At 73.3% G+C, this 56030-nt stretch carries 54 protein-coding genes, 2 tRNA genes and 1 other RNA gene (1 of these 57 running past the window's edge); 35 read left to right on the top strand and 22 right to left on the bottom strand.

What is annotated here, in order from left to right; genetic code table 11:
- Window positions 1–2257 carry the 5' portion of a malto-oligosyltrehalose synthase gene (gene treY, locus Q7T52_RS17510; protein ID WP_304804736.1) on the bottom strand. The gene continues 8 nt to the left of window position 1, outside the view, so 2257 of the gene's 2265 nt are visible here — the first part of the coding sequence; it begins with the start codon at window positions 2255–2257; its stop codon lies off the left edge, out of view.
- Window positions 2258–2259: 2 nt separating this feature from the next.
- A complete protein-coding gene (gene glgX, locus Q7T52_RS17505; protein ID WP_304804735.1) occupies window positions 2260–4485 on the bottom strand; it encodes a glycogen debranching protein GlgX in 2226 nt (741 codons plus the stop codon).
- A 114-nt stretch (window positions 4486–4599) separates the two neighbouring features.
- On the opposite strand from glgX, the gene Q7T52_RS17500 reads away from it, so the two are divergent.
- The 9 genes from Q7T52_RS17500 to Q7T52_RS17460 all read left to right on the top strand — a co-directional run bounded on the left by Q7T52_RS17500 (window position 4600) and on the right by Q7T52_RS17460 (window position 13399).
- The gene (locus Q7T52_RS17500) at window positions 4600–6501 is read left to right on the top strand and encodes a serine/threonine-protein kinase (protein WP_304804734.1); all 1902 of its coding nucleotides are present in this window, start codon (window positions 4600–4602) and stop codon (window positions 6499–6501) included.
- 43 nt (window positions 6502–6544) lie between these two features.
- Window positions 6545–7690 carry an acyl-CoA dehydrogenase family protein gene (locus Q7T52_RS17495; RefSeq protein ID WP_304804733.1) on the top strand — a complete coding sequence of 382 codons (1146 nt, stop codon included), beginning with the start codon at window positions 6545–6547 and terminating at the stop codon, window positions 7688–7690.
- Window positions 7691–7814: 124 nt separating this feature from the next.
- A complete protein-coding gene (locus Q7T52_RS17490) occupies window positions 7815–8513 on the top strand; it encodes a hypothetical protein (RefSeq protein ID WP_304804731.1) in 699 nt (232 codons plus the stop codon).
- A 9-nt stretch (window positions 8514–8522) separates the two neighbouring features.
- On the top strand, window positions 8523–9245 hold the full coding sequence (locus Q7T52_RS17485) for a VIT family protein (RefSeq protein ID WP_304804729.1): 723 nt from the start codon (window positions 8523–8525) through the stop codon (window positions 9243–9245).
- A gap of 75 nt (window positions 9246–9320) precedes the next feature.
- Window positions 9321–9908: an RNA 2',3'-cyclic phosphodiesterase gene (gene thpR / locus Q7T52_RS17480; protein WP_304804727.1), complete on the top strand. Its 588-nt coding sequence runs from the start codon at window positions 9321–9323 to the stop codon at window positions 9906–9908.
- A 30-nt stretch (window positions 9909–9938) separates the two neighbouring features.
- The gene (locus tag Q7T52_RS17475) at window positions 9939–11066 is read left to right on the top strand and encodes an NAD(P) transhydrogenase subunit alpha (RefSeq protein WP_304804725.1); all 1128 of its coding nucleotides are present in this window, start codon (window positions 9939–9941) and stop codon (window positions 11064–11066) included.
- The gene (locus tag Q7T52_RS17470; protein ID WP_304804723.1) at window positions 11063–11359 is read left to right on the top strand and encodes an NAD(P) transhydrogenase subunit alpha; all 297 of its coding nucleotides are present in this window, start codon (window positions 11063–11065) and stop codon (window positions 11357–11359) included. Before Q7T52_RS17475 ends, Q7T52_RS17470 begins: the two co-directional genes overlap by 4 nt.
- Window positions 11359–12756 (top strand): NAD(P)(+) transhydrogenase (Re/Si-specific) subunit beta, encoded by a 1398-nt coding sequence (locus tag Q7T52_RS17465; RefSeq protein ID WP_304804721.1) that lies wholly within the window; start codon window positions 11359–11361, stop codon window positions 12754–12756. The genes Q7T52_RS17470 and Q7T52_RS17465 overlap by 1 nt, the downstream gene beginning before the upstream one ends.
- A 13-nt stretch (window positions 12757–12769) precedes the next feature.
- Window positions 12770–13399 (top strand): LysE family translocator, encoded by a 630-nt coding sequence (locus tag Q7T52_RS17460; protein WP_304804719.1) that lies wholly within the window; start codon window positions 12770–12772, stop codon window positions 13397–13399.
- On the opposite strand, the gene Q7T52_RS17455 is transcribed toward Q7T52_RS17460, so the two are convergent.
- Window positions 13396–14337: an NADP-dependent oxidoreductase gene (locus Q7T52_RS17455; RefSeq protein WP_304804717.1), complete on the bottom strand. Its 942-nt coding sequence runs from the start codon at window positions 14335–14337 to the stop codon at window positions 13396–13398. The genes Q7T52_RS17460 and Q7T52_RS17455 overlap by 4 nt on opposite strands.
- A 94-nt stretch (window positions 14338–14431) precedes the next feature.
- Here Q7T52_RS17455 and Q7T52_RS17450 point away from each other — a divergent pair, with 94 nt between their 5' ends.
- Window positions 14432–14827: a helix-turn-helix domain-containing protein gene (locus Q7T52_RS17450; protein WP_304804716.1), complete on the top strand. Its 396-nt coding sequence runs from the start codon at window positions 14432–14434 to the stop codon at window positions 14825–14827.
- Window positions 14828–14881: 54 nt separating this feature from the next.
- Complete coding sequence (locus tag Q7T52_RS17445; protein ID WP_304804715.1) at window positions 14882–15313, top strand: organic hydroperoxide resistance protein; 432 nt, start codon at window positions 14882–14884, stop codon at window positions 15311–15313.
- A gap of 66 nt (window positions 15314–15379) precedes the next feature.
- Here the strand turns inward: Q7T52_RS17445 and Q7T52_RS17440 are convergent, their stop codons facing one another.
- The 5 genes from Q7T52_RS17440 to upp all read right to left on the bottom strand — a co-directional run bounded on the left by Q7T52_RS17440 (window position 15380) and on the right by upp (window position 20300).
- A complete protein-coding gene (locus Q7T52_RS17440) occupies window positions 15380–16633 on the bottom strand; it encodes an ABC transporter permease (protein ID WP_304804713.1) in 1254 nt (417 codons plus the stop codon).
- Window positions 16630–17508, bottom strand: coding sequence for an ABC transporter ATP-binding protein (locus tag Q7T52_RS17435; protein ID WP_304804712.1), 879 nt, complete (start codon window positions 17506–17508; stop codon window positions 16630–16632). The genes Q7T52_RS17440 and Q7T52_RS17435 overlap by 4 nt, the downstream gene beginning before the upstream one ends.
- A gap of 216 nt (window positions 17509–17724) precedes the next feature.
- A complete protein-coding gene (locus Q7T52_RS17430) occupies window positions 17725–18405 on the bottom strand; it encodes a response regulator transcription factor (protein WP_304804710.1) in 681 nt (226 codons plus the stop codon).
- Window positions 18402–19646, bottom strand: a complete 1245-nt coding sequence (locus tag Q7T52_RS17425; protein WP_304804708.1) for a sensor histidine kinase — start codon at window positions 19644–19646, stop codon at window positions 18402–18404. Before Q7T52_RS17425 ends, Q7T52_RS17430 begins: the two co-directional genes overlap by 4 nt.
- A 12-nt stretch (window positions 19647–19658) precedes the next feature.
- Window positions 19659–20300: a uracil phosphoribosyltransferase gene (gene upp / locus Q7T52_RS17420; RefSeq protein WP_304804707.1), complete on the bottom strand. Its 642-nt coding sequence runs from the start codon at window positions 20298–20300 to the stop codon at window positions 19659–19661.
- Window positions 20301–20369: 69 nt separating this feature from the next.
- On the opposite strand from upp, the gene Q7T52_RS17415 reads away from it, so the two are divergent.
- The 6 genes from Q7T52_RS17415 (at window position 20370) to Q7T52_RS17390 (ending at window position 24199) form a co-directional block, all read left to right on the top strand.
- On the top strand, window positions 20370–20855 hold the full coding sequence (locus tag Q7T52_RS17415; protein ID WP_304804706.1) for a tRNA adenosine deaminase-associated protein: 486 nt from the start codon (window positions 20370–20372) through the stop codon (window positions 20853–20855).
- Between the two features lie 37 nt (window positions 20856–20892).
- Window positions 20893–21324, top strand: coding sequence for a nucleoside deaminase (locus tag Q7T52_RS17410; RefSeq protein ID WP_304804704.1), 432 nt, complete (start codon window positions 20893–20895; stop codon window positions 21322–21324).
- A 31-nt stretch (window positions 21325–21355) separates the two neighbouring features.
- Window positions 21356–21955 (top strand): TIGR03086 family metal-binding protein, encoded by a 600-nt coding sequence (locus Q7T52_RS17405; RefSeq protein ID WP_304804702.1) that lies wholly within the window; start codon window positions 21356–21358, stop codon window positions 21953–21955.
- Between the two features lie 63 nt (window positions 21956–22018).
- Window positions 22019–22106, top strand: a tRNA-Ser gene (locus Q7T52_RS17400).
- 76 nt (window positions 22107–22182) lie between these two features.
- The gene (locus Q7T52_RS17395) at window positions 22183–22761 is read left to right on the top strand and encodes a hypothetical protein (RefSeq protein ID WP_304804700.1); all 579 of its coding nucleotides are present in this window, start codon (window positions 22183–22185) and stop codon (window positions 22759–22761) included.
- Between the two features lie 58 nt (window positions 22762–22819).
- Entirely contained in the window at window positions 22820–24199 is a 1380-nt protein-coding gene (locus Q7T52_RS17390) for a YncE family protein (protein ID WP_304804699.1), read from the top strand.
- A gap of 141 nt (window positions 24200–24340) precedes the next feature.
- On the opposite strand, the gene Q7T52_RS17385 is transcribed toward Q7T52_RS17390, so the two are convergent.
- Window positions 24341–24691: a hypothetical protein gene (locus Q7T52_RS17385; protein WP_304804697.1), complete on the bottom strand. Its 351-nt coding sequence runs from the start codon at window positions 24689–24691 to the stop codon at window positions 24341–24343.
- 131 nt (window positions 24692–24822) lie between these two features.
- Between Q7T52_RS17385 and Q7T52_RS17380 the strand changes: the two genes are divergently transcribed.
- Together Q7T52_RS17380 and Q7T52_RS17375 are read left to right on the top strand one after the other, a co-directional pair.
- Window positions 24823–25698 (top strand): MoxR family ATPase, encoded by an 876-nt coding sequence (locus tag Q7T52_RS17380; RefSeq protein ID WP_304804695.1) that lies wholly within the window; start codon window positions 24823–24825, stop codon window positions 25696–25698.
- Complete coding sequence (locus tag Q7T52_RS17375) at window positions 25695–27131, top strand: VWA domain-containing protein (protein ID WP_304804693.1); 1437 nt, start codon at window positions 25695–25697, stop codon at window positions 27129–27131. The genes Q7T52_RS17380 and Q7T52_RS17375 overlap by 4 nt, the downstream gene beginning before the upstream one ends.
- Window positions 27132–27254: 123 nt before the next feature.
- Here Q7T52_RS17375 and Q7T52_RS17370 read toward each other — a convergent pair whose 3' ends face one another.
- The 5 genes from Q7T52_RS17370 to Q7T52_RS17350 all read right to left on the bottom strand — a co-directional run bounded on the left by Q7T52_RS17370 (window position 27255) and on the right by Q7T52_RS17350 (window position 32803).
- Window positions 27255–28640: a hypothetical protein gene (locus Q7T52_RS17370; protein WP_304804692.1), complete on the bottom strand. Its 1386-nt coding sequence runs from the start codon at window positions 28638–28640 to the stop codon at window positions 27255–27257.
- On the bottom strand, window positions 28637–29566 hold the full coding sequence (locus tag Q7T52_RS17365) for a hypothetical protein (protein ID WP_304804691.1): 930 nt from the start codon (window positions 29564–29566) through the stop codon (window positions 28637–28639). Before Q7T52_RS17365 ends, Q7T52_RS17370 begins: the two co-directional genes overlap by 4 nt.
- A gap of 10 nt (window positions 29567–29576) precedes the next feature.
- Window positions 29577–30026, bottom strand: coding sequence for a putative T7SS-secreted protein (locus Q7T52_RS17360; RefSeq protein WP_304804690.1), 450 nt, complete (start codon window positions 30024–30026; stop codon window positions 29577–29579).
- 72 nt (window positions 30027–30098) lie between these two features.
- Complete coding sequence (locus tag Q7T52_RS17355) at window positions 30099–31271, bottom strand: aminotransferase class I/II-fold pyridoxal phosphate-dependent enzyme (RefSeq protein WP_304804688.1); 1173 nt, start codon at window positions 31269–31271, stop codon at window positions 30099–30101.
- A gap of 47 nt (window positions 31272–31318) precedes the next feature.
- On the bottom strand, window positions 31319–32803 hold the full coding sequence (locus Q7T52_RS17350) for an FAD-binding protein (RefSeq protein WP_304804687.1): 1485 nt from the start codon (window positions 32801–32803) through the stop codon (window positions 31319–31321).
- Between the two features lie 50 nt (window positions 32804–32853).
- Here Q7T52_RS17350 and Q7T52_RS17345 point away from each other — a divergent pair, with 50 nt between their 5' ends.
- Window positions 32854–33321 carry an NUDIX hydrolase gene (locus tag Q7T52_RS17345; protein ID WP_304804685.1) on the top strand — a complete coding sequence of 156 codons (468 nt, stop codon included), beginning with the start codon at window positions 32854–32856 and terminating at the stop codon, window positions 33319–33321.
- Window positions 33322–33327: 6 nt separating this feature from the next.
- On the opposite strand, the gene Q7T52_RS17340 is transcribed toward Q7T52_RS17345, so the two are convergent.
- Window positions 33328–33831 (bottom strand): hypothetical protein, encoded by a 504-nt coding sequence (locus tag Q7T52_RS17340; protein WP_304804684.1) that lies wholly within the window; start codon window positions 33829–33831, stop codon window positions 33328–33330.
- A 139-nt stretch (window positions 33832–33970) separates the two neighbouring features.
- Between Q7T52_RS17340 and Q7T52_RS17335 the strand changes: the two genes are divergently transcribed.
- A complete protein-coding gene (locus tag Q7T52_RS17335) occupies window positions 33971–35464 on the top strand; it encodes a potassium/proton antiporter (RefSeq protein WP_304804682.1) in 1494 nt (497 codons plus the stop codon).
- Between the two features lie 96 nt (window positions 35465–35560).
- Here the strand turns inward: Q7T52_RS17335 and Q7T52_RS17330 are convergent, their stop codons facing one another.
- Both Q7T52_RS17330 and Q7T52_RS17325 read right to left on the bottom strand, forming a co-directional pair.
- Entirely contained in the window at window positions 35561–36079 is a 519-nt protein-coding gene (locus tag Q7T52_RS17330; protein ID WP_304804681.1) for a LytR C-terminal domain-containing protein, read from the bottom strand.
- On the bottom strand, window positions 36076–36384 hold the full coding sequence (locus tag Q7T52_RS17325; protein WP_304804680.1) for a type II toxin-antitoxin system VapB family antitoxin: 309 nt from the start codon (window positions 36382–36384) through the stop codon (window positions 36076–36078). Before Q7T52_RS17325 ends, Q7T52_RS17330 begins: the two co-directional genes overlap by 4 nt.
- A gap of 44 nt (window positions 36385–36428) precedes the next feature.
- Here Q7T52_RS17325 and Q7T52_RS17320 point away from each other — a divergent pair, with 44 nt between their 5' ends.
- Window positions 36429–38135 carry a helicase HerA-like domain-containing protein gene (locus Q7T52_RS17320; protein WP_304804678.1) on the top strand — a complete coding sequence of 569 codons (1707 nt, stop codon included), beginning with the start codon at window positions 36429–36431 and terminating at the stop codon, window positions 38133–38135.
- Between the two features lie 108 nt (window positions 38136–38243).
- On the opposite strand, the gene Q7T52_RS17315 is transcribed toward Q7T52_RS17320, so the two are convergent.
- Window positions 38244–38420, bottom strand: a complete 177-nt coding sequence (locus Q7T52_RS17315) for a hypothetical protein (protein ID WP_304804677.1) — start codon at window positions 38418–38420, stop codon at window positions 38244–38246.
- A gap of 91 nt (window positions 38421–38511) precedes the next feature.
- Between Q7T52_RS17315 and Q7T52_RS17310 the strand changes: the two genes are divergently transcribed.
- On the top strand, window positions 38512–38976 hold the full coding sequence (locus Q7T52_RS17310; protein ID WP_304804676.1) for a nuclear transport factor 2 family protein: 465 nt from the start codon (window positions 38512–38514) through the stop codon (window positions 38974–38976).
- Window positions 38977–39097: 121 nt separating this feature from the next.
- Here Q7T52_RS17310 and eccCa read toward each other — a convergent pair whose 3' ends face one another.
- Window positions 39098–43159 (bottom strand): type VII secretion protein EccCa, encoded by a 4062-nt coding sequence (gene eccCa, locus Q7T52_RS17305; RefSeq protein ID WP_304804674.1) that lies wholly within the window; start codon window positions 43157–43159, stop codon window positions 39098–39100.
- Window positions 43160–43343: 184 nt separating this feature from the next.
- On the opposite strand from eccCa, the gene Q7T52_RS17300 reads away from it, so the two are divergent.
- The 10 genes from Q7T52_RS17300 to Q7T52_RS17255 all read left to right on the top strand — a co-directional run bounded on the left by Q7T52_RS17300 (window position 43344) and on the right by Q7T52_RS17255 (window position 53161).
- Window positions 43344–44699, top strand: coding sequence for a hypothetical protein (locus Q7T52_RS17300; protein ID WP_304804673.1), 1356 nt, complete (start codon window positions 43344–43346; stop codon window positions 44697–44699).
- A 129-nt stretch (window positions 44700–44828) separates the two neighbouring features.
- Window positions 44829–45149 carry a WXG100 family type VII secretion target gene (locus Q7T52_RS17295; protein ID WP_304804672.1) on the top strand — a complete coding sequence of 107 codons (321 nt, stop codon included), beginning with the start codon at window positions 44829–44831 and terminating at the stop codon, window positions 45147–45149.
- 29 nt (window positions 45150–45178) lie between these two features.
- Window positions 45179–45475: a WXG100 family type VII secretion target gene (locus Q7T52_RS17290; RefSeq protein WP_304804670.1), complete on the top strand. Its 297-nt coding sequence runs from the start codon at window positions 45179–45181 to the stop codon at window positions 45473–45475.
- Between the two features lie 123 nt (window positions 45476–45598).
- A complete protein-coding gene (gene eccD / locus Q7T52_RS17285) occupies window positions 45599–46957 on the top strand; it encodes a type VII secretion integral membrane protein EccD (RefSeq protein ID WP_304804669.1) in 1359 nt (452 codons plus the stop codon).
- Window positions 46958–46962: 5 nt separating this feature from the next.
- Entirely contained in the window at window positions 46963–48411 is a 1449-nt protein-coding gene (locus Q7T52_RS17280) for a type VII secretion protein EccB (RefSeq protein ID WP_304804667.1), read from the top strand.
- Window positions 48402–49766, top strand: a complete 1365-nt coding sequence (locus tag Q7T52_RS17275; RefSeq protein ID WP_304804666.1) for a S8 family serine peptidase — start codon at window positions 48402–48404, stop codon at window positions 49764–49766. The genes Q7T52_RS17280 and Q7T52_RS17275 overlap by 10 nt, the downstream gene beginning before the upstream one ends.
- A gap of 106 nt (window positions 49767–49872) precedes the next feature.
- Window positions 49873–50844, top strand: coding sequence for a phosphodiester glycosidase family protein (locus tag Q7T52_RS17270; protein ID WP_304804665.1), 972 nt, complete (start codon window positions 49873–49875; stop codon window positions 50842–50844).
- Window position 50845: 1 nt separating this feature from the next.
- Window positions 50846–51952, top strand: a complete 1107-nt coding sequence (locus Q7T52_RS17265) for a glycosyltransferase (protein ID WP_304804663.1) — start codon at window positions 50846–50848, stop codon at window positions 51950–51952.
- Between the two features lie 9 nt (window positions 51953–51961).
- On the top strand, window positions 51962–52486 hold the full coding sequence (locus tag Q7T52_RS17260; RefSeq protein WP_304804662.1) for a GNAT family N-acetyltransferase: 525 nt from the start codon (window positions 51962–51964) through the stop codon (window positions 52484–52486).
- A gap of 87 nt (window positions 52487–52573) precedes the next feature.
- Window positions 52574–53161 (top strand): hypothetical protein, encoded by a 588-nt coding sequence (locus Q7T52_RS17255; protein ID WP_304804661.1) that lies wholly within the window; start codon window positions 52574–52576, stop codon window positions 53159–53161.
- Window positions 53162–53194: 33 nt separating this feature from the next.
- Here Q7T52_RS17255 and Q7T52_RS17250 read toward each other — a convergent pair whose 3' ends face one another.
- The 3 genes from Q7T52_RS17250 to Q7T52_RS17240 all read right to left on the bottom strand — a co-directional run bounded on the left by Q7T52_RS17250 (window position 53195) and on the right by Q7T52_RS17240 (window position 54544).
- Complete coding sequence (locus Q7T52_RS17250; RefSeq protein ID WP_304804660.1) at window positions 53195–53806, bottom strand: hypothetical protein; 612 nt, start codon at window positions 53804–53806, stop codon at window positions 53195–53197.
- A gap of 10 nt (window positions 53807–53816) precedes the next feature.
- Window positions 53817–54350 carry an N-acetyltransferase gene (locus Q7T52_RS17245; protein ID WP_304804659.1) on the bottom strand — a complete coding sequence of 178 codons (534 nt, stop codon included), beginning with the start codon at window positions 54348–54350 and terminating at the stop codon, window positions 53817–53819.
- A gap of 104 nt (window positions 54351–54454) precedes the next feature.
- Window positions 54455–54544 (bottom strand) — tRNA-Ser (locus tag Q7T52_RS17240).
- 56 nt (window positions 54545–54600) lie between these two features.
- Between Q7T52_RS17240 and ffs the strand changes: the two genes are divergently transcribed.
- Window positions 54601–54691: signal recognition particle sRNA small type (gene ffs / locus Q7T52_RS17235), an RNA gene on the top strand.
- A gap of 63 nt (window positions 54692–54754) precedes the next feature.
- The coding region (locus tag Q7T52_RS17230; RefSeq protein ID WP_304804658.1) for a DNA polymerase III subunit gamma and tau at window positions 54755–56030 on the top strand (1276 nt) is incomplete at its 3' end.

The following is a 56030-nucleotide window of genomic DNA, read 5'->3' as shown; positions in this document are numbered from 1 at the left end:
CCTTGACGAGCAGGGCCACGGGATAGGTCGTGAGCAGGCCGGCCAGCGCGCCGTCGGTCGGCCAGTCGGTCAGCACGTCGCGCCACGCGCCGGGCGGCAGCCGGAGCGTGGTGTCGCCCCACCCGCCGCGGGCGGCGAGGCCGAGCGGGAGCCGGGTGGCCACGGCGATGGCGCCGCCGCGGTCGAAGGCCACCACGTGGGCGGCCGAGTCGCCGTCGGCGCCGACCCCGGCGTAGGTCGTGAACAGCTCGGGCCGGTCGCGGCGCAGGCGCAGGCCGGTCGCCGTCACGAGCAGCTTGGCCCGGGCGGGGTGGTCGAGCGAGGCGTCGGCGAGCAACGCGGCACGCAGGTCGAAGTCGACGGTGCGCCGGTTGTCGGGGTCGACGAGTGACTGCTCCCACAGCTCGGAGCCCTGGTAGACGTCGGGCACGCCCGGCATCGTCAGCGCGAGCAGCTTGGCCGCGAGCGCGTTGGACCAGCCAGGCGCGACCACGGTGTCGAGCAGCCCGTCGAGCACGGCGCGGGCGCCGGCGTCGTCGAACGCCGCGTCGACGGCCGCGTGCACCGCTGACTCGAAGCCCTCGTCGGGTGCGGTCCACGTGGTGTGGTCGCCGGCCTCGCGCATCGCCTTCTCGGCGTAGGCGTGCAGCCGTGGCCGCAGGTCGGCGTCGCCGGGCTCCCAGGCGCCGAGCACGGCCTGCCACAGCAGGGACGCGAAGGCCTCGGAGGGCACCGGGGCGACCGCCTGCAGGCGCGTGAGCGCCTCGGTCCACTGCTGCGGGACCTCGGAGAGCACGGTGATGCGCGCCCTGACGTCCTCGCCACGCTTGGTGTCGTGGGTGGAGAGCGTGGTCATCGACGTCGGCCAGTCGGACTGTCGGCGGGCCATGGCACCGTGGAACTCGTCCACGTCCACGGAGAAGTGACCCGGGTCCCCGCCGACCTCGTTGAGCGAGGTCAGCCGGTTGTAGCGGTAGAAGGCGCAGTCCTCGACGCCCTTGGCCATCACGGCGCCGCTGGTCTGCTCGAACCGCGCCGCGGCCGGCTGGCCCGGGTCGCGCAGCGCCGGTACGACGGCGTCGAACGCCGCCGCCAGGTCGGGCCGTCGGCGCTGGGCGTCGGCCAGCGCGGTGTCGAGGAAGGCGAGCCCGTCGGGGGCATAGCTCCGATAGACCGGGAAGCAGGCCACGAGCTCGGCGACGGCGTCGACGAGCACGTCGTCGGTCACCTCGAGCGTCGGGAGCTCGCGCACCACCCGGCGGACCTCGGAGGAGAGGATGCCGTCGGCCGCGGCGCGCTTGGTGTCGTGCACCATCTCGACGTAGTCGACGTCGGAGCCCGGCAGCGCGTGCTCGGCGGCCGGGTCCGTCAGCAGCCGGTCGACCAGGCCGAGGACGTCGTAGCCGGTGGTGCCGGCCGTCGCCCACGACGTGGGAAGGTCCTCGCCGGGCTCGAGGATCTTCTCGACGAGCACGTAGGCGCCGCCGGTCAGGCCGGCGAGGTCGCGGAGGTAGGCCTCGGGTGCCCGCAGGCCGTCGGGGTGGTCGACCCGGAGCCCGTCGACGAGACCCTCGGCGAACCAGCGGGCGATCTCGACGTGGCTCTCGTCGAAGACCCACGGCTCCTCGACGCGGATGCCGGCGAGCGTGTTGACCGCGAAGAACCGGCGCCAGTTGAGCCGGTCGTCGGCCGCGCGCCACGAGACGAGCTCGTAGCCGTCGCCGGCCGGGAAGCGGTGGTCGTGGTAGCGGACCTCGTCGCCGGAGCGCTCGATCGACCCCTCGTCGCCGTCGCCCACGACGGGCACCCGCACCCTGCCCTCGCCGAACGCCCAGTCGACGTCGAACGCCTCGGCGTAGCGCGACTCCTGACCGCGGTCGAGGAGGTCCCACCACCAGGCGTTGGTCGACGGCGTCGCGATCCCGACGTGGTTGGGGACGATGTCGACCAGGACCCCGAGACCGAGTCGGCGCGCCTCGGTGACGAAGACGTCGAAGCCCTCGCGGCCCCCGCGGGCGGGGTCGATGCGGTCGTGGCGGACCACGTCGTAGCCGTGGTCGGAGCCGGGCTCGGCCTCGAGCAGCGGCGACAGGTAGACCCAGTCGACGCCGAGGTCGCGCAGGTAGGTCAGGCGTCCGGCGGCCTCGTGGAGGTCGAAGGACTCCCGCACCTGCAGGCGGTAGGTGTTGCGCGGGCTCTTCGGGCTCTGCGGGCTCGGCGGGTCCTGCGGGCTCATGGGACCGGTGGGGTCGGGCACGGTCAGCCGTTCCTGGTCTGGGCGGCGACTGACGCTGCGACGGAGTGGTCGGGCTCGGCCTCGGGCTCGTGGTACTCACGCAGCACGAGCAGGCTGGTGCTCTCCATGTGGAAGCTCGACCCGGGCGCGCAGGTCTCCGAGGCGTCGGCGGACCCACCGGTGTTGATGACGACGTCCCACGCGGCGGCGTACTCCTCGGAGGGCAGGGTGATCTCGGCCGGGCCGTCGGCGTTGAAGTAGAGGAGGAAGTGGTCGTCGGTGATGGTGCCGCCGCGGGCGTCCTTGCCGGCGATCCCGTTGCCGTTGAGGTACATGCCGATGGCCTGCGACCCGCCTTCCCAGTCGGCGTCCTCCATCGGGTGGCCGTCGAGGTGGAGCCAGACGATGTCGTTGAGTCGCTCCTCGCCGGGCTCACCGATGCGCACCTCGCCGCCGGTGAAGAAGCGCTTGCGGCGGAAGGTCGGGTGCGATCGGCGCAGCCGGACCAGGGCCGAGGTGAAGTCCATGAGCGGCTTGTCGACGTCGACCCAGTCCATCCAGGCGATCTCGGAGTCCTGGGCGTAGGTGTTGTTGTTGCCGTCCTGGGTGCGTCCCCACTCGTCGCCGTGCAGGATCATCGGCACGCCCTGGCTGAGCAGGAGCGTGGCCAGCAGGTTGCGCTGGGCTCGCGAGCGCAGCGCGAGGATCTCGGGGTCGTCGGTGGGGCCCTCGGCGCCGTGGTTGTTGGACCGGTTGTGGTCCTCGCCGTCGCGGCTGTCCTCGCCGTTGGCCTCGTTGTGCTTCTCGTTGTAGGACACGAGGTCGCGCATGGTGAAGCCGTCGTGGGCGGTGATGAAGTTGATGCTCGCGACCGGGCGGCGCCCGGAGTGCTCGTAGAGGTCGGAGGAGCCGGCGACGCGTGAGGCGAACTCGCCGAGGGCGGGCTCGCCGCGCCAGAAGTCGCGCACGACGTCGCGGTAGGCGCCGTTCCACTCGGTCCACTGGGGCGGGAAGCCGCCCACCTGGTAGCCGCCGGGGCCGATGTCCCAGGGCTCGGCGATCAGCTTGACCTGCGAGACCACCGGGTCCTGCTGCACGAGCTCGAAGAACGCCGCGAGGCGGTCGACCTCGTAGAACTCGCGCGCCAGGGTGGAGGCGAGGTCGAAACGGAACCCGTCGACGTGCATCTCGGTGACCCAGTAGCGCAGCGAGTCCATGATCAGCTGCAGCGCGTGGGGGTTGCCGACGTTGAGGGAGTTCCCGGTGCCGGTGTAGTCCATGTAGAACTTCTGGTCGTCCTCGACCGTCCGGTAGTAGGCGTGGTTGTCGATGCCGCGCATGCTGATCGTCGGGCCCATGTGGTTGCCCTCGGCGGTGTGGTTGTAGACCACGTCGAGGATGACCTCGATGCCGGCGGCGTGCATGGCCTTGACCATGCCCTTGAACTCCTGCACCTGCTGGCCGAGCTGGCCCGGGTGGCCGGGCTGGCCGGTCGAGGCGTAGTCGGCGTGCGGGGCGAAGAAGCCCAGGGTGTTGTAGCCCCAGTAGTTGCGCAGGCCCTTGTCGAGCAGCGTGGAGTCCTGGATGAACTGGTGGACCGGCATCAGCTCGATCGCGGTGATGCCGAGCTGGGTCAGGTGGTCGGTCACGGCCGGGTGGGCGAGGCCGGCGTACGTGCCGCGCATCTCCTCGGGCACCTCGGGGTGCTGCTGGGTCATCCCCTTGACGTGGGCCTCGTAGATGATCGACTCGTTGTAGGGGTAGTTGAGGCGGCGGTCGCCCTCCCAGTCGAAGAACGGGTTGATCACGACACCGTGGGTCATGTGGGCGGCGGAGTCCTCGTCGTTGCGCGAGTCCTCGTCGCCGAAGGTGTAGCCGAACAGGCTCTGGTCCCAGTCGATCTCGCCGGCGGTGGCCTTGGCGTAGGGGTCGAGCAGCAGCTTGTTGGGGTTGCAGCGCAGCCCCTGGGCCGGGTCGTAGGGCCCGTGGACCCGGTAGCCGTAGCGCTGTCCCGGCTGGGCCTGGGGGAGGTAGCAGTGCCAGATGTAGGCGTCGACCTCGGTGACCTCGACGCGGGTCTCGGTGAACCCGTCGGCGTCGTCGGGGGTGAACAGGCAGAGCTCGACGCGCTCGGCGACCTCGCTGAAGAGCGCGAAGTTGGTGCCGGTGCCGTCGAACGTCGCCCCCAGCGGATAGGCCTGTCCCGGCCACACGGCGGGAGCGTCAGGGGTGGGGGAGGTCTCGGTCACGGTGCCTCCAGGGGCTCGGCGTACGTCCAGCGGGTCATATTGGATCGATCCAAGCACACCAATCGTTACGCCCGGATCCTTCTTGGGGGGGAGCACGTCAGGTAGAACATGCCTGTGACCGCACCGTTCCCCTCGCCCGGCGACATGATCGGACGCTTCCGGGTGCTCGCTCAGCTGGGCGCCGGCGGCATGGGGGTCGTCTACGACGCGCTCGAGGTCAACCTCGACCGCCGGGTCGCGCTCAAGGTCATCTCGCCGATGTTCGCCGACGACCCGGACTTCCGCTCGCGCTTCATCAGCGAGGCCCGCGCGCTGGCGTCGCTCGACTCGCCCAACGTCGTCCAGGTCTATGCCCACGGCGAGGAGGACGGCTACCTCTACATCGCCACCCAGCTGGTGCCCGACGGCGACCTCGGCCAGACGATCACCCGGTGGGGCCCGGCCCCGCACGGCAAGGCCGCCGAGCTCATCGAGCAGGTCGCCAGCGGGCTCGCCGACGCCCACGCCGCCGGTCTGGTGCACCGCGACATCAAGCCCGCCAACGTCCTGGTCCGCCGGCGTGGCAGCGCCACCGTCCAGGCCTACCTCGGCGACTTCGGCATCGCCCGCCGCGTCGACGCCGAGGCCACGCGCGTCGGGTCCGCGGTGATCGGCACGCCCTCCTACATGGCGCCCGAGCTCCACGGCGGCGCGACCGCCGGCGTGACCACCGACATCTACTCCCTCGGCTGCCTGCTCTGGGTGACGCTCACCGGGCAGCCGCCCTACGCTGGCGCGACGGAGTTCGAGATCGTCGGCGGCCACGTCTCCAAGCCGGTGCCGCAGCTCGCCGGCGACACCCCGCTGGTCGACTCGCTCAACCGGATCATCCGCATCTCGATGGCCAAGGAGCCCGGCCACCGCTACCGCTCGGCCGTCGAGCTGCGCGACGACCTGCGCGAGGTCGGGCGGATGACCGGCGACCCGGCCTTCTCCACCATCGGCACCACCTCGCTCGGAGCGCCCACCCGCGCCCCGGGGTCCCGTACGCCGACCCCCACCCCGACCCCGACTCCCGGTCCCACGCCCGGCCCGCCCCCGCACCGCACGCCGACCCCGACGCCGGCCCCCACCCCGTCCGGGACGGCCGGCCAGCCCTACCGGGCGCCCTACCAGCCGGCCTACCAACAGCCCGCGGCCTTCACCGGCCCCACCGGCAGCACGCCGCCGAGGTCGAAGCGCGGCCTCTGGATCGGTCTGGCCACGGCCGCGGTGCTGCTCGCGGTCAGCGGCGGCGTCGTCGCCGCGGTCGTCGCCGGCAACGACGGCGGTGGGGGCGACAACGGGGGCAACGGGGCCAACGGCGGCAACGGGGGCACGGGCGGCAACAGCGACCTGACAGCCACCGAGCAGGAGTTCGTCGCCGGCGACGCCGCCGCGATCGTCGACGACGCCGAGAAGGAGATGGCCACGCTCAACTCGGTCCGCATCTCCGGGACGGGCAACAGCGACGACGGCACCCCCGGCACCGTCGACCTCACCATCACCTCGCGGGGCGACTGCGCCGGCGAGATCGGGCTCGAGGACGGCCGTGCCCAGCTGCGACGCGTCGACGGTCGGAGCTACGTCAAGCCCGACGCGGCGTTCCTCGTGGCCAGCGAGGCCGGCACGGCCGAGGAGGTGCAGGCGATCCTGTCCCAGCTCGGCGACAGCTGGTTCGCGACGCCGGCGAGCTCCGACTCCGACGACTTCGCCGAGCTCTGCGACATCGACGAGCTGCTCGAGGGCGACACCAGCCAGGACTACACGTTCGAGAAGGGCGACGTGGTCGACCTCGAGGGCGCCAGCGTCCTGGCGATCGACCAGTCCAGCGCCGACGGCGACCTCACGGCCTACATCGACGTCAAGGAGCCGCACTACCTCCGCAAGCTCGACGTGCCCGGCGACGAGGCGTCCTACTCGTTCTCCCGCTTCGACGAGGAGTTCACCGTCGAGGCGCCGCCCGCCGACAAGGTCATCGAGATCCCGGACAGCTGACCTTCGACCGTCCGGGCGGCTACCCGTCGGTAGCATGGCTGCCATGAAGCGCGACATCTACGACGAGGACCACGAGGCGTTCCGCGGGTCCGTCCGCGAGTTCCTGGTGCGGTCGGTCATCCCTCACGTCGAGGAGCACGCGGCGGCCAAGGCCCTGCCGCGCGAGTTCTGGCTCGAGGCCGGCAAGCAGGGGTTCCTCGGGCTCGAGATCCCCGAGGAGTACGGCGGCTCGGCGGCCGGCGACTACCGGTTCAACGCCGTGGCGGCCGAGGAGCTCAACAAGGTCAACGCCGCCCTCGGCTCCTGCTGGGGCATCCACGCCGACATCACCGCGCCCTACCTCGTCCAGCTCGGCACCGAGGAGCAGAAGCAGCGCTGGCTCCCCGGGGTCGCGGCCGGCGAGATCCTGCTCGCCATCGGCATGACCGAGCCCTCCGGCGGCTCCGACCTCGCCGCCCTCAAGACCACCGCCGTGCGCGACGGCGACGACTGGGTCATCAACGGCTCCAAGACCTTCATCACCAACGGCTACTCCGCCGACCTCGTGCTGACCGCGGTCCGCACCAGCCCGGAGAAGAAGGCCCGCGGCATCACGCTGTTCGCGATCCCGACCGACACCCCCGGCTTCAGCCGCGGCCGCAAGCTCGACAAGGTCGGCCAGGACGAGTCCGACACCGCCGAGCTGTTCTTCGAGAACGTCCGCCTCGGCGACGACCACGTCGTGGGCGAGCTCGACGGCGGCTTCATCCACATGATGCAGAAGCTCCCGCAGGAGCGGCTCGGCTGCGGGATCTCCAACATCGCGCACGCCAAGCAGATCCTCGACGAGACGCTGCAGTACACCAAGGACCGCCAGGCCTTCGGCACGTCCATCGGCTCGCTGCAGCACAACAAGTTCCTGCTCGCCGAGCTCTACACCCAGATCGAGGTCAGCCAGGCCTACCTCGACCAGTGCGTGGTGGCCCACGACCAGGGCGAGCTCACACCGATCGACGCCGCCAAGGCCAAGTGGTGGACCTCCCAGATCCAGAACGACGTCCTCGACCACTGCGTCCAGCTCCACGGCGGCTACGGCTTCATGAACGAGTACCGCGTCGCGCGCGCCTGGCGCGACGCCCGCGTCTCCAAGATCTGGGCCGGCTCCAACGAGATCATGAAGGAGCTCATCGGTAGGGATCTCGGTCTCTGAGCCCGGCCGTGGCGGTCGACCCAGCACGGTGCTGCGGGGGTCTCGACACGCGGTGACCCCGTCCCCACGGCTCGACCACCGTGGTGGTCGGGCCGGCGCCGGGCACACCTGCGACGATCGGTCGATGACCTCCGACGTGCGCCCGTTGACCGCGAGCGACCTCGACTGGGTGGTCGCGACGTCGGCAGCGCGGCGCGAGGTGCTGGCGCCGCACGCGCCGCGGTTCTGGCGGCCGGCCGCCGACGCCACCGCGCGACACCGGGCCTTCCTGACGCGGCTCGTCGACGACCCGGCGGCCCTGACGCTGCGCACCGACCACGGCTACCTGATGGCCCTGGGTGACGCGACCCGCCGCGTCGTCGACGACATGGCCGTGACCGACGAGGCCTGGGCCGACGAGGGTGTGGCCCTGCTGCGCGCGGTGGTCGACGCCACGACGACGGTCCGGTTCGTGGTGCCGGTGGCCGAGCCCCGGCGCCGCGAGGCGGCCGAGGCGCTCGGCCTGCGCGTCGCGGAGTCCTGGTGGCACCGCGACCTGCCGCTGGTGCAGGTGCGCGGCGAGAGCGACCGCGTCGAGCTGAGCACGGCCGGCGCACGAGGTCGCCTGGTGCCGGCCCCGCCGGTCTATGCCCCGGGTGGACCGGTGCTGCTGGTGACCGACGTCGAGACCGGGACCGCCCTCGCGGCCCTCGAGGACGAGGCCGCCGAGCGCGGCGCGACGGTGTCGGTGGTCAGCCAGCGGGCCGACGACCTGATGCGCGAGCTGCTGCTCGTCGAGGCGGGCCACGTGCGCACGACGGCCTTCTTCGAGACCGCCCCCTAGGTTGACCGGGTGATCGAGCCCGGACCGCACGCGAGCGAGCCCGTCGAGCACCGCGACGGGATCGGCCGGCGGCTCAACTGGCTGCGCGCCGCTGTCCTCGGCGCCAACGACGGCATCGTGTCGACCGCGGGCATCGTCGTCGGCGTCGCCGGCGCGACGAGCGAGCGCAGCGCGATCCTGGTCGCCGGCGTCGCGGGCCTGGTGGCGGGCGCGATGAGCATGGCGGCGGGCGAGTACGTCTCCGTCTCCACCCAGCGCGACTCCGAGCGGGCCCTGCTGCGCAAGGAGGAGCAGGAGCTGCGCGACGACCCCGAGGACGAGCTTGCCGAGCTGGCCGGGCTCTACGTCGACCGCGGCCTCGACGACGAGCTGGCCCTCGAGGTCGCCCGGCAGCTCACCGCCAAGGACGCCCTCGGGGCGCACGCGGAGGTCGAGCTCGGCATCGACCCCGACGACCTCACCAGCCCCTGGCGCGCGGCTCTCGCGTCGATGCTGTCCTTCACGCTGGGCGCCGTCCTGCCGCTGCTGACGATCACGCTGGTCGCCGACGCCGCCCGCGTCGCGGTCACCGTGGCCGCCGTCGCGGTCGCCCTCGCGCTGACGGGCTTCGCCAGTGCCCGCCTGGGCTTCGCGCCCGCGGGCCGGGCCGTCGCACGCAACGTCGCGGGCGGGCTGTTCGCCATGGGGGCGACGTACGCCGTCGGCGCGGCACTGGGCACCCACCTGTCCTGACCTGCCACGACCCCGCCACGACCCCGCCGCAAACCCCGCGCGTCGGTCGGTCCGCCTCGACTAGCCTCGCGCCCCGTGCGCCTGTTCGTAGCCGTCGTCCCGCCCGAGGAGGTCGTCGACCACCTCGACGCCTTCCTCGAGCCCCGCCGCGAGCACGGCCGCTTCCGCTGGACGTCGGCCGAGCAGCTCCACGTGACCCTCGCCTTCCTCGAGCAGGTCCCCGAGCGCTCGCTCGACGCCCTGGTCGAGGGCCTGCAGCGCGGGGCGGCCCGGCGGCAGCCGTTCGAGGCGCGGGTCGCCGGTGGCGGTGCCTTCCCCGACCCGGCACACGCCAAGGTCCTCTGGGCCGGGCTCGACCTCGCTGTCGACGCCCGCGCCGAGCTCGACCGGCTGGCCGCCGGCGCGCGGGCGGCCGCCTCCCACGCCGGCCTCGTCGTCGACGGCCAGCGCTTCCGCCCCCACGTCACCCTCGCCCGGCTCGGTCGCGGGCAGGAGGTGACCCGCTGGGTCCGCCTCCTCGACGGCTACGCCGGACCGGCGTGGACCGTCGACCGGGTCGTCCTGGTCGAGTCCCACCTCGGCGAGGGCCCACGGCGGCGGCCCCGCCACGAGCCCGTCGCCGAGCTCGAGCTGGGCGCCACCACGTCGGCGCGGGACACGTGACCGTCGTCACCCTGGGCTAGGTTCGCGACCGTGAGACTGGCGGTGGCGAAGGAGACCCGAGAGGGCGAGACCCGGGTGGCGATGGTGCCCGAGCTCGTCGGCAAGCTGATCGCGCTCGGCTACGAGGTGGTCGTCGAGCCCGGCGCCGGGCGCGGCGCGCTGGTCACCGACGACGACTACGCCGCCGCGGGGGCCGTCGTCGACGAGCGCGCCCTCGACGAGGCCGACCTGGTCGTGGCGGTCCAGCCCCTCACCCCCGCCGCCGTACGCCGACTGCGTCGCGGCACGGTCACCGTGTCGTTCCTCCCGACCGGCCAGGAGCTCGGCCTGGTCGCCGACCTGCGCGACTGCGGCGTGACCAGCCTGGCGATGGAGCTCGTGCCGCGCATCTCGCGCGCGCAGTCGATGGACGCGCTCAGCTCGCAGAGCCTGGTCAGCGGCTACCGCTGCGCGATCGTCGCGGCGGGTCTGCTGCGCCGGTTCTTCCCGCTCAACATGACCGCCGCGGGCACCGTCCAGCCGGCCGAGGTCGTGGTGCTCGGCGCCGGCGTCGCGGGCCTCCAGGCGATCGCGACGAGCAAGCGCCTCGGCGCCGTCGTCCGCGCCTACGACGTCCGCACGGTCGCCGCCGAGGAGATCCGCTCCATGGGCGCCAAGGCCATCGAGCTCGACCTGCCGGCGCTCGAGGGTGCCGGTGGCTACGCCCGCGAGATGACCGACGAGCGGGCCGCTCTCCAGCAGGAGCTGCTGACGCCCTGGGTGGCCGGCGCCGACGCGCTCATCACGACCGCGGCCGTGCCCGGACGCCAGGCGCCGATCCTCGTCACGGCCGCGATGGTCGAGCAGATGAAGCCCGGCTCGGTCGTCGTCGACCTGGCCGCCGACAGCGGCGGCAACGTCGAGGGCGTCGTCGCCGGAGAGGTCGTCCGCATCGGCAACGCCCAGGTGTGGGGCGGGCGCAACGTCCCGGCCCAGATGCCCGGCCCCGCCTCGCGGCTCTATGCCCAGAACGTCCTCAACCTCGTCGCGCTCCTCACCCACGACGGCGCGCTGGCCCCCGACTTCGACGACGAGATCGTCGTCGGCGCCTGCGTCACCCACGACGGCGCCGTCCGCCACGAACCCACCCGCACCGCCCTCGAGGGAGCAGACCAGTGAACAACGACGTCACCTGGCTGACCTACTTCGTCCTCAGCGTCTTCGTCGGCATCGAGGTCATCTCCAAGGTCTCCTCGACCCTGCACACGCCGCTCATGTCCGGCGCCAACGCCATCCACGGGATCATCCTGCTCGGCGCGATCCTCGTCGCCGGGCACGCCGACGGCTTCGCGCTCGCCATCGCCCTCCTGGCGGTCGTGCTCGCCACCGTCAACATGGTCGGCGGCTTCGTCGTCACCGACCGGATGCTGCAGATGTTCACCCGCAAGCCGCGCGGGAAGGTGAAGCCCTGATGGAGGCCATGCCCACCTGGGCCGAGCTCGTCTTCCTGCTCTGCGCCGTCGGGTTCATCCTCGCGCTCAAGGGCCTGTCCGGCCCGAGGACGGCGCGCGTCGGCAACCTGGTCGGGGCGGGAGCGGCGGTGGTCGCGTGCGTGGTGCCGTTCTTCTACGCCGACCTCGACCACGTCGTGCCCATCCTGCTCGCGGTCGCCGTCGGTACGGCGATCGGTGCCGTCGGCGCCCAGCGCGTGCAGATGACCCAGATGCCGCAGATGGTCGCGCTGTTCAACGGCGTCGGCGGCGGTGCGGCCGCCCTGGTCGCGCTGCTAGAGCTGAAGGACTTCGCGGCCGTCGCCGACCTGGTGAGCGACGTCGACGCCGCCTACCTGGTCGCGACCGGCTTCACGATCCTCGTCGGCGCGGTCTCGTTCTCGGGCTCGGTCGTCACCTTCGCCAAGCTGCAGGAGCTGATGACCTCGCGCCCGGTGGTGTTCCCCGGGCTGCCGGTCGCGTTCGGCGGCGGGTTCCTGGCCGCGCTGGTCCTGGCCGGTCTCATCGTGAGCGAGCCCGTGGTGTGGGCGGGCGTCGTCCTCGCCCTGCTCGGCCTCGCGCTCGGCGTGCTGCTGGTGCTGCCGGTCGGCGGCGCCGACGTACCGATCGTCATCTCGCTGCTCAACGCCTTCACGGGGCTGACGGTCGCCGCCGGCGGCTACGTCCTGCAGAACACCGTGCTGCTCGTCGCCGGCACCCTCGTCGGTGCGTCCGGCACCTTCCTCACCCTGCTGATGGCCGGCGCGATGGGGCGTTCGGTGAGCAACATCCTGTTCGGCGCGCTCAAGGGCGGCTCGACCCTCGGCTCCGGCGAGGCCTCCGACCGCCCGGTGCGCAGCGCCTCGCCCGAGGACGTCGCGATCCTGCTGGCCTACGCCGAGAAGGTGATCGTGGTCCCCGGCTACGGACTCGCCGTCGCCCAGGCGCAGCACACGCTGCGCGAGCTGGTCGAGGTGCTCGGCGAGCGCGGCACCGAGGTCGACTACGCCATCCACCCGGTCGCCGGGCGGATGCCCGGTCACATGAACGTCCTGCTCGCCGAGGCCCAGGTGCCCTACGAGCAGCTCAAGGAGATGGACGAGATCAACGGCGAGTTCCGCCAGACCGACGTGGTCCTGGTCGTCGGGGCCAACGACGTCGTCAACCCCGCCGCCCGCACGACGCCGAGCGCCCCGATCTACGGGATGCCGATCCTCGACGTCGACGAGGCGCGCCAGGTGGTCTTCCTCAAGCGGTCGATGCGCCCCGGCTTCGCCGGCATCGAGAACGAGCTGCTCTTCGAGCCCCAGACCACGCTGCTCTTCGGCGACGCCAAGGACTCCTTGGGCAAGCTGCTGGCGGCGGTCAAGGGACTCTGATCCACTGGGGTCCGTGCTCACCCTCGACCAGGTCGTCACCTTCGGCATCGCCGCGGGCATCCTCATCGCGATCCCCGGACCCAGCGTGGTCTTCGTCGTCGGTCGGGCCCTGTCCTACGGCCGCGGCGTCGCGCTCGCCTCGGTCGTCGGCAACACCCTCGGCCTGCTGACGATCGTGGTCCTGGTCTCCGCGGGGCTCGGCGTCCTCGTGCAGGAGTCGGTCGTCGTCTTCACCGTCCTCAAGCTGGTCGGTGCGGCCTACCTGGTGTTCCTCGGCGTGCAGGCCATCCGTCACCGCACGGGCTTCCGCCGCGCGAGCGAGGTCGGCCCGATGCCGTCGATGACGGCGATGCGCCAGGGCTACGTCGTCGGCGTCTCCAACCCCAAGGGGTTCATGATCATCGGGGCGCTGCTGCCCCAGTTCGTCGTCCCCGACGCCGGCCGGGTGCCGCTCCAGCTGCTCCTGCTCGGCCTCGTCGCCGTGGCGATCGGGCTGGTCTCCGACTCGACGTGGGCGGTGGTCGCCGCCCGCGTGCGCGACTGGTTCACGGCGACCCCCGGGCGCGGCGAGGCCATCGGTGTCATCGGCGGTACGTCGATGATCGGCCTGGGCGTGACCCTCGCCGTCTCGGGCCGTGACTAGGGACGCAGCAGGTAGCGACCGCGTACGCCGCCCTGCTCGAGCGCGCGGTGCGCCTCGGCGGCGTCGGCCAGCGGGAGCACCCCGGCCACCCGGGCCGGCAGCTCGCCGGCGACCGTGCGGCGCAGGAGGTCGGCGAGCCGGGCGCCGTCGGGGACGACGCTCACCGCGTCGACGGTGATGCCCGGACGACCGCCAGGCTTCACGGCGGGCAGGACGCCGAGATAGGTGCCGCCGTCCGCGACGGCGTCGAGCGCCGGGTCGACGAGCGCGGCGGTGTCGATCACGACGTCGTACCGACGCTGCTGACCCTCGAGCGTGGTCACGAGGCGGGCGCCGGTCCTGGCGACCAGCTCCTCGTCGCCCTGGCGGGCCAGGCCGGTGATCGCGAACCCGGACGCCCGGGCCAGCAGCAGCACGTAGTAGCCGACCGCGCCGGCGGCGCCAGTGACGAGCAGGCTCCGGCCGGCCCCGTCGCCCGCGAGGTCGACGAGCTGGGCCGCGGTCAGGCCGTTGAGCGGCAGGGTGGCCGCCTCCTCCGACGAGAGGGCGTCCGGGACGACGGCCAGGTCGGACCCCGGCACGACGACCCGGTCGGCGTACCCGCCGACGGGACGGTCGAGGCCCGGCAGCAGCGCGGCGACCCGGGTGCCGGTGCCCGAGACGGTGCCGACGACCTCCCAGCCGAGGCCGACGGGCGTGCCGGCGGGAACCACGCCGATGTCGTGGAAGAAGCCGGAGCGGGTGGCGAGGTCGACCGGGTTGACCCCGGCGAGCTCGACCTCGACGACGACCTCGCCCGGTCCGGCGACGGGCGCCGGGAGCGTGACGAGGTCGATGGCCTCCGGGCCGCCCGCGGTGCGGACGACGGCGGCGGTCGTGGTGGAGCTGGCGGTGGTGCTGGCGGTGGTGCTGGCGGTGGTTGCGTGGTGTGTGGTCATGGGTCCAGACTGCGACGAGGCAGTCTCCCGGGGGAAGTAGGCACCTGGAGGTGCCTAACCCACGACCAGGAGACCGGGAGGCACCATGCCGACGATGACCGCGGCGCAGCGCCGGGCGGCCGAGAAGCGCGACTACGACGCGTTCCTCGACGGCTGCAAGAGCCGGGCGCTGCTCGACCGGCTGACCGACAAGTGGGTCACGCTGGTGCTCGCGGCCCTGCGCGACGAGGGCACGATGCGCTTCTCCGCCCTGAGTCGGCGGATCGCCGGCGTCAGCCAGAAGATGCTCACCCAGACCCTCCGCAACCTGGAGCGCGACGGCCTCGTCGTGCGCACGGTCACGCCGACGGTGCCCGTCACGGTCGACTACCGGCTCACCGACCTCGGCACCTCGCTCGCGCTGCTGGTGCTGCAGGTCAAGGGCTGGGCCGAGCAGCACATGGACCTCGTCCTCCAGCACCGCGACGACTACGACGCCGCCCACGCCTGACCTGTGCTCCGCCCCGAGCGGAACAGGGAGCGGCCGGGGCGAGTTGGGGCAGGCATGACCAACACACCGACCAAGATCGTCTACACCGCCCGCGCCTCCGTCACCGGCGGCCGCGCCGGGCACGCGACGTCGGAGGACGGTGTCCTCGACCTCGACCTCACGGCTCCCAAGGAGACCGGCGGGCCCGGCACCGGCACCAGCCCGGAGCAGCTCTTCGCCGTCGGCTACGGCGCCTGCTTCCAGGGCGCGCTGACCATGGTGGCCAAGAAGGCCGGGGTCGACGCCTCGGGGTCCGTGGTCGACGTCGCCGTGGGCTTCGGGCCCGAGGGTGACTCGTTCGCCATCACCGCTGACATCACCGCCACCATCCCGGGCGTCGACGACGCCCAGGCCCAGGACCTGGTCGAGGCCGCCCACCAGGTCTGCCCCTACTCCAAGGCCACCCGCGGCAACGTGCCCGTGACGGTGACCGGCAAGGGCGCCTGACCCGCCTCGCCGCACCTGGGCGCCCGCCCCCGGGGGAGCCGGGCACCCGCGGGGGCGGACGACTGCTCAGGCGTCGCTGCGGGACCGAAAGGCCTCGCCGAAGCTGATCCGCCGTCCCGTCTGCAGCAGCGTCCGCTCGTAGACGCGGGCGGCCAGCCGCACCAGCAGCACCGCCGCGACGAGGGTGGTGAGGATGGCGACGCCCAGCTGCCACAGCGGTACGTCGCCCTCGGCCAGCCGTGACGGCATCATCATCGTCGAGACGATCGGCAGCATCGAGACGATCGTCTTGACGCCCTCGCCGGCCGTGACGGCCACGATGTAGGGCGCGAACAGGATCAGCTGGAGCGGTGCCGTCGTGGCCTGCAGGTCCTGCTGCCGGCCCGCGAGCGAGCCGGCGACCGACCAGAAGCTGGCCAGGGCGACGAACCCGATCACGAAGAACAGCACGTACCAGAGGATCGCCGGGCCGAGGATGGTCAGCGCGTCCCCGTTGCCGGTCACGAGGAGCGCTCCGACCCCGACGAGGGCCAGCACCACCGTCTGACCGATCGCCAGCACGCTCGTGCCGATGACCTTGCCCCACAGCAGTGCGCGGATCGGCAGCGCCGCGGCCAGGATCTCGACGACCCGGCTCTCCTTCTCCTGGGTGACGGTCGCCGCGATCTGCATCCCGAACCCGAGCGCCGTGATGTAGAAGAGCAGCACGAACACGAACGACGCGACCTGGCGCAGCCCGCGGTCCTCGGCGTCCGGGTCGAGCAGGCGCTCCTGCACCTGTGCGCCTTGGCTGAGCGCGGCGAGGTCGACGCCCTGCGCGTCGGCGTTGGCGGTGGTGACGACAGTCGACAGGGCGCTGCTCAGTGCGCCCGAGACGGTCGTGTCGACCTCGTCGTCTCCGAGCACCTCCCAGCTGTCGTCGCTGTCGTCGCCGACGTCGCCGGCCACCGGCAGCAGGGCGGCGTCGACGTCGCCGTCGCGCACGGCGGCCTCGGCGGCCTCGGCGTCGTCGTACTGCTCGGCCTCGAGCTTGGTCCCGTCGTCGATCTCGTCGGCCAGGTCGTCGCCGAGCTCGACGGCGGAGGTGCCGGTCTCGTCGAGGACCGCGACGTCGTACGTCGTCTCGTGGCCCTGAGTGAGGGTCAGCACGACGACCATCGCGACGAGGCCGAGGACGAGGACCGCCCCCGAGACCAGGAACGACTTGCTGCGCAGCTGCGTGGAGATCTCGCGCTGGGCGACGACCTTCCACAGGTCGCTGCGCTGGTCCCCGGTGTGGTCCTGGGTCTTTTCCTTGGTGTGGTCCTTGGTGTCGCTCATCGGCTGACCTCCCGGAAGATCTCGGACAGGGGTTGCTGGACGCGGGCCACCTCGAGGACGGGCCCGCGGGCGACCGCCGCGGCGACGAGCTCGGCCGGCGGCATGGTGTCGAGGGTGACCAGGGCGGTGGGGCCGTCGACGTCGTCGACGGTGAGGCCGCGCACGTCGCGCAGCCAGGCGGCGTCCTGGCCGTCGAGCACCACGCGGTAGCGCTCGGCGCCGCGGCTGCGGAGCTCGGTCACGCTGCCGGCCGCGACGACCCGGCCGCCGGAGAGGACGACGAGGTCGTCGCAGAGCCGCTCCACCAGGTCGAGCTGGTGGCTGGAGAACAGCAGCGGCAGGTCGGCGGCCTCGGTGCGCAGCAGGTCGGTCATCGACTCGACGGCGATCGGGTCGAGTCCGCTGAACGGCTCGTCAAGCACCAGCGCCGACGGGCGGTGGACCAGCGCCGCCGCGATCTGGACGCGCTGCTGGTTGCCCAACGACAGCTCGTCGAGGAGGTCGTCGGCGCGGTCGGTGAGACCGAAGTGGCCGAGCAGGCCGTCGGCCCGCTCGCCGGCGTCGCTGGTCGACAGGCCGTGCAGGCGGGCGAAGAAGACCAGCTGGTCGCGCAGCTTCATCCGCGGGTAGAGGCCGCGCTCCTCGGGCATGTAGCCGAACGTCCGGCGTACCTCCGCGGTGATCGGCGCGCCGTCCCACGTGACGCTGCCGGACGTCGCGGCGAGGACGCCCATGAGGATGCGCATCGAGGTGGTCTTGCCCGCTCCGTTGGCCCCGACGAAGCCGGTGAACCGGCCGGGCGTGACCGTGAAGGACACGTCGTCGAGGACCGTGGTGGAGCCGAAGACCCTGGTCAGGGAGTGTGCTTCCAGCATGGTCGTGACGCTACGGAGGCCGGCCGGGGGACGCACCGGCCGCAGGGATGAACCTCCCCTCCGCCGCGTGGGGGAGGGGGGTGCGGGCAGTTCTCCCTGACAGCCGGGGACTCCGACCCTTGTCAGGGGTTGCAACCCCTGACAACGGTCGGAATCCCCGGCCGGCCGGGGAATCCGCCACCCGCCGCCGGACCGTCCCCACCGACGGCCCGACCGTCAGCCGGAGGTGTCCATCAGCCCCGACTCGTACGCCGTGATCACGGCCTGCACGCGGTCGCGGACGCCGAGCTTGGTGAGGACGTGCGAGACGTGGGACTTGACCGTCGCCGCGCCGACGACGAGCTCGTCGGCGATCTCGGCGTTGCTGAGACCGCGGGCCATCGCGACGAGGACGTCGCGCTCGCGGTCGGTGAGGTCGGCGATGCGTGGGTCGGGGGTGGGAGGGGTTCGGCCGGCGGTGGAGCGCGCGATGACGCGGCGGGTGACCTCGGGGGCCAGGAGGGCGTGGCCCTGGGCGGCCTGCCGGATGGCGGCGACCAGGTCGTCTGGCGGGCAGTTCTTGAGCAGGAACCCGGCGGCACCGGCCCGCAGCGCCGAGAACAGGTAGTCGTCGTCGTCGAACGTCGTGAGGATCAGGACCGCGACGTCGTCGTGGGCGGCCGCGATCGCCTCGGTGGCCGCGATGCCGTCGGTGCCCGGCATCTGCACGTCCATCAGGACCACGTCGGGTCGCAGGTCGGCGACGACCCGGACGGCCTCGGCGCCGTCGGCGGCCTCGCCCACGACCTCGAGGTCGGGCTCGACGGACAGGATCATCCGGAAGCCGGCGCGGATCAGCTCCTGGTCGTCGGCGATGACGACGCGGACGCGGGCGGGGTCCGTCGGAGGAGCGGTCACGCGTCCACCGGGACCCTGACCCGCACGCGCCAGCCGCCACCCTGCGGGCGCGGCCCGATCTCGGCCTCGCCGTCGTGGAGGGCGGCGCGCTCGCGGATGCCGCGCAGCCCGTAGCCACCGCTGCCCTGGTGCGCCGACTCGGAGCGCCCGTCGTCCAGGACCTCGACCTCGACGGCGTGGGGCTCGTCGACGTAGCGCACGACCACCGAGGCGTGCCGCGCGTGGGCGTGCCTGCGGGCGTTGGTGACCGCCTCCTGGGCGACCCGGAACAGCGAGAGGCCCACCGTCTCGGGCACCGCGAACGGCTCGCCGACCACGCGGTGCTCGACCTCCGGACGTACGCCGCCGGCCAGGGTGGCGACGTCGGCCAGGCCGGGCTGCGGAGTGCGCCCGAGGTCCTCGCCCGAGGCGCGGAGCAGTCCGACGAGCTGGTGCATCTGGGCGACCGCGCGTCGCGACGAGGACTCGATGGTGGACAGGGCCTCGCGGGCGGCGCCGGGGTCGCGCTCGAGGACGCGGCCGGCGCCGGCGGCCTGGACGCCGATCCCGCTGATGTGGTGGGCGACGACGTCGTGGAGGTCGCGCGCGATCCGGACCCGCTCGTCGTGGACGGCGCGCTCCTGCTCGAGGCTCCGCGCCGCGCGCTCGCGCTCCTGCTGCGCCTCGAGCAGGACCCGCCGACGGGCGCTGCTCCACGCGGCCTGCCCCCACGCGATGGCGCCGCCGAAGTAGACGATGTTGATGGCCAGGGAGTAGGCGAACGCCGCGACGCCGGCGTCGACCAGCCCGACGCGGCCCGGCGGCAGCACGCCGTCCTCGAGCAGGGCGACCACGAGCCAACCGAACATCGCGACGAGCACGACGAGGGTGCTCGCGAGCAGCGCGCGCGGCCGGTCCGACCAGGCCCACGCGGCGTAGACGACGGCGAACATCGCCATCTGGACGGTGAAGGCGGCGCCGTACTCGGCCAGGCGCTCGCCGACCAGGATGAACAGGCCCGACTGGACGAGCATCGTCGTCAGCGGGAACCGGCGGCGCCCGGCCAGGACCAGGCCGGCGACGCCCAGGAGCACGAAGGCCTCGACGTCGGCGATCCCCCGGTCGAAGCCGTAGGCGCTGTGGAGCAGCTCGGCCGAGGCGACGAACACGACGGCCGCGACGAGGCCGAGCACGACGTCGTGACGGCGTTGCTCGGCGGTCGGCCCGGGCCGGGCCCAGGTGCGGTCGGGCAGCAGGCGCACGTCAGTCGGGTGTCAGTTGGCCACGCCGTAGAGCCGGTCGCCGGCGTCGCCGAGCCCGGGCACGATGTAGCCCTTCTCGTTGAGGCGCTCGTCCATGGCGGCCGTGACGACCGTGACCGGGACGTCGAGGCCCTCGAGCTCGCGCTCGAGGTTGGCGCAGCCCTCGGGGGCCGCGAGCAGGCAGACGCACGTGATGTGGTCGGCGCCGCGGTCGGTGAGGAAGCGGATCGCGGCGGCGAGGGTGCCGCCGGTCGCGAGCATCGGGTCGAGGACGTAGCACTGGCGGCCGGAGAGGTCGTCGGGCAGCCGCTCGGCGTACGTCGACGCCTCGAGCGTCTCCTCGTTGCGGACCATGCCCAGGAAGCCCACCTCGGCCGTCGGCAGCAGCCGCATCATGCCGTCGAGCATGCCGAGTCCGGCACGCAGGATCGGGACGACGAGCGGCTTGGGGCTGGCCAGCTTGGTGCCCGTCATCGGGGCCACCGGGGTGACGATGTCGTCGGGCTCGACCCGCACCTCGCGGGTCGCCTCGTAGGCGAGCAGCGTCACCAGCTCGTCGGCCAGCTGGCGGAACGTGGGGGAGTCGGTGCGCTGGTCGCGGAGCACGGTGAGCTTGTGGGCCACCAGCGGGTGGTCGACGACGTGGGTGCGCATGGGCGAACCCTAGTAGTCGCGCGCCCCAGGGGTTGACCGTGCTTGGGGTGAGCGTGCCACTCTGGCTGCATGGCCGAGACGCTCGACGCCGTCGACTTCGCTGTGGCCGCCTACCGTGACGACGGGTCCTGGGTGGTGCAGGAGCTCGCGCACGACCTCGAGGCCGACGTCGACTCGCTCGCGCACGCGCTGCGCCGCTTCTCCGGCGACGCGGGAGCGCTCGCCCTCGTCGGTCTCGACGACGACTACTTCCTCATCGTGCGGGTGGCCGGTGGTCACACCCGGGTCCTGCTCTCCGACATCGGCGCCGTCGACGAGTGGGAGCTCGCCGGGTCGGCGGTCGACTTCCTGCGCCTGCCCTACCCGGAGGACGACGACGACCAGGTGCCCGCGGGCGACCTCGACCTCCTCGGCGACCTCGGGCTGCCGGCGATCGAGATGGGGCTGCTCCTCGACGACCCCGACCTCTACCCCGAGGAGCTGCTCTCCGACATCGCCCGGCTGGTCGGCTTCGGCGAGCTGTTCGACGACGCCGTGGGTCTGACCACTGCGTGACTTCCGGGCCGCCCCCGACCGCCGCTGGCACGAGCCGATGCTCGCCGCCCTCGCCGAGGCCCGGGCCGCCCTCGCCACCGACGACGTGCCGATCGGCGCGGTCGTCGTCGACGCCGCAGGTGGCGTGCTCGGCTGGGGCCGCAACGTCCGCGAGGCCGAGCACGACCCGACCGGGCACGCCGAGGTCGTCGCGCTCCGCGAGGCGGCCCGCACCCGGGGCGAGTGGCGCCTCGACGGCTGCACGCTCGTCGTGACGCTCGAGCCCTGCACCATGTGCGCCGGTGCTGCCGTGCTCGCCCGGGTCGACCGGGTCGTCTTCGGCGCCCACGACGAGAAGGCGGGCGCCGTCGGGTCGCTGTGGGACGTCGTGCGCGACCGGCGGCTCAACCACCGGCCCGAGGTGGTCTCCGGCGTGATGGCGGCCGAGTCCCGGGCCCTGCTCGGAGACTTCTTCCGCGACCACCGATGACTCCGGCCGGCAGGCCCGGTCGGCACCTCGCATGACGACCCTCGACTTCACCCCGTCCACGCGTGCCCTGGCCGAGCTGGTGCGGTCCGTCGGCGACGACGACCTGACCCGCGCGACACCCTGCCCGGCCTACACCGTCGCCGACCTCGTCGACCACGTCGGCGGCCTCACCCTCGCCTTCACGGCCGCGGCCACCAAGACCCCGCTCGGCGACGGCGGCGACCCGAGCGGCGACGGCTCGCGGCTCGAGCCGGAGTTCCGCGACCGGATCGCCACCGGGCTCGCCGGGCTGGCCGAGGCCTGGGCCGACCCCGCGGCGTACGACGGCATGACGCAGGCCGGTCCCGTGGAGCTGCCGGCCGAGGTCGCGGCGATGGTCGCCCTCAACGAGGTCGTCGTGCACGCCTGGGACCTGGCCGTGTCGCTCGGTCGTCCCTACGACGGAGACCCGGCCGCGGTGGCCGTCTGCCAGTCGTTCGTGGCGTCGTTCGAGCCGCCCGCCGACGGGCCCGCGGGCGACGACGGTCCGGGGCTCTTCGGCCCGCCGGTCGCGCCGGCACCGGACGCCTCCGAGGTCGACCGTCTCGTCGCCGCCGCCGGACGCCGGCCGGACTGGCCGGCCGCCGACTGACCCGTTGCGGGGGCCGGACAACCCGATTCGGCCAGCCCGGGACGCTCCGGTAATCTCTCCCGCGGTGGCGTGTCCGAGCGGCCGAAGGTGCATCACTCGAAATGATGTGTGGGGCAACCCACCGTGGGTTCAAATCCCACCGCCACCGCCATGCGAACGGCCCCCGACCTGCGACATCGCCAGGGCGGGGGCCGTTCCTGCGTCCGCCTCCGTGGCAGGGTGAGCCCGTGCTCCGCCGTACCGCCCCGGCCCTCCTGCTGACGCTCGCCCTGACGGCGTGCGACGCCGGCGAATCGCCGGAGCCCGCGGCGACCCCGACGTCGACGGCGACGACCCAGGACGACGAGCAGGCCGCTCCGGTGGCCGACGCCGTACGCCGGGGCGTGGCCGCGCTCTACGTCGGCGACCACCCGACGCCGGAGCAGGTGGCGGAGGGCGAGTGCTTCGCGGACGCGCTCCTGCAGCGCCTCGACGGTGACGCGCTCGCGGCCGCCGGCATCGTCCAGGACGACGGCGCCGTGGCGCCCGCGGTGCCGGCGCTGGACGTCGCGACCGCCGAGGCGTGGGTCGCGGCCCAGGGTGACTGCACCGACTTCGTCGAGGTGTCCAGCCGCGCCCTGGTCGCACAGAGCAAGGGCAAGGTCGCGGCCGACGTCTATGCCGACTGCCTGCGCGAGGCGCTCACCGACGACGAGGTCGACCAGGCCCTCGTCGACACCCTCACCGGGCGGTTCGACACCCCCGCGGTCACTGCGCTGAGCGAGGCCCAGGCCCGGTGTGCCGGCGCCGCGTCACCTCCCGAGTAAGCCCCGCCCTTCCGGCGAAGCGCCCTAAGATGACCTCCGTCACGGAGGAGTGGTGTCCATGGGGTCCAGGATGCGCGTCGTCGGCGCGATCGTCGCGGGAGCACTCGCCGCCTCGGGGGCGCTGACGTCCCCGGTCGCGGAGGCCGACAGCGAGCGGGCTCCGGCCGCCGCCGTGGACCCTCCGGCCGAGCGGGCGCAGCAGAAGCGCAAGCCGGTCGGGGCGTCGCGGGCCACCCGGCCCGTGGTCTTCGTCGGCAACAACTGGGAGGGGACCGCCACCCTGGTCGGGCCCCGGAGCTTCAAGAAGCTCGGCGTCATCGACGTGGTCCCCGACTACGCCGAGCGGATGCAGGAGATCGCCACCAACCCCTACCGGCTGGCCTACTTCCTGGCGATCCGCGCGCTGATCGGCGAGGGCAACGACCAGTTCGTCGACGACATGTACTCCTCCAACGACGTCCGGCTCGTCGTCATCTCGCGGCCGTCGTTCGCCGACGTGGTCGCGATCAGCCTGCGCTCCAAGAAGATCGTCTGGCGCTTCCAGGTCGCCGGCGTCCGCTCCGACCACATGGCCGTCTCGCCCGACGGCAAGCGGGTCGTCGTCAGCGCCTCGACCGGCAACGTCGTCCACGTGCTGCGGATCGCCGACGGCAAGGAGGTCGGCCGGTTCGCCTCCGGCGGCTCGCCGCACGAGTCGACCTTCATCGACGGCGGCAGGCGGATCCTGCACGCGAGCATCGGCACCGTCTACAGCCCGCTCGACGAGCCCGCCATCCCCGACCCGCTCGAGGGCGACCGGGTGCTGCAGATCGTCAACGCCAGGACCCTCGAGATCGAGCGCCGCTACAACCTGCGCAAGGCCCTGGACGCGCGCGGCCTGAAGGACGTCAGCATCTCGGTCCGGCCGATGACGCTGTCGCCGGACGAGAAGAAGTTCTACTTCCAGCTCTCGTTCTTCCACGGCTTCGTCGAGCTCGACCGCCGCTCGGGCAAGATCACGCGCGTCGTACGGCTGCCCAACCTGGTCCCCGACACGCCCCGCCCGGCCTACCTCCTCGACTCAGCCCACCACGGCATCGCCGCCAACCCGACCGGGTCGCGCATCTGCGTCGCCGGCACGATGAGCGACTACGCGACGCTGGTCGACACCCGTACCTGGAAGCACACCCGGCTGATCCGCGGCGGGCTCAAGCCCTACTGGGTGACCCCGAGCGCCGACGGCCGCTTCTGCTACATCTCGTGGTCCGGGTCCGACACGGTCTCGCGGATCTCCTACCGGACCGCCCGGATCCGATCGACGGTCCGCGTCGGCGACCACCCGCAGCGCATCCGCAACGGGTTCGTCCGCAAGGACTTCCTCGCCGGCATCGGCTTCCACCCCTCGTCCGCACCCCGGCGTACGTCGGCGGCGACGGCCTGGGAGCGCCCGGCCGGCTAGGACACGCCCCAGGTCGGTCCGGTCGTCCGACCAGCCCGACACGGGTCGAGGGCCGGCCGGCACCCCATGCGTCGGCCGGCCCTCGTCGGACCCGGGAACCGGAGCGGCCGACACCCCATGCGCCGGCCGCTCTGCGGGTGGCTAGAGGTCGGTCCGGCAGACGGCGAGCAGCTCGCCCTCCGCCGTACCGGTGTGGACGGCCCAGCCGTCGTCGAAGCTGACGTGCTGGACACGGGCGTCACGCTCGACGAGGGCGGAGCCCGGGAGCACGCCGGGACCGAAGCCGGTCGAGGAGCAGTCGAGCCGGGTCATGAGGGAGTCGAGCTCGGTCGGCGCGCTCAGCGGCGACCCGGTCGGCCCCTGGGCCCGGTCGGCGACGACGGGAGACGGGGTCAGCAGCGGACCGACGGCGACGAGCGCGACCGCGGTGGCGACGGCCAGCTTGGTCGCGCCGACGGCGCGGCGCAGCGCGGGACTCGGGGTGGGGGGCATGACGGTGGCTCCGTGGATCGTGGGGGGGTGAGCGGGTGGTGCACCGAGATGCCTGCTCAACGAGGCCGCGCGGCCGAGGTCACGGCACGTGACGCAGGACACCGGCTGGGCTGGACCAGCGCGGTGCGAGGATGGCGGGCATGACCTGGTTCGCCTCGCCCGCCGACGCATCCAACCGGCTCCACGAGGTGGGCTACCTGGCCGACCCGGCGACCAGCACGACGTCCTACCTCGCCGGCGCCCTCGAGAAGCCGCTCCTCGTCGAGGGCCCGGCCGGTGTCGGCAAGACCGAGCTCGCCAAGGCCGTCGCGCGGGCCACGGGCGCCGACCTGGTGCGACTGCAGTGCTACGAGGGGCTCGACGAGGCGCGCGCGCTCTACGAGTGGAACTACAAGAAGCAGCTGCTGCGCATCCAGGCCTCGCACGACAGCGACGAGACGTGGGACGAGACCCACGACGACATCTTCACCGAGGAGTTCCTCCTCACCCGCCCGCTGCTGACCGCGATCCGCCGCGAGACGCCGACGGTCCTGCTCATCGACGAGGTCGACAAGACCGACATCGAGGTCGAGGGCCTGCTGCTCGAGGTGCTCTCCGACTTCCAGGTGACGATCCCCGAGCTCGGCACCATCACCTCGACCCGCCGCCCCTTCGTCGTGCTGACCAGCAACGCCAGCCGCGAGCTGTCCGAGGCCGTCAAGCGGCGCTGCCTCTACCTCCACCTCGACTACCCCGACGCCGAGCGCGAGCGCGAGATCGTCGCCTCCCAGGTCCCGGGCCTCGACGACAAGGTGACCCGCCAGCTCGTCGACACCATCTCGCGGCTGCGTGAGCTCGAGCTCAAGAAGGCGCCCTCGATCGCCGAGTCGGTTGACTGGGCGCGCACGCTGATCGCCCTCGAGATCGGCGACCTCGACGACAAGGCGATCGCCGACACCCTCGGTGTCATCCTCAAGCACCGCTCCGACCACGACCGCGCGGTCAAGGAGCTGAAGCTCTCCCGATGACCGAGAGCGACGCCGTCGACGTCCCCGGCCGCAGCGGGCTGGTGGACCGGCACATCGCCTTCCTCGAGGCGCTGCGCGGGGCCGGCCTGCCCGTGTCGCTCGCCGAGGACCTCGACGCCGTCGCCGCGCTCACCGCCCTCGACTGGACCGACCGCGCCCACGTCAAGGAGGGGTACGCCGCCACGCTGGTCAAGCGCCAGTCGCAGCGGGCGACGTTCGAGGCCCTCTTCGACCTCTACTTCCCGCGGCTCGTGGGTGGCGGCGTGGCGGGGCTGGAGCGGGCGGAGGCCGAGGCCGCCGATCCCGACGCGTCACCCGTCCGGGACAACGCGGCCGCGCTCGAGGCGTTCCGCCAGGAGCTGGCCGAGGCGCTGGAGGCCGGCGACGAGCCCGGCAGCCAGCAACGACTGCAGGACCTCGCAGCCGAGATGGTCGGCCGCTTCGGCGCCATGCCCGGACGCGGGCCCGGGCTGTCGTCGTGGTCGGCGTACACCGCGATGCAGCGGGTGGCGCCCGGCGACCTCGTCGACCGGATCGTCGCTGCCCTGCTGGGCGGCGGGCTCACGCAGGAGGAGGCCGAGCGCGGCGCCGGCCGCCGCATCGGGTCGTTCACGGCGCGGGTCGAGGCCGACGCGCGCCGCCGGATCGCCGAGGAGAAGGGCGCCGACCACGTCGCCAACGTCGCGCTCCGCCCGAGCATCGACCGGCTCGACTTCACCGCCGCGCGTCGCTCCGACCTGGAGCAGATGCGCCGCGAGATCTATCCGCTCGCCCGGCGCCTCGCGACCCGGCTGACCAAGGAGCACCACGCCAAGCGGCGTGGCCCGCTCGACTTCCGCCGCACGGTCCGGGCGTCGATGTCCACCGGAGGCGTGCCCCTCGCGACCTACCACCGGCCGAAGCGCCCGCACCGCACCGAGCTGGTCGTCCTCTGCGACGTGAGCGGCTCGGTCGCCAACTTCGCGCAGTTCACGCTGCTGCTCGTCTTCGCCCTGCGCGACCAGTTCCAGAAGGTCCGCGCGTTCACCTTCATCGACCACGTCCACGAGGTCACCCACCACTTCACGCCCGGCGCCGACGTCGTCGACGTGATGGCCGACCTCGCCGCGTCGACCGCGCACGCCGCGCTCTGGGGGCGCACCAACTACGGGCGCGCGCTCGCGAAGTTCGTCGAGGAGCACCCCGACGCCGTCGGCCCCAAGACGTCGCTGCTGATCCTCGGCGACGCGCGGTCCAACTACAGCGACCTCAACGAGCAGATCCTCCAGGAGCTGGCCGGGACCGCCCGTCACGCCTGGTGGCTCAACCCCGAGCACCGACGCCACTGGGGCACCGGCGACTCCGCCGCGGCGACGTACGGCGACATCGTGCCGATGGTCGAGTGCCGCAACCTGACCCAGCTCGGGGAGTTCGTGCACGACCTCGCGCGCTGAGTCGGTCGCAGCCTGTCGGGTGGCGGTGCGTGAGCCACCGAATGTCGTGGTTCGAGGGGCGGGAACGGTGGCTGGCTCACCGCCCGACGGCTCGCCCGGTCGCGCAGCCGCACTGCGCCGGGGTCAGCCCGCGAGGTAGCCCAGCTCGACGAGCCGGTCGATCTCCTGCACCAGCGCGGGGTGCGTGGCGCCGTCGGCGGCGCGGCCGCCCTCGACGTAGCCGTCGCGACCGCCGTCGTAGACGACCGTGACCCGGTTGCCGGCGCCGCCGGAGCCGATGAGGGAGCCGAGGAGGGCGATCGGGTCGGCACGGTCCTCGAGCGAGAGGACCCGCGTGGGGTCGGGGATGCGCGGCACGTGCGCCGACGGGGCGCCCGCGGTCACGACCTGGTCGACGACGAACCTCGACGACGTCGCGCCGGCGGCCACCTCGGCCGCCGCGACCCCGCCCTGGGCGGAGCCGACGAGCATGACCCGGGCGGCCTCGTCGCCCGCGACGGCGCGCTCGATGCTGCGCACGACATGGGCGGCGTAGGAGGACTGGTCGCCGCCGACGAGCCGCAGCCGGCGACCGGAGCCGCCGTCGGGACCGGGCAGGTAGGCGACGTAGCGGCTCTCGCCGACGCGGCGTACGACGACGCTCGACTCGGTCGCGGCGAGTGCGGTCAGCAGGTCGGTGAGGTTGCGCGGCCGGGTCGGGTCGGCGCCGTCGGAGATCACCTCGGCGTGGGCCTGCGCGGCCTCGACGAGGCCGCCGGCGACGTCACGCAGAGCGGCGTCGTAGCGGGTGCTGAACGGCGCGACGCCGATGGCCCGCAGTCCGCCCTGGCCGGCGAGCCGGCCGTGGTCGCCGGACAGCACGCCCGCGGTCAGCAGCGAGCGCATCCGGAGGCCGTCGAGGAGCCCGCCGCCCCCGCTGGTGACGTGGTCCATGAGCTCGGGGTTGGAGCCGGCCAGCTCGTCGAGGTAGGCCGCGACGCCGTCGCGGTCGAGCGCGTCGGTCTCGATCAGCCCGGCCGACACGATCGCGCCGCCGAGCGCCACCTCGGGCGCGAGGTAGCCGATCGCGCGGCCCGCGATGGAGCCGAGGGTCTTGTAGGCCGCCGACTGCAGCTCGTCGATCCAGCGGTAGGTGAGCACCGTGGCGCGGAGCACGAGCGCGTCGGCGTCGAGCTCGATCGACCGCGTGAGCAGGCCGTTCTTGCCCGTGGTCGCCGCGCGGACGTCCTCCTCGGCCTGGGCCCAGGTCGCCGGCGACAGCGGCTCCGACTCGGTGAACGCCGGGTCGGAGACGACGTCGGCCCCCAGCGCGGCCCGCTCGCGCATCTGCGCGCCCGAGTCGTCGAAGAGCGCTGCGAGCCGCATCATCCGGTCGTAGCGGTCGGCCAGGTCGGCGGCCTCCGAGTCGCTGAGGGGCGTACGCCGCTCCTCGGCCGCCGCGGCGGCGACGACCGACTCCTGGCTCGTCGGGTCGGTGGGGTCGGCGGGGCTGGTCGGGCCGGTGGTCACGAGGCCACCTCCGCGAGCACCGGCGCCAAGTCGGCGGCGAGGTCGCCCGCCTCGATGGCGCGCAGCTCGACGCGGGTGGTGCCGTCGTCGAGGTGGTGGGGGCGCAGGGTGCGCCAGCCGTCGGCCAGCAGCACCCACGACCGGACGCCGACGACCGTGGTCTGTGCGCGGGACACGTCGGCGACGAGCACCCGCAGCCGTCCCTGGGCCTCGGCGCCGAGCGCCTGCAGCAGCCCGGGGACCTCGGCGGCCGGGACCGGTCGCCCGTCGCGGTCGCGCACGGCGCCGTCGTGCTGCGCGGTCAGCACCGCGAGCAGGTCGGAGCGCCCGCCCTCCGCGGCCTCGACGGCGGCGTCGGCGAGCTCGTAGGGGAGGTCGAGGAAGTCGGGCACCATCGACTCGCGCGGGGCCAGCTCCTCGGGCAGCACGCCGATCCGCGCCAGCTCGGCCGGCCAGGCCGACGTGGGGAACCACGCGAGCTCGAAGACGATCCCGTCGCTGGTGGCCAGGGTCGCGACCGCGTCGCCGCTGGCGCGGTGCCACGCCTTGACCTGGACGCCCTCGACGACGACGTCGACCTCGACGGCGTACGTCGGGGTGGCCAGCAGGCCGACCGCCCCGGCCAGGCCGTCGTCGATGCTGTCGCCCACGAGCAGCCCACGGCGCGCGAGGGTCTCGGCGGGGTCGTGGAGGGAGGCGACGGCCGCGAGGTAGGCCTGGTCCTCGGTGGTGCCGCGGCTCGTCCCGAGACGGCTCTCGAGCGCGGGTGCCTCGCCCGGCGCGGTCACGTCGAAGGGCAGCGGTGCCCCGCCGGCGCGAGCGGCGACGAGCTCGAGCTCGGGCAGGGTCAGCGCCACGCGCCGGGGGAGGGCGTCGAGCAGCGAGGTCGGCTTCGGCGTCGGTCGGCTCAGGTCGATCGTGGTCACGGGGTGGTCCTCACAGTCCGGGCAGCTCGACGGTCAGCCAGTCGCGGTGCCCGCTCGGGGGCGGCTCGAACGCGCAGAGCGTGACGTCGTCGGGGTCGGGCTCGACGCGCACACCGGCGCCCGCGTCGGCGTTGCGGCGGTCGACGTCGGCCATCCGGGTCCGGGCCTCGGCGACCAGGTCGGTGGCCTGGCGCTCGGCGTCGGCGATCGACTCCTGGAGCGACTCGACCTCGTGGACGTGCTTCTCCAGCGCGTCGGCCGCGGTCTCGTGCTGGGCGGCGGCGCCGCGCAGGTGGGTGGCGCGCTCGGTCACCCGCACCCGCATCGAGTCGGCCGCGCGACCGGCCCACCCGGTCGACTCGGTCCGCGCGACGAGCTGGTCGGCGAGGCCCCGGACGTCGACGGCCTGCTCGCGGAGCTGGTCGACGCGGCGCCGCAGGACCTCGGTGTCGCCGTACATGTCAGTCCTCCCACCTCAGGTCATGGCCCGCCTGCCCCGATCGGGACGGCGCGAAACCCCAGCCTGCCAGCCTCACCCGGCCAGGACCGGGGCCAGGCGCTCCAGGGCCGTCTCGATGTCGGCGCCCGGGCCGGCGAAGGAGAACCGCACGAACCGCCCGCCGTCGACGGTGTCGAAGTCGACGCCGGGGGCAATCCCGACCCCGGTCCGGGCCATCACGTCGCGGGTGAACGCCATCGAGTCGGAGGTGAGGTGGCCGACGTCGGCGTAGGCGTAGAACGCACCGTCGGCCGGTGCGAGCCCGGAGACGCCGAGACGCGCGAGGCCGTCGAGCAGCAGCCGCCGGTTGTCGGCGTAGCGCCGGACGTGGCCGTCGAGCTCGGCGTACGCCGACGGCGAGAACGCCGCCAGGCAGGCCCGCTGCGCCAGCACCGGCGGGCAGATCGTGAAGTTGCCGGCCAGGACGTCGACCGCGCGACGCAGCCGGTCGGGCACGAGCATCCAGCCGATCCGCCAGCCCGTCATCGAGAAGTACTTCGAGAACGAGCAGAACACGACCGCCTCGCGGCTCGTCTCCCAGGCGCTGCGCGCGAGGCGCTCGTCGGGCCCGGCGTACTCGACCCCGTGGTAGATCTCGTCGCTGATCAGCTGGACCCCGGCCTCGTCGCAGTGGGTGGCGAGGGCGGCGAGCTCGCTCGGCAGCAGCATGGTGCCGGTCGGGTTGGCGGGCGAGGCCACGACCAGACCCTGGAGGTCGGGGATCGCGGCGACCTGGTCGACGGTCGGCTGGAACCGCGTCTCGGAGCCGGTCGGGATCTCGACGACCTCGCAGCCGAGCGCGGCGAGCACGTTGCGGTAGCAGGGGTAGCCCGGCCGCGCGATCGCCACCCGGTCACCGACCTCGAACGCCGCCAGGAACGCCAGCAGGAAGCCACCGCTGCTGCCCGTCGTCACCACCACCTCGTCGGGGTCGACCTCCACGCCGTAGGCCCGCCGGTGGTGCCCGGCGATCGCCTCCCGCAGCTCGCGGATGCCGGTCGCGGGCGTGTAGCCGAGCGGGTCGCCGCTCTGCAGCAGCCGGATCGCCTCGTCGTTGACGGCCCTCGGCGCCCCGGTGCTCGGCTGGCCGGCCAGCAGGTTGACCAGGTCGCCGTGCGTCCGCTGCCGCTCCGCCCCCGCCGCCAGCAGGTCCATCACGTGGAACGGCGGCACGTTGGCACGCTGGGCGGCCTGCAGGCGGTTCACGTGGCGATTGTTGCTCAGTCACCCGGACCGTGCCGGGACCGCGACCGTCAGCGCACCCCGGCAGCGTGCAACCCGGCCCGCCGCCCGAAGAACGACCCCTCGCCGAGCTGGGTGCCGGAGCAGTAGCCCTTGCCGTCCTGGGCGAGGTTGGAGGCGCAGGCGCCGGCGGCGTAGAGGCCGGGTACGACGGACCCGTCGGCGCGCTGGACCTCGCCGTCCACACTGACCCGCAGCCCGCCGAGGGTGAACCCGGCGTAGATCGCCTTGCCGAGGGTGAGGTCGAAGACCGCCCACGGCCCGACGGCCTGCGGCGCGAGCCAGTCAGCGGACTTGTGGAAGTCGACGTCGTCCTGGGCCTCGGCGAGCTCGTTGTAGCGCTCGAGCGACTTCTGCACCGACCCGGCCGGCAGCTTCAGCGCGGTCTCGAGCTCCTCGATCGTCTCGTAGCCGTCGATGAGTGGGACGAGGGGGAACTTGGGGTACTCCACGTGCTCGCTGTCCACGACCAGGTAGGCCGCGTGGTCCTCCTGCTCCATCACGAACTGCGAGGTCCGCGAGTGGTAGCCGTCCTCGCCGCAGAACCGCTCGCCGGCCTTGTTGACGATGAACCCGAACATCAGCTTCGACGGCGGGTAGAACGGCGCGGTGATGAACGGCTCCTCCATGTGCTTGAGCTCGCCGCCCACCGAGGCCCCCAGCCGGATGCCCAGCCCGTCGTCGTAGGTCGACCCGAGCGTGAACGGCTTCTCGGCCAACGCCTGGGTGTGCTCGGCGACCATGTCGGGGTTCATCACGAACCCGCCGGCCGCGATCACCACCGCCGGCGCCAGGACGTAGCCGGTCTCGTCGAAGCAGCGCCAGGCCAGCCCGAGCACGTCGCCGTCGTCGGCTATCCCGTCGCCGACGACGAGGTGCGTGGCACCGGTCTCGTAGCGGACCTCGACCCCGGCCTCCTCGACGCGCTGGCGGAGCAGGTCCATCACCATCCTGGTGCCCTCGGTGTCGCCGGCGACCGGGACCTTGTGCCCGCGCGGGGCCGGCTGGGCGAGGGTCTTGAACGGCCACACCTTCTCGTTGCCGGTGAACATCAGCCCCTGGGTGCCGGGCTGGATCACCGCCTTCTCGGGGTAGTAGGACCGCTCGAACTCGAAGCCCAGCGCCTCGAGCCAGTCGAAGTGCGCCACCGAGCCCTCGCAGTAGGCCCGGATCTTGTCGGGCTCGGGCTCCTTGGACGCCGCGACCAGGTAGTCGTACATCGCCTCGACCGAGTCGTCGTGGCCCGTCGCCTGCTGGACCGCGGTGCCCGCGCCGAGGTAGAAGTGCCCGCCCGACATCGCCGACGTGCCGCCGTGGACGGCGGCCTTCTCCAGCAGCAGCACCCGCGCCCCGGCCCGCGCCGCCTCGAGCGCCGCGCAGCCGCCGGCGATGCCGAACCCCACCACCACCACGTCGTACGACGGTGCGTCGGCCGGGACGGACGAGGCGGGGACGGTCTCGGGGATCGCGGTACCACGGGCGGGGTCGGTGCTCACGACGGCGATTCTAGAACACGTTCTAGTCCGGCACGTCCTAACGTGCAGGCGTGCACTTCTCCGAGTACCAGATGCGCCTGGCGTCCTACGCCGTCATCGTCGACACCGACCACCCCGACGGCGACCGGATCCTCCTCGCCTGGTGGAACGGCGAGGGGGTCGGCACCCCCGGCTGGAGCCTCCCGGGCGGCGGCGTCGAGTTCGAGGAGCAACCCGACGAGGGTCTCGTCCGCGAGGTCAAGGAGGAGACCGGCTACGACGTCGCCGTCGGCGCCCCGATCACCGTGCACACCTGGAGCAACCCGCACGGCCGCCCCGACCGGCCGCTGCCCTTCAAGGCGGTCCGGGTGCTCTACGACGCCACGGTCGTCGGCGGCGAGCTCGGCACCCTGGAGGTCGGCGGGTCCACCGACCGTGCCGCGTGGGTGCCGATCGACACGCTCGACGACGAGCCCGGCGAGACCACCGAGGTCGTGCGGATCGCGGTCGCCGCCCACCGGCAGCGGCAGGCGCACTGAGCGACGTCAGCCGACCTGACGAGTCTCCTGCTGGGCCTCCTGCTGGGCCTCCTCGACCCGCTTCTTGACCCGACCCATGCCCGGCAGCCCACCGAGCAGCTCGTTGAGCTCGCGGGAGGCCGCGAGCAGGTCACCCAGGTCCGGCGACACCGAGGCGAGGGTGTCGAGCACCGGCAGCACGTCGTCCTGCACGCGCTCGACCAGGCCCGGCGCCGCGCGGACGAGGCGCAGCAGGGCGTCGACCTCGACGGGGGACACGGTGTCGGCCAGGCGCTCCAGCGCCGGCAGCAGCCGCACGACCGACGGCTCCACCAGGACGACGAGCGCGTCGGCCCGCGCGGCGGTCGCGTCGGCGCGCGCGACGACGTCGGCGGCCGCCGACCGGGTGCCCTCGATCCGCTCGACCAGGCCTCGCACCGTGGTGAGGAGACGCTCGGCCTCGCTCACGAGGCGCACGGCGCGAGGCAGCAGGCCGGCGAGCTCGCGCGGGTCCGGGACGGGAAGCCTCATCGATCGAACGTAGGCGCGGTGACGGTGGTCACGTCTCACCCCGGCGGCGCGGACGTCGTCTCAGCCCACCGCCGCAGGTCGATGCCGACCCGTCCGGACCGATAGACTCTCGATCCGCCACCCCATCCGAGAGGTGACAGTGTCCTTCGACGTCCACCAGCTCGACCTGTTCGTGCTGGTGGGGTCTGCGGTCACCCTGGCGGCGATCCTCGCCGTGCGGCTCTCGAGCCGCGCCGGGCTCCCCAGCCTGCTGATCTACCTGCTCATGGGCGTCGCCCTCGGCGAGGCCGGTGTCGGCATCGAGTTCGAGAACGCCGAGGTCGCGCACGCCCTCGGGTTCGCCGCCCTCGCGGTCATCCTGACCGAGGGTGGACTCACCACCAGCTGGCGCGAGGCCAAGCCGTCGATGCGGCTCGGGCTGTCGCTCGCCACCCTCGGCGTCGGCATCTCGGTGGGTGTGGTCGCGGTCGGCGCCCACTACGTGCTCGGCCTGCCGTGGGAGCTCGCGGTGCTGCTCGGCGCGGTCTGCTCGCCGACCGACGCGGCGGCGGTGTTCTCGGTGCTGCGCGTCGTCCCCCTGCCGCAGCGCCTGGTCGGCTCGCTCGAGGCCGAGTCGGGCCTCAACGACGCCCCCACGGTCGTCCTGGTCTCGCTCATCTCCACCGGCGCGGTCGCCGAGAGCGGCGTCCTCGGGATGCTCGGCACGATCGTGTTCGAGCTCGTGCTCGGCGTCGTGATGGGCCTCGCCATCGGCTTCGGCGGGGCCTGGGTGATGCGGCGGGTGGCGCTGCCGTCGTCCGGTCTCTACCCGCTCGCCGTCATCAGCCTCGCGTTCCTCGCCTACGGCGCCACCGTCGCCCTGCACGGCAGCGGGTTCGCCGCGATCTACGTCGCCGCCCTCGTCCTCGGCAACGCCGAGCTGCCGCACCGCCAGACCACCAAGTCGTTCGCCGAGGGCATTGCCTGGCTGGCCCAGATCGGCCTGTTCGTCATGCTCGGGCTGCTGCTCTCACCCGGGCGGATCTCCCTCGAGATCATCGGGACCGCACTGCTCGCCGGGCTGCTGCTGACCTTCGTCGCACGCCCCATCTCGGTCGTCGTCAGCAGCGTCGTCCAACCCATGCCCTGGCGTGAGCTGTCGTTCCTGTCCTGGGCCGGGCTGCGCGGGGCCGTCCCCATCGTCCTGACCACGATCCCGCTCAGCGAGGGGGTCGACGACGCCGAACGGCTCTTCGACATCGTCTTCGTCGTGGTCGTCGTCTACACGCTCATCACCGCGCCCTCGCTGCCCCTCGTGGCCCGGATCCTCCGGGTGACGCGGCGCTCGGAGCCGCGCGACCTCGACCTCGAGGCCGCGCCCCTCGAGCGCGTCCAGGCCGACCTGCTCCAGATCACCATCAGCCCCGTCTCCCGCCTCCACGGCGTCGAGGTCGGCGAGCTGCGGCTCCCCAAGGGTGCCTCGGTCTCCCTGGTCATCCGCGACGGCGAGACCCTCGTCCCCGAACGGCGTACGGTCCTGCGCCACGGCGACGACCTGCTCGTCGTCACCCCCCGCAAGCTGCGGGAGAAGACCGAGGACCGGCTCCGCCAGGTGAGCGCCAAGGGCCGCCTCGCCCAGTGGTTGCCCGACTGATCGAACGTGTCCCTGACCGGCACGGCGGACAGTCGGCCGTGGCGTGCGCCCGGTGGTCGCCTCCGGCTGTGGTCGGGGCGCCTGTGCCCGGAAGGGTCAACCCAGGGACGCGGGGCCGCAGACGGTGCCGTCCTTGGTCACCTTGACCTGGAAGCGGCCCTTGCGGACACCGGGGAACCGGTCGCCCACGACGACGGTGATGCCGGCCGTGCTGCTCTGGCGGTCGACGACCTTGACGCGGCCGCCGAGGTAGGTCGCCACCAGGCGTACGGCGGCCGTGCGGCCCCCGGGCGACCAGATCTGCGCCGACAGGATGTCGGGGTCGGCCTGGTTGGCGAGCTCGCCGCCGGCGAAGCCCTGCTCCTCGAGGTCGTCGAGGGTCTGGCGGGCCAGGCCGTTCTTGGTGCCGGCGTTGATCACGCTCACCGTGATCCCGCCGACGCGCAGCACGTCGCCCTTGCTCACGGCGGAGTCGACGCACACCGGCGGGTCCTCGTTCTCGGGGAACGGCTCCGACACGGCGTCGAGCCCCCGCGTCACCGCGAAGGCCAGCAGCAGGGCGAGGACGCCGAGCGTCACCGCCGTCCGGACGTAGCCCAGCACGCGCTCGTTCACGACGCTCCCGCCTCGGTCAGCCGGTGGACCCGGGCGTGCAGCACGTTGCGCTGGTGGAGCGCGGCGCGCAGGGCCCGGTGGAGGCCGTCCTCGAGGTAGAGCTCGTCGCGCCAGACGACGACGTGGGCGAAGAGGTCGCCGTAGAACGTGGAGTCCTCGTCGAGCAGCGCCGCCAGCTGCAGGGTGTCCTTGGTGGTCACCAGCTCGTCGAGGCGCACCTGCCGCGGCGGCAGCGCCGCCCAGGCGGCGGAGGTGAGGCCGTGGGCGGGGTAGGGACGCCCCTCGCCGACGCGCTTGAAGATCACCTCGGGAGTGTAAACGCCGCAGCGGCGCCCCCTATCCTCCTGGCATGACGAGCACCCCCGGTGAGGCCACGACCCCCGAGCCGTCCACCCCCGCCGCCCCGCCGACGGGCCCGGCCGCCGTACCCGCCGCCGCACCCGCTCCGGAGCCGGCGCCCGCCGTCCCGGACGCGGCCCCCGCTCCCACCCAGACCCCCCTCGAGGCGGCCGTCGCCGCGGGCTACGCGTTCGAGGGCCAGGCGCTCGAGCTCGGCGGGCTGATGGTCGACACCACCACGCTCTCGCCGGTCCACGTCCGCATCCCGCTCGCGATGCTCAACCGGCACGGCCTGGTCGCGGGCGCGACCGGCACCGGCAAGACCAAGACCCTCCAGCTGCTCGCCGAGCAGCTCAGCGCGGCCGGCGTCCCCGTGTTCGCCGCCGACATCAAGGGCGACCTGTCCGGCCTCGCGACGCCGGGCGCCGGCGGTGACAAGATCACCGCCCGGGCCGCGTCCGTCGGCCAGGCCTGGACCGCGACCGGCTTCCCGGTCGAGTACTACGCCCTCGGTGGCGAGGGCACCGGCATCCCGCTGCGCGTGACCATGTCGGCGTTCGGCCCGGTGCTGCTCAGCAAGGTGCTCGGCCTCAACGACACCCAGGAGTCGAGCCTCGGCCTCGTCTTCCACTACGCCGACCAGGCCGGCCTGCCGCTGCTCGACCTCGCCGACCTCCGCGCGGTCGTCGGCCACCTCACCAGCGACGAGGGCAAGCCCGAGCTCAAGGCGCTCGGCGGCCTGTCGTCGGCGACCGCGGGCGTGATCCTGCGCGAGCTCATCACGTTCCAGGACCAGGGGGCCGACGCGTTCTTCGGCGAGCCCGAGTTCGAGTCGGCCGACCTGCTGCAGGTCTCGGCCGACGGCAAGGGCCTCATCTCGCTGGTCGAGCTGCCCAACCTGCAGGACCGGCCGGCGATCTTCTCGACGTTCCTCATGTGGCTGCTGGCCGACCTGTTCCACGACCTGCCCGAGGTCGGTGACGTCGACCGCCCCAAGCTCGTCTTCTTCTTCGACGAGGCCCACCTGCTGTTCAACGACGCCTCGAAGTCGTTCCTCGACCAGATCGCCCAGACCGTGCGGCTCATCCGTTCCAAGGGCGTCGGCGTCTTCTTCGTCACCCAGAGCCCCACCGACGTGCCCGACGACGTCCTGGCCCAGCTCGGCTCGCGGATCCAGCACCAGCTGCGCGCCCACACGCCCAACGACGCCAAGGCCCTCAAGGCCACGGTCAACACCTATCCCGGCAGCGACTACGACGACCTCGGCGCCGTCATCACCAGCCTCGGCATCGGCGAGGCCGTCGTCACCGTGATGAACGAGCGCGGTGCGCCCACCCCGGTCGCGTGGACCCGGCTCCGGGCCCCCGAGTCGCTGATGGGCCCGAGCGACCCCGCGGCCATGGCCGCGACCGTGGCCGCCAGCCCGCGTCACGCCAAGTACGCCGAGGCCGTCGACCGCGAGAGCGCGCGGGAGAAGCTCGCGGCGCGCCTCGAGGCCGGCACGAAGAAGGCCGAGGCGGAGGCTGCCGCCAAGGCCGAGGCCAAGGCGGAGGCCAAGACGGGCGGACAGGCGCCGGCCAGGAAGCCGGCGGCCAAGAAGGCGAAGGAGAAGGACGGCATGGTCGAGCAGGTGGTGAGGTCCAGCGCGTTCAAGGACTTCATGCGCACCGCGACCCGTGAGGTCGTACGCGGGATGTTCAAGACCGGACGGCGCTGAGCGTCAGCACGACGGTCTCAGCAGACACCGAGGCCACGCCGTGCGTGACGGCGTGGCCTCGCTGCGGGGGGAGGGTGGTCTGGTCGGGGTCTGGTCGTCGGGGGAGGGTCAGGCGGTCCAGCGGACGGACTCGTCGACGAAGTCGGCAAGGGCATGGACACCGCGGAGGTCGGTCCGCTCGTCCATGAGGCGGACCACGCTCTGGGAGTGGCGGGTCTTGAGGGCAACGCGGGCGGCGCGACGCTGATCGAGCGTGGCGGCCTCCTGCTTCTCGTTCTCAGTCATGAGCCAAGAGTGCGGTTCCAACTTCTCGCGAAGGTTGACCACGGGTTACATCCACGTCTCATGTGCAGGTGATCTGCCTTACGTTGCTGCCGTGACCACCCTCGATGACCTGATCGCCGTCCACGACATCAGCCAGCTCAAGTACCGCTACCTGCGCTCGCTGGACTCCAAGGACTGGGACTCCTTCGCCGACTGCTTCGTCCCCGAGGCCACCGGCGACTACAACGGCCTCGTCTTCGCCGACCGGGCCGCGCTGGTCGACTACATGCGCCAGAACCTCGGCGAGGGCCTGCTCACCCTCCACCAGGTCCACCACCCCGAGATCACCGTCGACGGCGACACCGCCGTCGGCCACTGGTACCTCCAGGACCGCGTGGTCGTCGAGGCCTTCCAGTTCATGCTCGAGGGCGCGTCGTTCTACGAGGACCGCTACGTCCGTACGCCGGACGGCTGGCGGGTCACCCACACCGGCTACCGGCGTACCCACGAGATCCACTACAACCTCGCCGACCTCCCGCACCTCAAGGTCACCGGCCCCGGCGCACACCTGCACTAACCACGTTGGTCGCGGACCGACCGCCGCGCGCCGCGGGCTCTGAGTGTGGTGGGGCGCCTGTGCCCGGGCGCCGCCGCCCCCACGGTGGTCCTCTAGGCCGCCCGCGGCCGTCTCGAGACCCCTAGAGGGAGGGGTCCTGCCAGGCGGTCTGGACGACCTCGACGCCGCGCTCGCGGGTGATGAGGCGGCCGCGGCCGGGGGGCATCGGGGTGGGGCGGAGGTTGCCGAGGAGGGGGCCCTCGTCGGGGGAGCCCGAGAGCATCAGCTGCGGCATGGCCAGGTCGCGGATCGACTGGATGACCGGCTCGTAGAGCGCGCGCGACGCGCCGCCGGAGCGGCGCGCCACCATCACGTGGAGGCCGACGTCGCGGGCCTGGGCGAGCAGCGGCTGGAGCAGGGCGACGGGGGAGTTCTGCTGGGTGGCCACCAGGTCGTAGTCGTCGACGACCACGAACACCTCGGCCCCGGTCCACCAGGACCGGTTGCGCAGCTGCTCGGGGGTGACGTCGGGGCCGGGGATGCGGCTCTCGAGGTAGGCAGCGAGGTCCTTGATCGCCGGCTGCGCCTGGGTGGCGGAGGTGAGGTAGTTGAGGAGGTAGTCCTCCGGGACCTCGCCCAGCAGCGAGCGCCGGTAGTCGACGACGACGAGCTGGGCCTCCTTGGGCGTCCGGGTACGCATCACCTCGTGGCAGTGCGCCCGCAGGAACGCGCTCTTGCCCGAGCCGCCGTCGCCCAGCAGCAGCAGGTGCGGCTGGGTGTCGGGGTCGAGGGAGACGGGGGCGAGCTCCTTCTCGTTGATGCCGACGTGGAGCCGCCGGGCGGCCGGGCTGTCGGCGTCGTCGGTGACCCCGGCCATCTCGAGGATGCGGTCGAGCTCGATGTGGTCGGGCAGGAGCCGCAGCTTGGGTCCGGTCGGGCCCGTCCACGCGGCGGTGACGCGGGCGATGAGGGCCTCGACGCCGTCGCCGAGGGTCTCGGCGCTGGCCTCGCCGTCGATGCGCGGCAGCGCGCCGAGGAAGTGGAGCTTGCCGGGCACCAGCCCGCGTCCCGGGCGGCCGGTGGGGACCAGTGCTGCGACCTTGCGGTCGATCTCGGAGTCCATCGAGTCACCGAGCTTGAGCTCGAGCCGGGTGCCGAGCAGGTCGCGCATGGCGGCCCTGAAGTCGTTCCACCGCGCCGCGCCGGTGAGGATGTGCAGGCCGAAGGTCAGGCCGCGCGAGGCCAGCACCTGCAGCGACATCTCGAGGTCGTCGAAGTCGGAGCGCAGCGTGCTCCAGCCGTCGACGACGAGGAAGACGTCGCCGTAGCCGTCGTCGGCCCGGCCCTGGGCCCGGCGGCTGCGGTAGGTCTCGATCGAGTCGATGCCGTTGGCGCGGAAGTAGGCCTCGCGCCGGTCGACGACGCCCTGCACCTCGGCCGCGATCCGGCGTACGACGTCGGGCTCGCTGCGCGTCCCCACGCCGGCGACGTGGGGCAGCGACGCCAGGGGCGCGAAGGTGCCGCCGCCGAAGTCGAGCACGAAGAACTGCGACTCCAGCGGGGTCGTGGTGAGCGACATGCTCACGACCAGCGAGCGCAGCATCGTGCTCTTGCCGCTGCGCGGGCCGCCGACGATCGCGACGTGGCCCGCCGCGCCGCTGAGGTTGAGCGTGAGGGTGTCGCGGCGCTGCTCGCGCGGCCGGTCGACGGTGCCGACCGGCACCACGAGGCCGCCGAGGGCCCGCCACTGCGGGGAGACGAGGCCGAGGGTGGGGTCCTCGGTGAGGTCGCCCATCAGCTGGTCGATGGTGTCGGGCTGGTCGAGCGGCGGCAGCCACACGGCGTGCGCCGTCGCGCCCTGGCCCTCCATGTGGTCGACCGCGACGTCGAGCAGCGACTCCTGCGACTCGGTCGGCGTCGGGGCCGCCACCTCGACGGGCTCGGGCTCGGTCTCCAGCGAGAGCACCTCGGAGATGGTGAACGGCAGGATGCCGCGGACGTGGCCGCCCTCGTCGCGGGGCACCTGGCGGCGGCCGGTGGCCGGCGGACCCGAGACGTAGGCGGCCTTGAAGCGCGTCATCGTCGTCGGGTCGGGCTTGAGGTAGCCGAGCCCGGGCACGGCGGGGAGCTCGTAGGCGTCGGGCACGCCGAGCACGGCCCGCGACTCCTGGGCGCTGAAGGTCCGCAGCCCGATCCGGTAGGACAGGTGGGACTCCAGCCCGCGGAGCCGGCCCTCCTCGAGCCGCTGCGAGGCGAGCAGCAGGTGCAGGCCCAGCGAGCGGCCGAGCCGGCCGATCGCGACGAACAGGTCGATGAACTCGGGCTTGGCCGACAGCATCTCGGAGAACTCGTCGACGACGATGAAGAGCGACGGGAGCGGTGCGAGGTCCTCGCCCGCGGCCCGGGCCTTCTCGTAGTCGCGGATCGAGGCGAAGTTGCCGGCCTCGCGGAGCAGCTCCTGGCGGCGGACCATCTCGCCCGACAGGGCGTCCTGCATGCGGTCGACGAGGGTGAGCTCGTTGGCGAGGTTGGTGATGACGGCCGAGACGTGCGGCATCTCCGACATCCCGGCGAAGGTCGCGCCGCCCTTGAAGTCGACGAGCACCATGTTGAGCTGCTCGGGGGAGTGGGTCATCGCCAGGCCGAGCACCAGGGTCCGGAGGAACTCCGACTTGCCGGAGCCGGTCGCGCCGATCACCAGGCCGTGCGGGCCCATGCCCTGCTGGGCGGACTCCTTGATGTCGAGGTGGACCATGCCGCCGCTCTCGCCCAGCCCGATCGGCACCCGGAGCCGGTCGCGCGCCGGGCGCGGGCGCCAGGCCGTGTGGGGGTCGAACGTGCGGACTTCGCCCAGGCCGAGCAGGTCCATGAAGTCGGACGGGCCGGTGATCTCGCCGGGGGTGCCGGAGTCGGCGGGTCCGGCGACGGTCACGTTGTAGAGCGGGGTGAGCCGCCGCGCGAACGCCTCGGCGGTCGCGGCGTCGCACTGGTCGGCCTTGGCCCGGATCGGGTCCTCGCGCAGCCGGATCGCCTCGACCGGGACGAACCCGGAGGCGTCGGCCTCGCCGTGCAGCTGGAGCCGGAGCCGGGTGGCGTCCTCGAGCTCCATCCACCGCGTCGGCAGGTCGAGCAGGGTGACCCCGTGCAGCCCGTCCGGGGGTACGACGTGGTTGCCCGGCGGCAGCTCGACCCCGTCGGTGACCAGCAGGATGTGCGGCGAGGCCGGGCGCTCGTCCGCGCCGAAGCGCGGCCGGTCGCTGAGGTCGGGCGGCAGCAGGGCCGCGAGGTCGCTCAGGGACGTGGTGACCATCCGCATCGGCCCGACCGCGTCGGTCTGCTCCTGGCTCAGGGCGTGCGGCAGCCACTTGACCCAGTCCCAGTGGGCGAGGTGCTCGTCGGACGACAGCACCGCGAGCACCAGGTTGTCGGGAGACTGGAACGCCGTGGCCGAGCAGATGATGGCCCGGGCCAGGGCCCGCGCCTGCTCCTCCTCGCCGCAGACCTCGATCCGGTCGAAGGCGCGCAGGTCGATGGACGCCGGCAGGTCGGGCTGGGTGCGGTGCACCACGAGGAGCCGGTGCAGCGCGGAGGCGGCCGCCGGGTCGACGTCGTCGATGGGCGCGCTCTCGGGAGGCACCAGCTCGAGGGCGAGCGGCTGGGAGCAGAGCCCGTAGCGCACCTGGAGGAACCGGGCGTCGGTCGTGTGGTGCTCCCAGACCCGCGTCCGCTCCTCGGCGAGCGAGGGCAGCGCCGACGGGTCGGGGTGGTGCCAGGTGAGGGCGCGGCGCTGCTGGGCGGCCGCCTCGCGGGCGACCTTGCGCACGCTGGACAGGTAGCGGAGGTACTCCGTGCGCGAGCCGGTGACCTGCTGGCTGCGCTGCTTACGCTGCCGGTCGATCTGCACGATGATGAAGCCGAGCGTGGCGAAGAGGAACATGCCGGCCGCGAGGAAGCTCCGGCTGCTGCCGGACCCGCCGCCCGCGCCGCCGCCCCGGCTGATCGTCGCGACCAGCACGATCGACCCGAGGCTGCCCAGCATCGGGATCGCGTTCATCGCGATCCCGGCGGCGCCCTCGCTGGGCTGGATCTGCGGCGGGGGCTGGAGCACGAGCTGGCCGCTCGGCATCTCGGGCTGCTCGACCCGTCCGCCGCGGATCGTCGGCTGCGCGCCGCTCGCCGCCGCCGCGCCCGTCGCGCTCGACATGATGCTCACTGGGTCCGCCCACCGTCGCCGTGCTGATCTGCTCGCGGCCGGTCGCCGCGGCTCACCGATGATAGAGACGCGGTCAGGCGGGTACTGTGCCCGCCCAGGGGCCGCCCCGCCCCGCAGCCCTCAGGCCACGGGAGGTCCGGTGAGCGGTACGACGCGTGCCGGCGACGTGGTGTCCGTGAGCGTCCACGGCCCGGTCGGGGTGCTCGACCTGCACGTGCCGGCCGCGGCCTCGGGTGCCGACGTGGCCAGGGAGTACTCACGTCAGGCCAACCTCCCCTCGGTGCCGTCGCTCTACACACGCCTGGGCCAGGCGCTGCCGATGGAGGCCTCGCTGGCCGACTCGGGCGTGGTCACGGGCACGGTGCTGGTGGCGACCGTGCCGGGTGGCCCGGCCGGTCCTGGCGCCGGTCACGGCCCAGCCGCCCCTCGCCGGGTCCGGCGCGCCGAGCGGCCCACCCGCCGCCTCGAGCCCGGGGCGCTCTCGACCCTGTGGTGCCTCGTCGCGGTCGTCGCGGCGGTGCTCGCCGGCTGGCTCGCGTCGGGCCTGCCCGAGTCGTCCGACCTGCGCGACGTGGCGGTCGCGGTGCTCGTCGCGGTGGCCGTGGTCGGGGTCCTGCCGGTCGGCCCGCTGGCGCGGCACCGCGTGCTGGCCGTCCCGGCGTACGCCGGCGCGGCGGCCTACGTCGTCGCGTGGGACCCCGCACCCGAGCGCTTCCCGACCATCCTCGGCGTGGCGTGCCTCGCCGCCGCCGTGACCGCGGCCGTGGCCCGCGCCCTCGACCAGCCCGGCGAGGAGGGCCTGCGTGTCTGGATGATCGCGGGGGTCTCGGTGTTCGTCGGCACGACCCTGGCCGCGCTCGCCGACGTCGACGCCCAGGTCGTCTGGGCGGTCGCGCTGGTGGTGGCGATGCTGGCCTCGCGGTTCGTGCCGGTGCTGGCCGTCGACGTGCCCGACCAGTACCTCCTCGACGTCGAACGACTGGCCGTGACCGCCTGGTCGGCGCGGGACCGTCCCACGGGTCGTCGCGGCCGGATCCTGGTGCCGCGCGGGGCCGTCGCCGACGTCGCGGCCCGGGGCAGCCGCACCGTCACCGCGGCCTGCGTCGCCATCCTCGTCGTCGCCACCGTGTCGGCCGTGATGCTCCTGCGCGAGACCTCGGTGTGGGTCGACGTCCTCGGCGCCCGGCTCGAGGTGGGCCTGGCCGGCGCCGCCCTGCTGCTGGCCGCCCGCAGCTATCGCCACGCCGCCGCTCGGGCGCTCCTGCGCGCCGCCGGGCTCGCGTGCTGGCTCACCCTCCTCGTCGGCTGGGTCGTCACCGGCGACACCGGGTGGGCGACCGCCGTCTCGTCGCTCTCCATCGGCCTCGGCGCCCTGCTCGTGCTGGTCGCGGTGGCCCTCGGCCGCGGGTGGCGCTCGGCGTGGTGGTCGCGCCGTGCCGAGATCGCCGAGAGCGTGTGCGGTGCTCTCGCCATGGGCTCGGTCGTCGTGGCGGCCGGGATCTTCCGTCTCCTGTGGGAATTGACAGGCTGAGGTTTGCGGCTTTTTGGGTCGGGTAACAACCTCGACGTCCCGCTCCTGACGTGAGCGGAGTAGGAGAACCCGATCCCATCACCCACTCATGGAGCGGCGAGCAGCCGCCCAGTCTAAGGAGAAGGCGACATGTCGAACGCCGCTGCAGAGTACGGCCAAGGCGAAGGCACTCTGACCCGCGCCGCCGGCCTGGTCTCGGACGCCCGTGCTGACTTCACCACGATCAGCTCGCGTCTCACCGACCAGATCTCGGCCGTCCAGGGCAAGTGGGGAGGACAGGGCGCCTCCGCGTTCTTCGTCCTCCACCAGGCCTGGACCGAGAAGCAGAACACCATCGTCGGGGCCCTCGACGAGTTCGCCCAGTCCCTCACGGTGACCGAGCAGACCAACACCTCCAACGACGACGACCAGAGCGCGACCTTCGGCCGCCTGTCCGGTCGCCTCGGCTGACCACCCCACGGACCGAAGGAGACAGACAGATGAACCTCGACGGAATCCGCGTCAACCACAGCGCGCTCGAGCACGCCGCCGCCGACATGCAGCAGACGGTGAAGGACATCGACGACCGGCTCAACCGGCTCGAGTCCGAGCTGCAGCCGCTGCGCAACGACTGGGCCGGTAACGCCCAGCAGTCCTACACCGTCGCCAAGGGCAAGTGGGACACCGCCATCCAGGAGATGAAGGACCTGCTCAACGAGACCCACACCTCGGTGACGCAGTCCAACCTCGACTACCAGGCGGCCGACGCCAAGGGCGCCGCCCAGTTCGGCGGCTGACCACGTCTCGTGGCCCGTTCGCGGGTCCTCGAAGGGGCCGACACCTACCCGGTGTCGGTCCCTTCGCCGGTGTCAGGATGATCACCGGATGACGCAGGGGTCGAGCACGACGAGGGAGCAACGATGAGCCAAGCGCCGGTCGGCACCTCCGGGTTGGTACGCGTCACGGTCGCCTCCGGCACCCGCCGGGTCGACCTGGTGCTGCCCGGAGCCGTGCCCGTCGCCGAGCTGGTGCCCGAGCTCGCCCGCAGTGTCGGGCTGCTCGACTCCGCCACCGTCTACGGCGGCTACAAGCTGGTGACCTCCGAGGGTCGGCGGCTCGCCGGCGACTCCGGGCTCACCCTCCAGGGCGTCGACGACGGCTCGGTGATCACGGTGATCGCGGGCATCGACGACCCGGTGCCGCCCGTCTACGACGACGTCGTCGAGGCGATGACCGACGTCGTGGAGCACGAGCTCAAGCCCTGGGCGCCCGAGTCAGGTCGGCGCACGGCGCTGACCGCCGCGACCCTGCTGCTGGCGCTCGGCGCCGTCGCGCTGCTGGTGCAGTCCTCGCCCGGCTCCTCGCTCCCGGCCTACGCCGCCGCGGTGGTCGCGTTCGCGCTCACCGCCGGTGCCATCGTGCTGTCGCGCGCCCAGCAGGAGCCCGAGGCTGCGGTCACCGTCGCCTGGATCGCGGGCGGCTACGCCGTCGCCGCGGCCGTCATGTTCACCGACGGAGAGGCCCTCTACGGCAACCGCGCGGCCGCGGCCGGAGCAGCGCTCGCGGTCGTCGGCCTGGTCTGCCTCGTCGGGCTCGGCGCCGGACGCACGCTGGTCATCCCCGCCGTCGTGGTCGGCGCGGTGCTGGGCGTCTGCGGCCTGGCCGTCGAGGGCACCGACGCCGATCCCGAGGTCCTGCTCAGCTGCGTCCTCGCCTTCGTCGTGCTGGTCGGCAGCGTGTTCCCCTGGCTCGCCCTCGGTGTCACGAGCACCACGGTCGACCAGCTCTACTCCGCCGCCGACATCACCGCCGACCCCGACGACGTCGACCCGGGCCGGGTGGCGGCCGACGCACGGGTCGCGCACGAGATCCTCATCGCCATCTCCGCGACGGTCGGCATCCTGCTGGTCGTCACCGCCAGGCTCGCGGTCGACCTCGGCATCTACGGCACCCTGATGGCCGTGGTGGCCTGCCTGGTCGTCATGCTCCGTACCCGGCAGTACCGCACCGGCTCCGAGGTCCTCGTCGGGCTCGGGTCGGGCATCATCGGGCTGGTCGCCGTGGCGGTCGCGGTGCTCTACCGCTGGCCCTCGTGGCAGCCGACCCTGGCCGTCGTCCTGGCGGGCGGGGGAGCGGCGCTGCTGGCCCTCACCCTGCTGCCGTCGGGCCCGTCCGTACGCCGGGGGCGGTTCGGGGACGTCCTCGAGACGCTCTCGCTCGTCGCCCTGCTGCCGCTGCTGGTGCTGGCCATCGGGCTCAGCGACAAGATCAAGGTCTGAGCCGGGTGGCCACCAAGAAGGACCTCGTAGAGGCCTACTCCTTCAGCCGCCGGCGGCTGGTGACGGCGTTCGTCTCCGGCGCCCCGGGCGGCCGCGAGGTCGAGCCCAGCCGGCCCGGTCGTGCCGTCGTCGGCGGCCTCGCCCTCGCCGTGCTGCTGGTCGCCGCCGGCGCCGTGCTCGGCATCCTCAAGTCGCCCACGTCGATCGACTGGGGCGAGGAGGGCCTCGTCAGCGAGAAGGAGTCGGGCGCGGTCTACCTCAACCTGCTCAAGCCCGACGGGTCCGGCGACAACGAGCTGCGTCCGCTGGCCAACATCACCTCCGCGATGCTCATCTTCGGCTCCGGGGTCCGGGCCGACCGGGTGCCCCACGACGAGATCGCCGACCAGGACCCCGGAGCCCCGATCGGCATCCTGGGCGCCCCGCAGACCCCTCCCGACCCCGACAAGCTCGTGCAGACCGGGTGGACCGCGTGTCTCGGCGTGGTGACCGGCGCCGAGGAGCCCACGGGGGTCAAGGTCGAGCTGCGGGCCGAGCCCGCCGTGACCGACGACCCCGGCCTCGTCACCGCCGTGGAGACCTCGAGCGGCGTCTTCGTCGTCGCCCAGTCCGCCAACGGGGGCTACGAGCGGGGCGAGCGGGCCTACGCCTACCCGGTGCCCGGCAAGGCCGGTCGTGGCCGGCTGCTGCAGGCGTTGACCGGTGAGGGCAGCCCGGCCCGCGTCCCCGACACCTGGGTGACCCTGTTCCCGGCCGGGGGCGACCTCGCGCTGTCGTCGTTCGGCATCCCCGACGACCGGTTCGGCACGGCCCCCGACGTCGACCCCGGTGCCCCGGGCGCCCGGGTCGGCGACCAGCTGCTCGTCGACGACGACGTCTACCTGGTGACCCCCGACCGCGTCGTCGAGCTCGACGCCTTCGCCACCGCGGTGTTCCGCGGCCTCGAGTACCCCGCCCGGAAGGAGTCCGAGCGGATCACCCTCGACCAGGCCCCGGCCTCCGTCATGACCACGCGCGACCTCCCCGACGCCGCCCGGTGGCCCACCGAGGTGCGCGACACCCGGCCCGTCGGCCAGCTGTGTGCGCGCCTCGACGTCGAGGCCGACAAGCCGGGCGTCGTGCTGGCGACCGCCGACGACCTCAGCACCGCGTCGGCCGCCGAGGTCGACTTCGGCGACACCGAGATCGCGGTCGAGTCGGGGCGCGGCGCCTTCGTCTACTCCGGCGACTGGGAGGAGGGCGGCGACACCAGCGGGTTCCTGGTCGACCCCCGCGGCCTGGCCTACCCGGTCGGTCCCGGCCAGGAGCGCGACCAGCTCGGCTACGGGCCCGACGTGGTCCCCGACGTCGTCGTCCCCAACGCCTGGATCGAGCTGCTCCCCGCCGGCGTACCGCTGACGATCGACGCGGCCCGGTGCCCGCCGACCTCCGACCAGGAGAGCACGTGCTCGTGAGCCGGCGGCTGCTCGCGACCTCCGCGGCCTGCGCGCTGTCGTGGGGCACGCTCGTCGTGGTCGGCGCCGCGCCGGCCCCCGCCGCCGACGAGGTCGACGACTGCACGCAGGTCGACGCCGCCGACACCCTCCCGACCAGCCCGCCCACCGACCCGAGCGCACCGCTCGTGGCGCTCCAGGTCAGCCAGGCCCACGACCTCGTGCGCCGGCTCACCGGCGGTCGCGAGCCCGGCGCCGGCGTACGGGTCGCCGTCATCGACTCCGGGGTCACCGGCGCCGCGATCGACGAGGACGGCGCCGGCTTCCAGGCGCCGCCCGACCTGAGCGCCACCTCGACGCCGACCTACTGGCACGGCACGGCCATGGGCGGGGTCATCGCCGGCGACGAGCTCGCCGACGGCCGACTCGTGGGCATCGCTCCCGGCGCGACCGTCTTCGACGCCCGGGTCTACGACACCGACGACCCCGACGCGGGCGGGTCCGACGACGACCTCAAGCTCCTCACGGAGCGGGGCCTCGTCGCGGGTCTCGAGGCCGTGGCCGAGGTGGCCGGCGACGGTCCCGGCCAGGTGCAGGTCGTCAACGTCTCGCTGGTCGTCCGCGACGGCAGCCCGGAGCTCGAGGCGGCGGTCCGCAAGGTGACCGCCACGGGCGCGATCGTCGTGGCGTCCGCCGGCAACCGCGACCTCGCCGACGGTGCCGACGGTGCCGACGGTGCCGACGGCGGGTCGTCCTACTCGCCGGGCGAGGACGCGGGCGACACCTGGTTCCCGGCCGGCTACGCCAAGGACGACCCCCTCGTGGTGGCGGTCGGCACCACGACCGACCCCGCCGACGAGGGTGCCGACGAGGGTGGCGACACCACGCCCGCCGGGCTGCTGAGCTCGGCGATCGACGTCGTGGTGCCGACCTACGGCGCCCTGTCCTACGGCATCAACGCCGAGCCCTGCCTGGTGCTCGGGTCGTCGACCTCGGTCGCGGCCGCCGAGGTCTCCGGCATCCTCGCCCTGCTGGCCTCGGCCTATCCCGACGCCACCTCCGAGGAGCTCGTCGCGCGGCTCGAGACCACCGCGACCGGCGGCGCGCCCGCGGCCGAGGGCAGCCCCGACAAGTACGTCGGCCGCGGCATCGTGCAGCCGCTCGACGCCCTGACCCGCCCGCTCCCGTCGAGCCCGGCCACCAGCGCCGAGCGCGAGGACCCGGCCGTCCCGGCGACCCTGCCGGTCGCCGAGCCCGACGTCCTCTCGGGCACCCGGCGCAACGCCGTGTGGTGGGGCCTGTTCGGCGGTGGGGCGCTCGCGGTCGCGCTGCTGCTGCGGCCGGTGCTGTCGCGCCGGCGCAGGCTCGACGACTGACCCTGCGACTGATCCCGCGACTGATCCCACGACTGATCCCACGACTGACACCGCGGTCGGAGGTGGGCCACAGGGCGGGCACAGAGCCGGTGGCGACCGTGGGTCCATGGACGCACAGACCACGCAGGAAGAGGCCCAGCCGACGCCGCGGCGCCGGCTGGGCCGCCGCTCGGTCCTGGTCGGCGGTCTCGCCACGCTGCTCACCGCCGGCACCGCCGGGGCCTGGGCCCTCGACGAGTACGTCGTCGACCACGTCGAGGTCGCGGACGCGACGGCGTACGAGCAGGCGTCGGGGAGTACCGGCACGACCCTCGACACGGCTGAGGCCGTGGCGACGGACGACAGCTGGAGCGCCGACGGCACCACCATCAGGGTGCGCAAGGTCGAGACCGGGTCCGGGGACGACACGGTCACCTACTTCGTCGCCGACCTCACCCTCACCGACGCGACCGTGCTGCGCACGGGGTTCGCCAACAACCAGTTCGGCGCCAACATCGTCGAGAACACCTCGTCGATCGCGGAGGACCGCGGGGCCGTCTTCGCCGTCAACGGCGACTACTACGGGTTCCGCGACACCGGCATCGAGATCCGCAACGGCACGATCTACCGCGCCGACGGCGCCCGCGAGGGGCTCGTCCTCTATGACGACGGGCGTGCGGAGATCTACGACGAGACGGCGACGACGGCCGAGCAGCTCCTCGCCGACGGCGCCTGGACCACGTTGTCCTTCGGCCCGCCCCTGGTGAGGGACGGGGAGGTCGTGGACGGCATCGACCAGGTCGAGATCGACACCAACTTCGGCAACCACTCCATCCAGGGCGAGCAGCCGCGCACCGCGATCGGGGTCGTCGACGCCGACCACGTGGTCGTCGTCGTCGTCGACGGTCGCGACACCGGCTACAGCCGCGGCGTCACCCTCCCGGAGCTCGCCGAGATCATGCGGGGCCTCGGGGCGCGGACGGCCTACAACCTCGACGGTGGCGGCTCCTCGACCATGTGGTTCCAGGGCGAGGTGGTCAACCGGCCGAGCAACGACGGCGAGCGCGGTGTCTCCGACGTCCTCTACGTCGGCGGCTGAGATGTACGTCGTCATCCCGGCCTACCAGCCGACGCCGCTGCTGCCCGAGCTCGTCACCTCGCTCGTCGAGGCCCGCCCCGCGATCGAGGTCCTCGTCGTCGACGACGGCAGCGACACCGCGTGCGCGCCGGTCTTCGCCGCGTGCGAGGCCGCCGGCGCCCGGGTCCTGCGGCTCTCCGTCAACCGGGGCAAGGGCGCGGCCCTGCGGGCGGCGTTCACCCACCTCCGCGACGTCCGTGCCTCCGGGCCGGTCGTCACCGCGGACGCCGACGGGCAGCACGCGGTCGCCGACGTGCTCGCCGTCGCCGACGCGGTGGACGAGACCCCGGGCGCCGCCCGGCACCTGGTCCTCGGCCAGCGTGACCTCGAGGGCGACGTACCCCTGCGGAGCCGGTTCGGCAACGGCGTCACCCGGATGATGTTCCGGGCTGCGACCGGCCGCCGCCTCCTCGACACCCAGACCGGGCTGCGCGGGGTCCCGTCGTCCTTGCTGCCCTGGCTGACGACCCTGCGCGGCGACCGCTACGAGTACGAGCTCGTGATGCTCCTCCAGGCCGCCCGTCACCGCATCGACCTGCGCAGCGTGCCGATCCGGACGATCTACCTCGACGACAACGCCTCGTCGCACTTCCGCCCGGTCGCCGACTCGGTGCGCATCTATGCGCCGCTGCTGACCTTCGTCGGCACGTCGCTGGCGGGGTTCGTCGTCGACACCGTGCTGCTGATGGGGCTGCACGCCCTGCTCGGCGTGCTGCTCCCGGCGGTCGTCCTGGCGCGGGTCGCCAGCGCGTCGCTCAACTTCACGCTCAACCGGCGACTGGTCTTCCCGGACGGCGACGGGACCGACGGGACCGACGGGACCGGCGGGACCGGCGGCGAGCGACGGTGGTCGGCCGCGGGCCGCTACGCCGGGCTGGCGGCGGGGCTGCTCGCCGCCAACTACCTGCTCCTGGCGACGCTCTACGCCGCGGGTATGCCGCTGCTGGCGGCGAAGCTCGTCACCGAGCTGGTGCTGGTGACCACGAGCTATGTCGTGCAGGCCCGGTTCGTGTTCGCCCACCGCCGGCGGGCGGAGACGGTGCCGGCCCATACCGCCGCTCGTTGGTAGAACGGCACCATGACGCGACTCCGTGTGGACGACTCGGCCTCGGTCCCGGACGGAGTCGAGGTGTGGCCGCTGTACGACGCCGTCTTCGCCGACCACCCCGACCTCGCGTCGTGGCGCGAGGGCGTCTGGGACCGGCACCGGGTCCGCGACGGGTTCCGGCTCGCCCGCGCCCACCGCGACGACGAGCTCGTCGGGTTCGCCTACGGCTATACGGGCGAGCCCGGTCAGTGGTGGACCGACCAGGCGCGCGGCGTCCTGCCGCCGGAGGTCGCCGACCGGTGGGTGGGCGGGCACTTCGAGCTGGTCTCGGTCGGCGTGGCCTCCTCCGCCCGCGGATGCGGGGTGGGCCGCGAGCTGGTGCGGTCGCTGTGCCGCGACCTGCCCCACGAACGTCTGCTGCTCATGACGACCGCCGACCCGGCAGACCCGGCCAGGCGTCTCTACGACTCCGAGGGGTGGCGGGTGCTCGGCCGCGGCATCGGCTCGGCGACCGTGATCATGGGACGTCTGGGTGACGGTGCGGTGCTGTCCTGAGGCGGGGCGAGGACCGGAGCACGGCCGAGCGACGGGAAGTGGACGGTGGGGGCACACCGACGGATCACGGGTCTGACCACGTTGGCCGTGCTGCTCGCAGCGTGCAGTGGCACGACCGACGACGAGGTCGTCGATCCCTCGCACGAGGCGAGGGACGAGCTGTCGCTGCACGGCGACCAGTTCTGTCCGTCGATCCTTCCGAGAGCGCCCAGGGAGACCTACGGGTTCGGCACGGGCGAGCGTGCGACCGAGCTCCCGTCGTTCCCGACGATCGACGAGGCGTGGCTCTGCACCTACGAGAGCCGCGACGTCGCGCCGGCGGGATCGAACGGTGCGTGGCTCGAGTGGGCCAGGGAGGGAGAGCCGCGTCAGCTCAGCCCCGACGAGGTCGCCTCGTTCTCGGACGACCTGCGCAGCCTGGAGCCGCTCGACGACGGTGACCTCGTCTGCGACGCCGACCTCGGCCCTCGTTTCGTGGTGTCCTTCGCCCGGGAGGGCGACCTCACCGGCGTCGTCGTCGACGACCACGGCTGTGGCTCGGTCCGCCTCACGGACGATCCCTTCGTGACGGTCCCCGGCGACGCCTCGCAGCCTGGGACGGTCACCGGCCTGCTGGTGCGGCCAGCGGGGCTGCTCGCCGCCCTCGGGGTCGGGCGCGACCGCCCGGCGTCGTGACCCCGGTCCCTGTCCCCGCCCGGTGGTCCCGTGTCAGGGCGGTGGGAGCACGTCGGCCCGGCGCTGGCCGAGGTCGAGCCGCAGCAGTCGGCCGGCGAGGTCGGCCGCCGGGCCGAGGAGCACGATGACCGCGACCGTCCCGCCGCCCACCGTGGCGCCGAGGAGCCAGCCGCCCAGCGCGCCCCCGCCCTGCACGACGCTGTAGCTCCAGCGGAAGGGCACGGGCGGGTCCCACGCCAGCGCGGCCGCCTCGGTCGGTCCGGCACCCGTCTGGCTGCCGAGGTAGGCGGCGATCCCGACGGCCAGCACCGGGAACGCGGCCGCCAGCAGGGCCACCTGGCCGAGCAGCGTGCCAGGGGTCTCGAGGACCGCGAGCATCGCGGAGACGGTCACCCCGACCACGGCCACCTGCACCACGGTGCCCACGCCGGGGTAGACCCGGCGCGAGGCCGCGACCAGCAGGAACGGCACGCCGACCATGGCGTTGGCCGTCCAGAACGAGATGCCGAGCGACTCAGCGATCCCGTTGACGAGCGTCGAGTAGCCGTCGGACCCGAGGTCGGCGCTCAGGAGCATCGCGACGCCCGTCCCGAGGACGACGCACCCCACGACGAGCAGGACGAGCCGTGCCGGGGAGACGACCACGACCAGCAACCTACTGGCCGGCCGCCTCGACCGGTCCGTCAGCGCCGGGGCGCAGCTCCATCCGGTGCTCGGGTGGCTCGTCGGCCGACCACCCGTCGGGCACGCCCCGGTCGACGAACCCCAGGCGCTCGTAGGCCGCGCGGGCCCGGGCGTTGTCGCTGCGGACCATCAGGTACGTCGACCGACCCTGCCGTTCGGCCCACCCCACCACCGCGGTGATCAGGGCCTGGGCCACCCCGGTGCCGCGCACCGACGGGTCGACCCACATCGAGATCAGCTCGGCCCACGACTCCCCGTGCACCTGCCCGCTGACCACGCCCACGTCACGCACCACACGCCCGTCGTGCCCGTCGTGCCCGTCGTGCCCGTCGCGGGCGACCAGGGTCAGGGGCACGTCGGTCAGCCGGCGTCGCCAGCGCTCCTCGGAGGCGTCGCGCCAGTCGTCGTGGCTCGACCCGAACGCCGACGGCGCGTCGGCGAGCGACGCCAGCCGCACGGTGCGGAACCGGACCCAGTCGTCGGGACCGACGCGCACGATGTCCACCCGTCGAACCTACGACACCGACCTCGGGGTCGTCGCCCCGGACGGCGGGAAGTGTCGGACGCCGGCCCCGACGAGAAGTCGGGAACCGGCGTCCTGGCACGAGCTGGCGGAGGATAGGGGATTCGAACCCCTGAGGGCTTTCACACCCAACCCGCTTTCCAAGCGAGCGCCATAGGCCACTAGGCGAATCCTCCGCGGAGGAGCGTACCCGTCGGGGAACGGCGGCGACCAATCGCCTATGCTCGGGGTCAACCCCCCGTGTGGCGGCACCTCGCCCAACTCCCCCAGGGCCGGAAGGCAGCAAGGGTAAGTGAGCTCTGTCGGGTGCGCGGGGGGCCTCTTCCTTTTTCGTGGCCCCTCGGCCCGGCTACCGGCTGTCGGTGCCCGTGGTTAGGGTCGGGCACGTGGACTCACCGCTCGCGCTCTACCGCCGCTACCGGCCCGAGACCTTCGCCGAGGTCATCGGCCAGGAGCACGTCACCGAGCCCCTGCGCGCCGCGCTGAGCAACAACCGGGTCAACCACGCCTACCTCTTCTCCGGCCCCCGCGGCTGCGGCAAGACGACGTCGGCGCGCATCCTCGCGCGGGCACTCAACTGCGCGGTCGCACCGGTCGCCGACCCGTGCGGCGAGTGCGACAGCTGCCGTGAGCTGGCCCGCGGCGGGTCGGGGTCGATCGACGTGATCGAGATCGACGCGGCCTCCCACGGCGGCGTCGACGACGCCCGTGACCTGCGCGAGAAGGCGTTCTTCGCCCCGGTCCGCGACCGCTACAAGGTCTACATCATCGACGAGGCCCACATGGTCACGACGCAGGGCTTCAACGCCCTGCTCAAGCTCGTCGAGGAGCCGCCGCCCCACTTGCGCTTCATCTTCGCGACCACCGAGCCCGACAAGGTGATCCCGACCATCCGGTCGCGCACCCACCACTACCCCTTCCGGCTGATCCCGCCGCGCTCCCTGTCGGCCTACCTCACCGAGCTCTGCGAGCGCGAGGGCGTCGCCATCGAGGCGGCCGCGCTGCCGCTCGTCGTCCGGGCCGGCGCCGGCTCGGCCCGCGACACCCTGTCGGTGCTCGACCAGCTCCTCGGCGGCGCCGGGGCCGACGGCGTCACCTACGACCTGGCGAGCGGGCTCCTGGGCTACACCCCCGACACGCTGCTCGACGAGGTGGTCGACGCGTTCGCCGCGGGCGACGGCGCGTCGGTCTTCGGCGTGGTCGACAAGGTGATCGAGACCGGCCAGGACCCCCGCCGCTTCACCGAGGACCTCCTGCGCCGGCTGCGCGACCTCGTCATCATCGCCGCGGTGCCCGACGCCCCGGCGACGGGCCTCATCGACGTCGCCGTCGACCAGGGCGAGCGGCTGGTGGCCCAGGCGTCCCGGTTCGGCCGGGCCGACCTCAGCCGCGCCGCCGACCTCGTGGCCGTCGGACTGACCGAGATGCGTGGGGCCACCGCGCCCCGGCTGCTGCTCGAGCTCATCTGTGCACGCGTCCTGCTCCCCGGCGCCGACCACTCCACCCACGGCGTCCAGGCCCGCCTCGACCGGCTCGAGCGGCGCGCCGCGATCACGCTGCCGTCCGACGGCGTCACCGTGCAGGCGCCGACCCCGCCGGCCGCCCAGCCCGCCCCGGCGCCGATCCCCGCCGCCGCGCCCGAGCCGGTGGCCGTGCCGACCC

Origin of the sequence: Nocardioides sp. (genome assembly GCF_030655615.1) — a bacterium.
In the GTDB taxonomy this organism is placed as follows: Bacteria; Actinomycetota; Actinomycetes; order Propionibacteriales; family Nocardioidaceae; genus Nocardioides.
Note: the sequence above shows the minus strand (reverse complement) of the source record. Positions and strands in the feature narration are given on the sequence as shown.

What these genes read in the sequence shown, in the direction of transcription:
- Q7T52_RS17495 (WP_304804733.1), top strand. Translation starts at nt 6,545, where the DNA reads ATGAAGCGCGACATCTACGACGAGGACCACGAGGCGTTCCGCGGGTCC.
- Q7T52_RS17490 (WP_304804731.1), top strand. Translation starts at nt 7,815, where the DNA reads ATGACCTCCGACGTGCGCCCGTTGACCGCGAGCGACCTCGACTGGGTG.
- Q7T52_RS17465 (WP_304804721.1), top strand. Translation starts at nt 11,359, where the DNA reads ATGGAGGCCATGCCCACCTGGGCCGAGCTCGTCTTCCTGCTCTGCGCC.
- Q7T52_RS17455 (WP_304804717.1), bottom strand. Translation starts at nt 14,337, where the DNA reads ATGACCACACACCACGCAACCACCGCCAGCACCACCGCCAGCACCACC.
- Q7T52_RS17450 (WP_304804716.1), top strand. Translation starts at nt 14,432, where the DNA reads ATGACCGCGGCGCAGCGCCGGGCGGCCGAGAAGCGCGACTACGACGCG.
- Q7T52_RS17445 (WP_304804715.1), top strand. Translation starts at nt 14,882, where the DNA reads ATGACCAACACACCGACCAAGATCGTCTACACCGCCCGCGCCTCCGTC.
- Q7T52_RS17440 (WP_304804713.1), bottom strand. Translation starts at nt 16,633, where the DNA reads ATGAGCGACACCAAGGACCACACCAAGGAAAAGACCCAGGACCACACC.
- Q7T52_RS17435 (WP_304804712.1), bottom strand. Translation starts at nt 17,508, where the DNA reads ATGCTGGAAGCACACTCCCTGACCAGGGTCTTCGGCTCCACCACGGTC.
- upp (WP_304804707.1), bottom strand. Translation starts at nt 20,300, where the DNA reads ATGCGCACCCACGTCGTCGACCACCCGCTGGTGGCCCACAAGCTCACC.
- Q7T52_RS17415 (WP_304804706.1), top strand. Translation starts at nt 20,370, where the DNA reads ATGGCCGAGACGCTCGACGCCGTCGACTTCGCTGTGGCCGCCTACCGT.
- Q7T52_RS17410 (WP_304804704.1), top strand. Translation starts at nt 20,893, where the DNA reads ATGCTCGCCGCCCTCGCCGAGGCCCGGGCCGCCCTCGCCACCGACGAC.
- Q7T52_RS17405 (WP_304804702.1), top strand. Translation starts at nt 21,356, where the DNA reads ATGACGACCCTCGACTTCACCCCGTCCACGCGTGCCCTGGCCGAGCTG.
- Q7T52_RS17390 (WP_304804699.1), top strand. Translation starts at nt 22,820, where the DNA reads ATGGGGTCCAGGATGCGCGTCGTCGGCGCGATCGTCGCGGGAGCACTC.
- Q7T52_RS17385 (WP_304804697.1), bottom strand. Translation starts at nt 24,691, where the DNA reads ATGCCCCCCACCCCGAGTCCCGCGCTGCGCCGCGCCGTCGGCGCGACC.
- Q7T52_RS17380 (WP_304804695.1), top strand. Translation starts at nt 24,823, where the DNA reads ATGGCGGGCATGACCTGGTTCGCCTCGCCCGCCGACGCATCCAACCGG.
- Q7T52_RS17375 (WP_304804693.1), top strand. Translation starts at nt 25,695, where the DNA reads ATGACCGAGAGCGACGCCGTCGACGTCCCCGGCCGCAGCGGGCTGGTG.
- Q7T52_RS17360 (WP_304804690.1), bottom strand. Translation starts at nt 30,026, where the DNA reads ATGTACGGCGACACCGAGGTCCTGCGGCGCCGCGTCGACCAGCTCCGC.
- Q7T52_RS17340 (WP_304804684.1), bottom strand. Translation starts at nt 33,831, where the DNA reads ATGAGGCTTCCCGTCCCGGACCCGCGCGAGCTCGCCGGCCTGCTGCCT.
- Q7T52_RS17320 (WP_304804678.1), top strand. Translation starts at nt 36,429, where the DNA reads ATGACGAGCACCCCCGGTGAGGCCACGACCCCCGAGCCGTCCACCCCC.
- Q7T52_RS17315 (WP_304804677.1), bottom strand. Translation starts at nt 38,420, where the DNA reads ATGACTGAGAACGAGAAGCAGGAGGCCGCCACGCTCGATCAGCGTCGC.
- eccCa (WP_304804674.1), bottom strand. Translation starts at nt 43,159, where the DNA reads ATGTCGAGCGCGACGGGCGCGGCGGCGGCGAGCGGCGCGCAGCCGACG.
- Q7T52_RS17295 (WP_304804672.1), top strand. Translation starts at nt 44,829, where the DNA reads ATGTCGAACGCCGCTGCAGAGTACGGCCAAGGCGAAGGCACTCTGACC.
- Q7T52_RS17290 (WP_304804670.1), top strand. Translation starts at nt 45,179, where the DNA reads ATGAACCTCGACGGAATCCGCGTCAACCACAGCGCGCTCGAGCACGCC.
- eccD (WP_304804669.1), top strand. Translation starts at nt 45,599, where the DNA reads ATGAGCCAAGCGCCGGTCGGCACCTCCGGGTTGGTACGCGTCACGGTC.
- Q7T52_RS17270 (WP_304804665.1), top strand. Translation starts at nt 49,873, where the DNA reads ATGGACGCACAGACCACGCAGGAAGAGGCCCAGCCGACGCCGCGGCGC.
- Q7T52_RS17265 (WP_304804663.1), top strand. Translation starts at nt 50,846, where the DNA reads ATGTACGTCGTCATCCCGGCCTACCAGCCGACGCCGCTGCTGCCCGAG.
- Q7T52_RS17260 (WP_304804662.1), top strand. Translation starts at nt 51,962, where the DNA reads ATGACGCGACTCCGTGTGGACGACTCGGCCTCGGTCCCGGACGGAGTC.